Here is a 51,561-nt window from a genome sequence, read left to right as displayed (position 1 = left end):
ATTACGCTGATTTACCGTGCTTTTTCAGACAAATGATAAGCAAAGCTTACGGTTTCAGTCATTTACCCTTAGCGGATTCGCTTATATACTCGTGGGTCTGCTATCAGCAAACAGACGGATTTCATGTACCAACCTGTCGCACTATTCATAGGCTTACGTTATATGCGTGGGCGCGCCGCGGACCGCTTCGGTCGCTTCGTCTCCTGGCTTTCAACCATTGGCATTACGCTTGGCGTGATGGCGCTGGTGACGGTTCTCTCCGTCATGAACGGCTTTGAGCGCGAGCTGCAAAATAACATTCTGGGGCTGATGCCGCAGGCGATCCTCTCATCCAGCAGCGGGTCGGTGAATCCGCAGCAGCTGCCACAAAGCGCCGTCAAGCTCCAGGGCGTAAGCCGCGTGGCGCCGATCACCTCCGGTGACGTGGTGCTACAGAGCGCCCGCAGCGTGGCGGTCGGGGTGATGCTCGGCATCGACCCGGCGCAAAAGGATCCCCTGACGCCGTTCCTGGTCAACGTCAAACAGGGCGATCTGGTTCCCGGCCAGTACAACGTCATTCTCGGCGAACAGCTTGCCGGACAGCTGGGGGTCAATCGCGGCGATCAGCTACGGGTGATGGTGCCGTCTGCCAGCCAGTTTACCCCGATGGGGCGGCTCCCGAGCCAGCGCCTGTTTAATGTGATCGGCACCTTCGCCGCCAACAGCGAAGTGGACGGCTATCAGATGCTGGTCAATATCCAGGACGCGTCGCGCCTGATGCGTTACCCGCTCGGCAATATCACCGGCTGGCGTCTGTGGCTCAACGAGCCGCTGAAGGTCGATGTGTTAAGCCAGCAAACCCTGCCGGAAGGCACCCAATGGCAGGACTGGCGCGAACGCAAAGGCGAGCTGTTCCAGGCCGTGCGGATGGAAAAAAACATGATGGGCCTGCTCCTGAGCCTGATTGTGGCGGTTGCCGCCTTTAACATCATTACCTCGCTGGGCCTGATGGTGATGGAGAAGCAGGGCGAAGTGGCGATCCTGCAAACCCAGGGGCTGACGCCGCGGCAGATCATGGCGGTCTTTATGGTGCAGGGCGCCAGCGCCGGGATTGTCGGCGCGCTGCTCGGCGCGCTGCTCGGTACGCTGCTTGCCAGCCAGCTCAATAATTTAATGCCGATTATCGGCGCGCTGCTCGACGGCGCGGCACTGCCGGTGGCCATTGAGCCGCTGCAGGTAGTGGGCATTGCGCTGGCTGCGATGGCCGTTGCCTTACTCTCCACGCTTTATCCTTCATGGCGCGCTGCCGCCACCCAACCCGCTGAGGCTTTACGTTATGAATAAGATCCTGTTGCAATGCGACAACCTGTGCAAACGCTATCAGGAAGGCACGGTGCAGACGGATGTCCTGCACAATGTCAGCTTCAGCGTCGGGGAAGGGGAGATGATGGCGATCGTCGGCACCTCCGGCTCCGGGAAAAGTACCCTGCTGCACCTGCTTGGCGGGCTGGATACACCGACCTCCGGCGATGTGGTCTTCTCCGGCACGCCGCTGAGTTCGATGTCATCGAGCGCCAAAGCCGATCTGCGTAACCGCGAGCTGGGCTTTATCTATCAGTTCCACCACCTGCTGCCGGACTTTACGGCGCTGGAAAACGTGGCGATGCCGCTGCTGATCGGCAAAAAGAAACCGGCTGAAATCAACGCCCGCGCCAGCGATATGCTGAAAGCGGTGGGGCTGGGCCACCGCGGCAACCATCGGCCTTCCGAGCTCTCCGGTGGTGAGCGCCAGCGTGTGGCGATTGCCCGTGCGCTGGTGAATAATCCGCGCCTGGTGCTGGCGGATGAACCGACCGGTAACCTGGATGCCCGCAACGCTGACAGCATCTTCCAGCTTCTCGGCGAACTGAATGCCTCCCAGGGCACCGCCTTCCTGGTGGTGACTCACGATCTGCAGCTGGCAAAACGCATGTCCCGCCAGCTGGAGATGCGTGACGGTCGCCTGAATACCGAACTGACCCTGATGGGGGCAGATTGATGGCTTCACCGTTATCGTTACTCATCGGCCTGCGTTTTAGCCGGGGTCGCCGCCGCAGTGGCATGGTGTCGCTCATCTCGGTCATCTCCACCGTCGGTATCGCGCTGGGCGTGGCGGTACTGATTGTTGGCCTCAGCGCCATGAACGGCTTCGAGCGTGAGCTGAACAACCGCATTCTGGCAGTCGTGCCGCACGGCGAAATTGAGCCGGTTAACCAGCCGTGGAATAACTGGAACGACGCCCTGAATAAAGTGGAAAAGGTGCCGGGCATTGCCGCGGCTGCGCCCTATATCAATTTCACCGGGCTGGTGGAGAGCGGCGCAAACCTGCGCGCTATCCAGGTGAAAGGGGTGAACCCGCGCCAGGAAGAGAAGCTCAGCGCGCTGCCACAGTTTATCCAGAAAGAGGCCTGGGCCAACTTTAAAGCTGGCGATCAACAGATTATCCTCGGTAAGGGAGTGGCCGACGCGCTGAAAGTGAAGCAGGGCGACTGGGTGTCGATCATGATCCCTAACGCCAGCGCCGATCATAAGCTTCAGCAGCCGAAGCGCGTGCGTCTGCACGTGACCGGTATTTTGCAGCTAAGCGGTCAGCTCGATCACAGCTTTGCTATGGTGCCGCTGGAAGATGCGCGCCAGTATCTCGATATGGGCAGCAGCGTCACCGGGATCGCCATCAAGGTTAACGACGTCTTCAACGCCAACAAACTGGTGCGCGACGCCGGGGAAGTGACCGACAGCTATGTCTACATCAAGAGCTGGATCGGCACTTACGGGTATATGTATCGTGATATCCAGATGATCCGCGCCATTATGTACCTGGCGATGGTGCTGGTGATCGGCGTGGCCTGCTTTAACATCGTCTCCACGCTGGTGATGGCGGTGAAAGACAAGAGCGGCGACATCGCGGTGCTGCGTACCCTCGGCGCAAAAGATGGTCTTATTCGTGCCATCTTCGTCTGGTATGGTCTGCTGGCGGGGCTGCTGGGCAGCCTGTGCGGTGTGGTTATCGGGGTGGTGGTTTCATTGCAGCTGACGCCGATTATCAACGGTCTGGAGGCCCTGATCGGGCATCAGTTCCTGTCGGGCGATATCTATTTTATTGACTTCCTGCCGTCTGAATTGCACTGGCTGGATGTTTTTTATGTGCTGGTTACAGCACTTTTACTGAGTCTGCTGGCAAGCTGGTATCCGGCGCGTCGCGCAAGCCGAATTGATCCGGCGAGGGTATTAAGTGGCCAGTAATTACGTCATGATCCGGTGAGCGTTGCCGCCGGATCAAAAGAGGAATGCACTATGTATTACGGATTTGATATTGGCGGCACCAAAATTGCCCTTGGCGTATTTGATACCAACCTGAAATTGCAGTGGGAAACCCGGGTTCCCACTCCCCACGAAAGCTACGATGAATTTTTAACCGCCATTGCCGCGCTGGTGGCCCAGGCCGATGAACGCTTCGGCGTGAAGGGCACGGTGGGCATAGGCATTCCGGGGATGCCGGAAACCGACGACGGTACGCTGTACGCCGCCAACGTCCCGGCGGCAAGCGGTAGGCCGCTGCGCGCCGACCTGACCCGCCTCCTTGAGCGCGACGTGCGCCTCGACAACGACGCTAACTGTTTTGCCCTCTCCGAAGCCTGGGACGATGAGTTCCAGCAATACCCCCTGGTGATGGGGCTGATCCTCGGCACCGGTGTCGGCGGCGGGATTGTGGTGAATGGCAAACCGGTGACCGGACGCAGCTATATCACCGGCGAGTTTGGTCATATTCGCCTGCCGGTGGATGCGCTTGAGGTGGTAGGGCGTGATTTCCCGCTCCTCCGTTGCGGTTGCGGCCAGCACGGCTGCATTGAGAACTACCTCTCCGGCCGTGGATTTGCATGGCTTTATGAACACTTCTATCATCAAAAACGTCAGGCTCCGGAAATCATTGCCCTGTGGGAGCAGGGGGATGAACAGGCTGTAGAGCACGTTGAGCGCTATCTCGATCTGCTGGCGGTCTGTCTGGGGAATATCCTGACCATTGTCGATCCTGACCTGCTGGTGATCGGTGGAGGATTATCGAACTTTACGGCCATCGCCGAACGGTTGTCCGGTCGGTTGCCGCGTCATTTGTTGCCGGTTGCCCGTGTCCCGCGCATTGAGCGCGCGCGACATGGCGATGCCGGAGGAATGCGCGGCGCCGCATTCCTCCATCTCACCCGTTAGCCATACGAGGTTTTTATGCTGTCGCGACGGTCACTTCGACTCAGCCGTTTTCGCAAAAACAAACGCCGCTTGCGTGAGCGCTTACGCCAGCGAATTTTCTTCCAGGATGTGGCAATGCCGGAATTGATGGAAAAACCAAGAGTACTGGTCCTGACCGGGGCGGGGATCTCCGCCGAGTCGGGCATTCGAACGTTTCGCGCGACCGACGGGTTGTGGGAAGAGCATCGGGTTGAAGATGTGGCGACGCCGGAAGGTTTTGCCCGTAACCCGCAGCTGGTGCAGGAATTCTACAACGCCCGCCGCCGTCAGTTGCAGTCGCCGGAGATCGCCCCTAATGCGGCGCATCTGGCGCTGGCTAAACTCGAAGAGGCGCTGGGGGATCGCTTCCTGCTGGTAACGCAAAATATTGATAACCTGCATGAGCGCGCGGGCAACCGCAACGTGCTTCATATGCACGGTGAATTGCTGAAGGTGCGTTGCTCCAGCAGCGGCCAGGTCTTTAGCTGGACCGGCGATGTCACCTCCGATGACAAATGCCACTGCTGTCAGTTCCCGTCGCCGCTGCGCCCGCACGTGGTGTGGTTTGGCGAAATGCCGCTGGGAATGGACGAGATCTACAACGCCCTGGCGATGGCGGATCTGTTTATCGCCATTGGCACCTCGGGGCATGTCTATCCGGCGGCGGGATTTGTTCACGAAGCGAAGCTGCACGGGGCGCATACGGTGGAGCTGAACCTTGAGCCGAGCCAGGTGGGCAGCGAGTTTGAAGAGAAAACCTACGGACTGGCGAGCGAAGTGGTGCCGCAGTTTGTGGATAAGCTTCTTAAGGGATTGTAAGTGGTTCACTGCGCGAAGAGCAGACGCTTTTCGCGCAAATTTCCAGGGAACGACAGGAACAGGTTATGGATAACCCGCTAATTGTATCGGCCATTATTTTTATTGTGGCGGTAGGGATAGGGCTGTGGAGCCAGTGTTGCCTGCCTCGCCTTTCTGACAGCAGAAATATCCTGTTCATTCTCTTTTTATACCTCGGCATTGTCTCCGCTGGCTCGTGTATATTTAACCTGGTATACCTGCTGTTTACCGGACAACTTGCGCATGGCGATGTGCAGCTGTTCGGCACGATTGTTACGCTGATCGTGCTGTGGAAACCGCTGATGTATGTGATTGGCAAAATTGATGACGCGTTGCAAAAAATATCGGAGTAAATAGTAGAGCGGGGCGAATCAACGCCAGATTACCCGCAAAGCCCTGACGACAACGCAGGACCTTACGCAGTTAAAATAAATAATTAATCTATTGTTTATCTGTTGTTGATTCGCCCTGCGCCTCATCAGACCACGGCGTCTCCGGCAGCCTGCGCATAATTTGCCTCATTGCCAGAGCGTCCAGTAAAATGGTTGGCACCATAATAAAAGAAATGAGCCAGAAAAAAGGATTCCTGACGGGAAAAATGGTTGTCCATTTATCCTGTTCATTGACTCGCGACAACATCCGGCTGCTCAATCTCGTCACGCAATATTTGAAGGAGTAGTTATTTTCTATCGATATTAAATGAACGGGGGTCATCAGGCCATTCATATAGTTTCTGCACCACGCCCAGGATTCCGCATAACTCAAAAGAGTATCTGCGATATCGGTAGAGAAGCGAGAGACTTGATAAAATAAAGGCGCGTTATCATCGCTGATGATTATCCAGTTTTTTTTCCCGTCAGTCGAGGGTGCTTGCCACTTATACCATGTCCGGGAACCCGCGGTTCCGGAACCGTTACTAAAATGGGCTTCAATGTCCTTCCAGTCATAAATCAGCGTTTCGACAGGCCATTTCGCAAAGATATTACGCGTGGGACGATACGTTTGAACATACACCCGTTGGCGCTTGCGATTCAGCCTGACGATTAACGTTTTGGGGTGGGTAATGACGACACGCAGTGCGTGGATGCTGCTATAGAACATCAGGATGAGTATAATCTCAACCAGAATAAATATGGGAGAATACCCAATAATTGGGCCAATAAAAAAAATAGATAACAGAAATGGGATTAATGTCAGAAGCGGCATCGTTACGCCAAGCCATTCGCTTCTGGGGACGTTTCTTATGATATCGCAATAAATATCATTGACGGCGACTACACCGAATAGGGGCGGCGCTTTTCTCTGCGTTTTTTTTGACATAATAAGTCCTTTTATGATGTTGCCTGTAATCCTTTAAATCAGGAAACTCAATGCCCATGTCTTGTTAACGGTAGTAAAAATAATGTCGATGCAGAAAAAAGAGAATAAAGAACGTTATTGTTCAGCTTCATATGTACTTATCCTTGTACCATTGAGTTATGCCGGGTCGAAACCCGGCATAGTATTGCATTAACGACCTGCCTTCAACTTCTGGTAATACTCTTCATACAGGCGGCTGGCGTCGCCCACATCGTTCTGCCACTCGCCTTTACTAATGGTCTGCGCATCCGGGTAGAGCGACTTGTCATTTGCAACGGTCGGGCTCAGCAGCTTGCGGGCGGCGAGGTTTGGCGTCGGGTAGCCGATGGTCTCTGCTACCTGTTTTGCCACATCCGGGCGCAGCAGGAAGTTAATCAGCTTCAGGGCACCGTCCACGTTTTTAGCATTGGCCGGAATAGCCAGGCTGTCCATCCAGAAGATCCCGCCCTCTGCAGGCCACACCACTTCCAGCGGCGTACCGGCCTGACGCGCGACGTATGCCGACCCGTTCCACACCATCCCCACGTTGACTTCCCCTTCCATATACGGGTTCGCCGGATTATCGGAGTTGAAGGCGGCCACGTTAGGCATCAGTTTTTGCAGCTCATGGTAAGCCGCTTCAATCTCTTTCGGATCGGTGGTGTTGCCAGAGTAGCCCAGCTTACGCAGCGCAATCTGGAACACTTCGCGGGCGTCGTCGGTCAGCAGCATTTCGCCTTTATAGTCTGGTTTCCACAGGTCGGCCCAGCTCGTCACCGATTTAGGATCCATCGCTTCGCTGTTAATCCCAATTGCCGTTGCGCCCCAGATGTACGGAATAGAGTAATCGTTATTCGGGTCAAACGGCTTGTTGAGCATCTCCGGATCGAGGTTTGAAAAATTGGTTAGCTTCGATTTGTCGATCTTCTGGATCATGCCCTCTTTGCGCATCTTGTCGACGAAATAGGTCGACGGGACCACCAGGTCGTAGGCGCCATCTTTATAGGTTTTGAGCTTGGCATACATGGTTTCATTCGACTCGTATGTCGAATAGATCACCTTGATGCCGGTCTCTTTAGTGAATTGCTCCAGCAGGCCTGGCGGCACATACTCGGTCCAGTTATAGAAATAGAGCGTTTTACTGTCGTCCGCGTGTGCAGCGCTAATACCCATTGCGAGAGCGCCTGCCGCGAGCAGGTGGCGTGACCATTTTTTCATTAATACGTCCCCTGAGATTTTGTTTTATCACGAGCAATAAGCTGGCTGGCGATTACCAGAACCAGCGATAACATCAACAGTATGGTCGCCAGCGCGTTCACCTCCGGTGAGACGCCGACTTTCACCATTGAATAGATCTTCAACGGCAGAATTTCATAGCTCGGCCCGGTGACGAATGACGAAACCACCACGTCATCCATCGACAGGGTAAAGCTGAGCAGCCATCCCGCGGCCACGGCGGGCATCGCCAGCGGCAGGATAATTTTTCGCAGGATGGTCATCTCGCTGGCACCCAGATCTTTCGCCGCCTCCAGCATCCGCACGTCAAAGCCTTTCAGACGGGAGTAGACCGTCACCACCACAAACGGCAGGCAGAAGGTGATGTGCGAGAAGAGCAGGGACCAGAAGCCCAGTTGCACCCCCAGCAGCATAAAGAGCACCAGCAGCGAGATGGCCATTACGATGTCCGGGGACATCATCACCACAAACAGCATGCCGCTGACGAAAGGCTTGCCGCGAAAACGGTAGCGATAGAGCGCCACCGCCGTCAGGGAGCCAATCAGAGTGGCGAGGGTGGCCGAGAAGATCGCCATCGTCAGGGAGTGCTGCGCCGCCTGCAGCAGGCTGTCGTTATTTACCAGCAGGCTGTACCACTGGGTGGTAAAACCTTGCCAGTTAATGCCAAAGCGCGAGCTGTTAAAGGAGTTCACGATCAGGATAATGATCGGAATGTAGAGGTACGCATAAATCGCGGTCATAAAACCGCCGCGGAGCAGTCGACCGATCATTCAAGTTCCCCTTTACTGTTAAGCAGCCGCGACGCGCGCCAGTAGACCAGCAGCATCAGGCCCATCACCAGGGTCAGGGTGATACTGGTGGCCGAACCGAACGGCCAGTCGCGGATATTGAGGAACTGGCTCTTGATGACATTACCGATCAGCAGGTTTTTAGCCCCGCCCATCAGGTCAGAGACGTAGAACAGCCCCATCGCTGGCAGCATCACCAGCAGGCAGCCGGCAATGATCCCCGGCATGGTCAGGGGGATGATAATGCGGATAAAGGTCTGGATTTTGCTGGCGCCCAGATCCCTTGCCGCCTCCAGCAGGGGCTTATCCAGCTTCTCAATGCTGGAGTAGAGCGGCATCACCATAAACGGCAGCAGGATGTAGACCAGCCCCACAATCACCGCGCCGGGAGTGAACATGATGCGGATCGGGGTATCAATGATGCCCAGCCACAGCAGAAACTCGTTCAGGTAGCCTTTGGTGCTGAGAAAGATCTTCAGGCCGTAGATGCGGATCAGCGAGTTGGTCCAGAAGGGCACAATCAGCAGGAACAGCAGCAGCGGTCGCACTTTCGTCGGCAGCTTCGCCAGGAACCAGGCAAAGGGATACCCCAGCACCAGGCAGGCGACGGTGGCTATCAGCGCCATATTGAGCGAATGGAGCAGGACCTGGAAATAGAGCGGGTCCAGCAGGCGCGCGTAATTTTCCAGCGTAAAGACCAGCGAGACAAAATGGGCGTCGTCACGGGTCAGGAAGCTGGTCGCGATGATCATCAGGTTGGGTAAAAAGACAAATAACACAAGCCAACCGACGATAGTGGCGATCACCACATTCTGGAATTTACTTGTGTTCTTCATCAGCCAGCACAACCTCCCAGCTTTCTACCCAGTTAATGACCATTTTTTGATTGAGCGAGTGGTCGAAATCGGGATCGTCTTCGTTAAAGAATTCGCTGACCATCACCATCTTGCCGTTTTCCAGCTCAACGACCGACTCAAGCGTCATACCTTTGTAGTTGCGCTCGCGGATATGGCCGATTAACCCTTCGACTTCGGTTTCGTCGTGGATCTCATCAACGCGCAGATCTTCCGGACGCAGCAGGACGTTCAGCTGCTGTCCCGGCTCAACGGCAAAATTGACGAAGATGTTGCAGGCGCGGCCCTCGACGTTAGCCAGCACCCGCTGGTCGTCGAGTCGTTCAATAACGGTAGCATTGAAGATGTTGATTTCACCAATAAAGCTGGCGACAAACAGGTTTTTCGGCTCTTCGTAGATCTCGCGCGGCGTGCCGTCCTGCTCGATTTTGCCCTCGCGCATCACCACGATGCGATCGGACATGGTCAATGCCTCTTCCTGGTCGTGGGTAACAAAAACAAAGGTGATCCCGAGCTTACGCTGCAGCGCCTTTAATTCGTTCTGCATCTGCTTGCGCAGCTTGTAGTCGAGTGCGGAAAGGGACTCATCCAGCAGCAGCAGGCGCGGTTTATTAACCACGGCACGGGCGATGGCGACACGCTGTTGCTGTCCACCCGAAAGCTGGTGCGGTTTACGCTGGGCGAACGCTTCAAGCTGAACCATGCGCAGGGCCTCGGTGACGCGTGGCGTGATTTCGCTGGCGGGCGTTTTTTGCATCCGCAGGCCAAAGGCGACGTTTTCGAAAACCGTCATGTGCGGGAAAAGTGCGTAACTTTGAAAGACGGTATTGACGTGGCGCTGTTCAGCAGGAACCAGGGTAATGTCCTGATTGTCCAGATGGATGTGACCGCGATCGACGTTATCCAGCCCGGCGATAAGGCGAAGCACTGTCGTTTTACCACAGCCTGAAGGGCCAAGTAGTGTAAGAAATTCGCCGTTGTTGATCGTTAAATCCAGGTCGGAAATGACGGTTTTTCCGTCAAAGCTTTTACGAATTCCGGCCAGTTGCACCAACGGTGACAGTGAAGCTGGTTGTGTATTCAATTTTTGATTCAGTCCCATATCGACGCTGCAAATGCTTATCGCAGCGGGGTTTGTGGTTAACCACCTTGGTGAAACGTAATGAGGGCGGACATTCTACGGGAAAGCGCTGCAATCGCCAATCCTTGTTACCCATTGATAAGCTACATTTATTAGCAAACGATGAGAGAACCGGAAATATTCTCGTTTACGGGATAAAAGTGACCTGACGCAATATTTGGGTTTTGCTGCTTACTGATAATGTTGTCACGAAAAGTGAGGGTGACTGCATGGATAAATTACTTGAGCGTTTTTTACAGTACGTATCGCTGGATACCCAATCTAAGCCGGGTGTCCGCCAGGTGCCAAGCACCGAAGGGCAGTGGAAGCTGTTGCAGCTGTTAAAAAGCCAGCTGGAGGAGTTGGGGCTCGTTAACGTGACCTTAAGTGAAAAAGGGACGGTGATGGGCACGCTACCTGCGAATGTGAGCGGTGATATTCCTGCCATTGGTTTTATTTCCCATGTCGATACCTCACCGGATTTTAGCGGTAAAAATGTCAATCCGCAGATTGTTGAGAATTATCGGGGCGGTGATATCGCCCTTGGCGTCGGTGACGAAGTGCTGTCGCCGGTGATGTTCCCGGTATTACACCAGTTGCTTGGCCAGACCCTGATCACCACCGATGGCAAAACGCTGCTGGGGGCTGATGACAAAGCGGGCGTTGCCGAGATCATGACCGCGCTGGCGGTGCTGAAGAACAACAACGTGCCGCACGGCGATATCCGCGTGGCCTTTACCCCCGATGAAGAGGTGGGCAAAGGGGCGAAGCATTTTGATGTTGAGGCGTTCGATGCCCGCTGGGCCTACACCGTCGATGGCGGCGGCGTGGGGGAGCTGGAGTTCGAGAACTTCAATGCGGCGTCGGTGAATATCCGCATCGTTGGCAACAATGTCCACCCAGGCACCGCGAAAGGGGTGATGGTGAACGCGCTGTCGCTGGCGGCCCGCATTCATGCTGAAGTTCCGGCGGATGAAAGCCCGGAAAAAACCGAAGGCTATGAGGGCTTCTACCATCTGACCAGCATCAAAGGGACGGTGGACCGCGCGGATATGCACTACATCATCCGTGATTTCAACCGCGAAGGGTTTGAAGCGCGCAAACGCAAGATGATGGATATCGCAAAGAAGGTGGGCAAAGGACTTCACCCGGACTGCTACATTGAGCTGGTCATCGAAGACAGCTATTACAATATGCATGAAAAGGTGATCGAGCATCCTTACATCCTTGAGGTGGCACAGCAGGCGATGCGCGACTGCGACGTCGAGCCGCAGCTCAAGCCGATCCGCGGCGGCACCGATGGCGCGCAGCTCTCCTTTATGGGGCTGCCGTGCCCGAATCTGTTCACCGGGGGCTATAACTACCACGGCAAGCATGAGTTCGTGACCCTGGAAGGAATGGAAAAAGCGGTGCAGGTGATTGTGCGGATTGCCGAGTTAACGGCGAAGCAGCAGTAGGGAAATGCCCGGTTCACCGGGCCCATTCGTAGGCCGGGTAAGGCGTAGCCGCCACCCGGCATTTCCACAAATGAGGAAGGAACCTCACATGTCAAACTACCGACGCCACTACGTGCCAGGCGGAACCTGGTTTTTCACCGTTAACCTGCAAAACCGGCGCAGCGATCTGCTGACGCGACATATCGATACGCTTCGTGCGGCAACGCAAGGTGTTAAACGCCGCAAACCCTTTCTGATTAATGCCTGGGTGATCCTGCCGGAACATATGCACTGTATCTGGACGTTACCCGAAAATGACGCGGACTACTCCGGCCGCTGGCGAGACATCAAAAAGACCTTCACCCGCGTGCTGGGGATGCCAGGCATCTGGCAGCCACGCTTCTGGGAACATACCATCCGGGACGACAACGACCTGCGGCGACATACGGATTACATCCATATCAACCCGCTGAAGCATGGCTATGTGACGCGCGTGAAAGCGTGGCCCTATTCCACCTTTCATCGTGATGTACGGGAAGGGATATACCCGGAAGATTGGGCTGGGGAGATAGAGGATTTTGACACCGGAGAGCGGCGATAAAAAGCCGGGTGGCGGCTACGCCTTACCCGGCCTACGGTTGCGATTTTGTAGGCCCGGTAAGCGAAGCGCCACCGGGCATTGTCACAGACAACGTTGTAGGCCGGGCAAACGCAGTGCCGCCCGGCAACCCACAAACGTCTCAGTCCTCGAAGAACCAGTACCCGCTGTTCACCAGGGCGGCCATCATCGCGAGGAACGACGGATCGTCCAGCGCATCGCCGAAATGCTCGGCAGTTAGCACCATATGGCTGGCAAGGGCCTCCAGTGCCGGACGGTGCGGGGAATCCAGCTGCTCGCCATTGACATACACCGCTTCGCCAATGCGTAACACCCGCAATCCACCCAGACGCGCCAGCTTGTCGCCCTGCTGAAGGGCATCGTAGATTTCATCCGGCTGATACGGCGGCTCCGGCAGGGAGACGTCCAGCTCGTGACGGGACTGGCTGATAAACTCCCCGAACCACTGGTTGAAATGTTCCGGCTGGTTGATCATCTCCAGCATCATTCCGCGCAGCTGATCCAGCTCCTGCGGCAGAATATCGGCCGGATGTTCGCGGGAAGGGACCGCCGGATCGCTGAAACGGTGGCTGCCCAGTTCGCGCTGCAGAACGTAATCGGCAAACCCGCTGATCATCTCGCGACCGCTTGGGGCGCGGAAACCAACCGAATAGTTCATTGAGTTCTCAAGGGAGTAACCCTCATGCGGGAAACCCGGTGGAATATAGAGAATATCGCCCGGCTCCAGCTCTTCGTCGATGATGCCGACAAACGGATCGACCTGCAGCAGGTCGGGGTGCGGGCAGTGCTGTTTCATCGGCACCTTTTCACCCACGCGCCAGCGGCGGCGGCCGGTACCCTGGATAATAAACACATCGTACTGATCCAGATGCGGGCCAACGCCGCCCCCGGGCACGGAGAAGGAGATCATCAGATCGTCCATCCGCCAGTCGGGCAGGGCGCGGAATGGCAGCATCAGGGCTGCGGCGGGCTGGTGCCAGTGGTTAACCGCCTGCACCAGTAACGACCAGTTGCTCTCACCCAGGTGGTCGTAGCTTTCAAACGGGCCGTGGCTCACCTGCCATTTACCGTCCTGATGGCTGACGAGACGACTGTCGACTTCGCTCTCCATGGCCAGGCCAGCCAGCTCATCGGGAGAGATCGGATCGACGAAATTGGTGATGCCGCGTTTCAGGACAACCGGACGTTTTTGCCAGTAACGTTCGATAAAGTCGGGCCAGTTAAGGGCTAATTGATAATCCATATTTATATTCCGCAGGCTTTTAATGACTCGGATTATAACGGAAGCTCGGCAGCCTGCGTGTGAGAATCACGCTTTTTTCACCCTGGCGTTTAACTATCGTCGCTTGTCAGATGCTGGCGACCAAAAATTACCTCCATTCGGGCACCGCCCAGCAGGCTGTCGCTGGTTTCGATTCTGCCGCCATACTGCTCCACAATGTCCCGGGCGACCGAAAGACCGACCCCCTGACCCGGGCGCAATGTGTCGGCGCGCTGGCCGCGATCGAAGACCTGGTCACGTTTGCCCTGAGGGATCCCGGGGCCATCATCCTCAACGATAATATGCAGCTGGTCCTCTCCCTGACGGGCAGAGACTTCAACGAACTCCAGGCAATATTTACAGGCGTTATCCAGCAAGTTGCCCATCACTTCCATAAAGTCATTTTTTTCGCCGACGAAACTGATTTCCGGGGAGATATCGAGAGTAATGTTCACCCCCTTGCGCTGGTAAACTTTGTTCAGCGCCGAGGTCAGACTGTCGAGCAGCGGGGCGACGGGGTGCAATTCCCTGCTCAGCAGGGTGCTGCCGGTGCGCATGCTGGCGCGGTGCAGGTAGTAACCAATCTGCTGCGAGATACGGCTGATCTGCTCCAGCATCACGGGTTCTGCCTCCTCGGCGCTCAGCTTCGCGCTGCGCAGGGATCGCATCGTGCTCTGCATGACCGCCAGCGGGGTTTTCAGGCTGTGGGTCAGATCGGTGAGGGTGGTGCGGTACTTATCGTAACGTTCGCGCTCGCTTTTCAGCAGCCGGTTAAGATTGCGCACCAGACTGGTGAGTTCCCGGGGGGTGTTCGGGTCGAGTTTTTCACGGTGATGTTCTTCCAGCTCGCGCACCTCTTTCGCCAGCGACTCGATAGGGCGCAGGCTCCACCAGGCGGCCAGCCAGAGCAGGGGGATCACCAGCAGCAGGTTGGCAGCGAGCACGTAGACGAACCAGTTCCACACCATATAGGAGCGTTTAAGCTCAACCGGAATGGTGTCGATGACCACAATGGTCAACTGGGGCATCTGGAGTGTCGCGGGGTAAATATTTACTGCCACCGAGTGGGTCAGCTCGCTGTCGTCGTCATCCTCGCGGATCTCGGCCAGCTCCCGCTGCATGTTCCGATCGTTACCGACCAGCACGCTGGTGGCATCAACATTGGCTTCCAGCTCATGAAAGCCGTTGGCTCTTAACCACTCCGGGCGGATGCTTTTAATCAGCCACGGCACGTCGCGCTGGGCCCACAGCAGCTTGCCTTTTTCATCATAAATCAGCGACATGGTTGGGCTCTGGCGATCCAGATGCTCCGGCATATCGATGCTGATTTTATTGTCTTCCCATCTGGCGAGGGTATAGAAGAGATTGCTTTCGCCGCGCAGCAGGCGGAAGGTGGTTTTGTCGAAACTGACGCTGTAGCCCACCAGCGCCACCATGCCGTAGGCCAGGGAGAGCACCAGCACCACTACTGCTGTCGCCAGCAGGAATCGAAACCGCAGCGACAGCGGCAGAAAGTGACGAAACAGTTTTTTCATTTAACGTAATTCGAAAAGATAGCCCTGCCCGCGCACGGTGGTGATGACATCCTCCGGGTACTGCGCCTGAATTTTCTTACGCAGACGGCCCATCAGAACATCGATGGTATGGCTTTCGCGCAGCTCCGCATCAGGGTAGAGCTGGAGCATCAGGGAATCTTTGCTCACCACCTTGCCGCTGTTACGGATCAGCGTCTCCATAATGGTGTACTCAAAGGCCGTCAGCTTAATCACCTCGTCATTTATCGCCAGTTCGCGACGGGAGAGATCGACCTGGAACGGCGGAATGGAGATCACCTGCGAGGCCAGACCGCTGTTGCGGCGCATCAACGCCTGCATGCGGGCGGCAACCTCTTCAATATGGAAAGGTTTGGTGACGTAGTCATCGGCACCGGCGCTGAGCACTTCGACCTTATCCTGCCAGCCTTCGCGGGCGGTTAAAACCAGCACCGGCAAAGAGACATCGTGGCTGCGCCAGCGGCGGATCAGCGACAGACCATCTTCATCAGGCAGACCCAGGTCAACGATGGCGATATCGGGCAGATGTTCATTGAGATAGTAATCGGCTTCTTTGGCATCTTCAGCATCATCCACCTGATGCCCCATTTCCTGAAGCTGAACTTTCAGGTGATGACGTAGCAACGCATTATCCTCAACAACCAGTACGCGCATCATCGCTTCTCCCTAATATGAATGGTCAGAGTAGTTTAACGCTGATTATGTTGCGGAGGGGATAAACATTTCGTAAACCGGGGGAAAGGAACCCTCTTTCCGGGCGGAAAGAGGGTAAAAAGCGTTATTTCAGCTCATCAACCATCGCGATAGCGCGACCGATGTAGTTTGCCGGGGTCATCGCTTTCAGACGGGTTTTCTCCTCTTCTGGCAGGGCCAGACCGTCGATAAACTGCTTCATGCCTTCGGCATCGACGCGCTTGCCGCGGGTCAGCTCTTTCAGTTTTTCGTACGGCTTCTCGATACCATAGCGACGCATTACGGTCTGGATTGGCTCCGCCAGTACTTCCCAGTTGTGATCCAGTTCGTCGAGCAGACGCTCGCGGTTCACTTCCAGCTTGCTCACGCCCTTCAGGGTGGATTGATAGGCAATCAGCGCGTAGCCAATGCCCACACCCAGGTTACGCAGCACGGTGGAGTCGGTCAGGTCGCGCTGCCAGCGGGAAACCGGCAGTTTGCTGGCCATGTGCTGCAGCAGCGCGTTTGCCAGACCCAGGTTGCCTTCGGAGTTTTCGAAGTCGATTGGGTTGACCTTGTGCGGCATGGTGGATGAACCGATTTCGCCGGCGATGGTCTTCTGCTTGAAGTGGTTCAGGGCGATGTAACCCCAGATGTCGCGGTCGAAGTCGATCAGAATGGTGTTGAAGCGCGCGATGCAGTCAAACAGCTCGGCAATGTAGTCGTGCGGCTCAATCTGGGTGGTGTACGGGTTCCACTGGATCCCCAGAGAGGTGACGAATTCTTCGCTGAACTGATGCCAGTCCACTTCCGGATAGGCGGCGATGTGGGCGTTATAGTTACCCACGGCGCCGTTGATTTTACCGAGGATCTCCACCTGCTCAAGCTGGCGGTACTGACGCTCCATACGGTAGGCGACGTTCGCCATCTCTTTGCCGATGGTGGACGGGGTTGCAGGCTGGCCGTGGGTACGGGAGAGCAGCGGGATATCGCGATACTCCACCGCCAGGGCTTTCACCGCGTCGATGATTTTGCGCCAGTAAGGAAGTACGACTTCTTCACGCGCGGTAGAGAGCATCAGCGCGTGGGAGAGGTTATTGATATCTTCTGAGGTGCAGGCGAAGTGAATAAATTCTGACACCGCGTGCAGGGCCGGAACGCTTGCCACTTTCTCTTTCAGGAAATACTCAACCGCTTTCACGTCGTGGTTGGTGGTGCGCTCAATGGTCTTAATGCGTGCGGCATCTTCTTCATTGAACTCTGCGACGATTTTATCGAGGTAATCGTTTGCCTGGCTGTCAAAAGCAGGAACTTCCTTGATTGCTGCCTGCGCGGCCAGCTTTTGCAGCCAGCGTACTTCAACCTGTACACGGAATTTCAGCAGACCATATTCGCTGAAGATCCCGCGCAGCGCGCTGACTTTATCGCCGTAGCGTCCATCGACAGGGGAAACGGCGGTCAGTGAGGATAATTCCATAATTCGCAACTCCGGGAGGTTAACAATGAGCAAGAATTTGTTTTGCCTGAGTGGTCAGGCGATTACGAGAAAACATTAGCTGCAGGCGGCCACCGCCGACCTGTTGCCACAGTACCGCGGCACGAATACCGGCGAGCAGGGAGGCGCGTACTTTGGCCTGCACCTGCGGGCTTTGCAATACGGCAGGGGAGCCGGTCACCTGGATACGCGGCCCCAGTGGGCTGATGACATCCACATAGATGCCCGCCATGGCGCTGAGTAAGGTATCGGACTGCAACTCGAAATGGTCCAGCTGGCGCTGCAGGCCGGTAATGCGCTCGCCGAGAGTATCCATCGCCCCTTTGGCGGCATTCAGCTTGCGCTCCAGCACCATCATGCTGAGGGTATAACGCGTCAGTTCGGCGTTAAGCCCCTGACGGTTGCTGGCATTTAACACGCCGAGCAAGGTTTCCAGACCGAGACGAAGATTCGCTTCGCTACCACCAAACACGCCGAGGGTGGAGCTGGGGTTCAGATCCACGACGCTGTTGAGCGAAACGTGCAGCGCGTCAGCATCGCAGTGACCCTGATGCGCCAGCTGTTGCACCAGACGGGCAGACTGGCAAATTCCTGCCAGCGCCAGGGTGATGTCATAATAGTTCTTCGCCACACTTGCTCCTTTCTGTGTGTTATCGCATTAAACCGCGGTCAGCGGCAGGCGTTGTTCGATGATACCGCCGCCAAGGCAGATTTCACCGCTGTAGAAGACAGCAGACTGACCCGGGGTCACGGCGGCGACCGGCTCGTCGAAACGCACCTCAATACGTTCATCATCAAGCGCAGTCACGGTGCAGGGGATATCGGTCTGACGATAGCGGGTTTTCACCGTGCAGCGCAGCGTGCCTTTCAGCGGCTCGCGGTCGACCCAGTGCAGCTGTTGGGCAATCAGCCCGACGGACATCAGACGCGGATGGTCATGACCCTGGGCCACAATCAGAATATTGTTTTCAACATCTTTATCGACGACGTACCACGGATCTTCGCTACCCTCTTTGATACCGCCGATACCGAGACCCTTACGCTGGCCCAGGGTGTGATACATCAGACCCTGGTGCTCGCCGATGGTATCGCCATCCACGGTCACGATCTTACCCGGCTGGGCAGGGAGATAGCGGCCCAGGAACTCACGGAATTTGCGCTCACCAATAAAGCAGATCCCGGTTGAGTCTTTTTTCTTCGCGGTAATCAGATCCAGCTCTTCGGCGATTTTACGCACTTCTGGTTTTTCCAGCTCGCCCACCGGGAACAGGCTTTGGGCAATCTGTTCGTGGCCGAGGGTATAGAGGAAGTAGCTCTGATCTTTGTTACCGTCGAGCCCGCGCAGCAGCTGGCTTTTGCCGTCGACATCCGCGCGGCGCACGTAGTGGCCGGTGGCGATGTAGTCAGCACCCAGATCTTCAGCGGCGAACTCGAGGAAGGCTTTAAATTTGATCTCTTTGTTGCACAGAATATCCGGGTTTGGCGTGCGGCCGGCTTTGTATTCAGCCAGGAAATGCTCGAACACGTTATCCCAGTATTCTGCGGCAAAATTGACGGTGTGCAGTTCAATGCCGAGCTTGTCGCATACCGCCTGGGCATCAGCCAGATCCGCGGCGGCGGTGCAGTATTCCTCGCCATCGTCTTCTTCCCAGTTCTTCATGAACAGGCCTTCAACCTTATAGCCCTGTTGCAGCAACAGCCAGGCAGAGACGGAAGAATCGACGCCGCCGGACATGCCGACGATCACTTTTTTTTGGCTTTCAGACATTGGAATACTCACGACATTGAACTTCAAGGCGGCGTATTCTATCACGCGCCCCCGGCATTGACACCCTCTGTAAACGGCCAGTTAAATTCGCCGATGGTCTCCAGCGGCAGACGCTGGCCGGTCAGGTAGCTGCGAATGCTCTCCGCAACCAGCGGGGAGCGCAGATGTGTTGCGTTAAGGATGGTGTCGGCATCCACCCACAGGCAACGATCGATATCGCTGTCGTGTGGCTCAGTGGCGCACGTTTCGTTAAGCTCAATGGCGAACAAAAAACGGATAAACGGCGTTTTGTCCGGCGCGATCCATTGATGGAGGCGGATGAAATGCTGCGGCCTGGCATGAATGCCGGTCTCTTCCCACAGCTCACGCTGCGCCGCCTGGACCAGCGTCTCGTCGGCTTCCAGGTGGCCCGCAGGCTGATTCCAGAGCGCTTTGCCGTTGATGGTCTCTTCCACCACTAAAAATTTGCCCTGAGCGTGGACAATGGTGGCTACCGTGACATGCGGTTTAAACATGATGTTCTCCCTGGTCGGTAACGTCCCGCCACTCACCGTTGGCGAGGTTATCCAGCGTGTAACTGCCCATGGCGTAGCGGATCAGGCGCAGCGTCGGATGGCCGACATGCGCCGTCATGCGCCGTACCTGGCGGTTACGGCCTTCATAAAGGGTGACTTTGATCCACGACACGGGAATCGATTTGCGCTCGCGGATCGGCGGATTGCGCGGCCAGAGCCACTCTGGCTCATTCACCAGCTCAATGCCTGCGGGCAGAGTAGGGCCGTCGTTCAGCGTAACGCCGTTACGCAACGCCGTTAACGCCGCGTCGTCCGGGACGCCTTCAACCTGCACATAGTAGATTTTGCCGGTGCGTTTGCCGGGCTGGGTGAGCCTGGCCTGGAGCTCGCCGTCGTTGGTGAGCACCATCAGCCCTTCGCTGTCGCGATCGAGTCGGCCTGCGGCATAGACCCCCTGAACTGGGATGTAATCCTTCAACGTGCTGCGTCCGGCTTCGTCGGTAAACTGCGGCAGGACATCGTAAGGTTTATTGAACAAAACGACGCGTGTTGGCGCGCGTTGCTTGCGCGGTCTGGACGCTTGTCGGGTGCTGAATCGTTCAACCCGGTGATTTCTAAAAGAAGTTTTCTGCATGGTATTTTCAGACGTTATCAATTGCCGCATTATAGCCTAATAACGAATGCCTTTCATGGCGCCAGACATTCAGGTACTATCGGTGGGCTCATTACAAATTATTAACATAAGATCAGTAACAACCAGAAGCGCTCGAAGGAGAGGTTAATGGAAAGCAAAGTAGTTGTTCCGGCGGAAGGTAAAAAGATCACCCTGCAAGACGGTAAGCTGAACGTTCCAAACAATCCGATTATCCCGTTCATCGAAGGTGACGGTATCGGTGTTGATGTAACCCCAGCGATGCTGAAAGTGGTGGATGCCGCTGTTGAGAAAGCCTATAAAGGCGAGCGTAAAATTTCCTGGATGGAAATTTACACCGGTGAAAAATCTACCCATGTTTACGGCCAGGACGTCTGGCTGCCAGCTGAAACGCTGGACCTGATTCGTGACTACCGCGTTGCCATCAAAGGCCCGCTGACTACCCCAGTTGGTGGCGGTATTCGCTCCCTGAACGTTGCTCTGCGTCAGGAACTCGACCTGTACGTCTGCCTGCGCCCGGTACGTTACTACCAGGGTACCCCAAGCCCGGTTAAACACCCAGAACTGACCGACATGGTTATCTTCCGTGAGAACTCCGAAGATATCTATGCGGGCATCGAGTGGAAAGCGGACTCCGCAGAAGCCGAAAAAGTAATCAAGTTCCTGCGCGAAGAGATGGGCGTGAAGAAAATTCGCTTCCCTGAACATTGCGGTATCGGCATCAAGCCGTGCTCCGAAGAAGGCACCAAGCGCCTGGTTCGTGCAGCGATTGAGTACGCAATCACCAACGACCGTGACTCTGTGACCATCGTTCACAAAGGCAACATCATGAAGTTCACCGAAGGTTCGTTCAAAGACTGGGGTTACCAGCTGGCGGCGGAAGAGTTCGGTGGCGAGCTGATCGACGGCGGCCCGTGGCAGAAGATCAAGAACCCGAACACCGGCAAAGAGATCATCATTAAAGATGTCATCGCCGATGCGTTCCTGCAGCAGATCCTGCTGCGTCCGGCTGAATACGACGTTATCGCCTGTATGAACCTGAACGGTGACTACATCTCCGACGCCCTGGCGGCGCAGGTTGGCGGCATCGGTATCGCACCAGGCGCGAACATCGGTGACGAGTGCGCCCTGTTCGAAGCGACCCACGGTACCGCACCGAAGTATGCTGGCCAGGATAAAGTGAACCCAGGTTCTATCATCCTCTCCGCAGAAATGATGCTCCGTCATATGGAATGGTTCGAAGCCGCAGACCTGATCGTTAAAGGTATGGAAGGCGCGATCAACAACAAGACCGTGACCTATGACTTCGAACGTCTGATGGAAGGCGCTAAGTTGCTGAAATGCTCAGAGTTTGGTGACGCGATCATCGAAAACATGTAATCCGGGTTCCGGGTTGTATGCGAACGGGAGCCTTATGGTTCCCGTTTTTATTATTAGTATTCGAACGGTTATCAAAATTTTATCAAAACAAGTTATCAAAACCCCATCCCAAAAACCTATATCGCAATCGTCGTCCAGTCCTTCCCACGGTCATCATGATAGCCGTCGGTCTGCTGCTGGGACCTATGCCCCAAGAGTTCTTTCGTGTTCACCCCCTGCACTTTATATAATCTTTCCGCTAAGGATCGCTGCTCGTGAAAAGTAGAAGGGGTCTTGCCTTCTTGTAACGGGATCTCAGCTTTATCGCGTGCCTTACTGAAATTCGTTGTCAACGTATTGGATTTGACCTGGGCACCACGCTCTTCTTGAGAAGTAGCTCTGAAAAAATGAACCAGATAAGGGCTGACAGCATAATCTCGGCAGCGTGAAATTATGTCGCGCAGGCTCCAGTTTATAGCGTTCAGGCGAAGCGAAAGTGGGATGGCAATTTTGCTTCCTGTTTTTTCCTGAAGCACATGCAGGTGATCATCCCAGACATCGCTAAATTTCATATTCGAAATATCCCCGAGGCGCTGGCCCGTTACTAGAGCCAGAAGCATCGCATTTCCCATATATTGATGATTGCTGTCTGCAATCTCGAATATCTTCTGCCATTCCTCCAGGCTCAGACGCTGGCGGGTAATTTTTCGTCGGGGCTTTTTAGTTGCTGATGCTGGATCATAACCCGGAGGAACTTCACCCGCATGCTGAGCTTCTTTGAAAATATCAACCAGCACAGTTCTTACGACCTGGGCCATTCTCGGCTGGCCGGCCGTGACGTATTCATCAAGCAACTGAGCAATATCGCGAACATCCACCGATGGCAACAGCTTCATACCGACCCGCTCTCGCAACAACGAAACCGGTTTGGTTTTCTGTTTGAATGTGTTCAGCTTGATGTCGCCCGCCGCCAGACGTTCTTCCTGAATCTTCCAGTATCGGTCCAGCCATGTGGATACAGTGATCGCTTTACCCTTGCTGGTGGCGATCCTGTCGCTAATTGCAAGAATTTGCCTGGTTCGTTGGTCCGCCAGGCGCGCGTTTGCCTCTGTAGCAATCGCAATGGCCTCCACTTCGTCAGTGCCCAGCGCATGGAACTTGCCGGTGATTGGATGTTTATAGCGCCAGTAAATCTTGTTTACTTTCCTGCTGTAGAGGGGGTAAAGATTCGGTACAGAAACATTGTTTTTACGTGGTCTGGCAGCCATCGTTCAAAATCCTTTGCAGCAATATGGAGTCGTTCTTCTTAACTATCGGCGAGGCCAGTTCTCCTACCAACTCAGCATCTTCACGAACGCGCCATAAGCGGCCCTGCTTCATTGCTGGTGGAGAGAACTGGTTCTGTTTCGCATAACGTCGAAGTGTCGACACGCTTGGAGGGTTGCTTCTGTATTTTTCAGCGGCCCACTCTTCGAGAGTTAACATCTGGATCATATGCTTTACCTCATAATGGCCCAGCAACGGGCCATTGGCTGAAATATTCTAATCAGATTGCTGTCAGGCGCTGCCAGATAGCGGAAACGTATTTAACCTGGTGGCGGGCGTCGGCCAGGGCATTATGCTGATCCCCTTCAAAAGGGATGCCGTAGCGCGAGTTCAGCCCAACAGCTTTGCCCAGTTCGACGACGGTACGCACGTCCCGGTAGTTCCAGTGCGGGATCGGGAATGGCGTGTCGGCCAGTTCGAATGCCGCCTCCAGAAGTGAACAATCAAACGAACTACCATTCCCCCAGAGCTGAACAGTCCTCGAGCCGTTAGCCGCGTTTTCAGCAATGAAGTCGAGGAACAGCTCCAGTGCCTCCAGCAGACCGACCGTATCATCCACCACGATTGCAGATCTGGCTTCCGGTGATTGCTTCAGCCACCAGAGGATGGTGCTGGCGTCCGGCCTGGCTCCGAAGGACATCGACGATTCGAGGTTAATCACCTGGTAAAATTCAGCGCCGGTTTTCCCGCTGGATGGGGCAAAGAATAGGGCCCCGATTGAAACGATCGGAGCACCCGGCTTTTTGCCCATCGTCTCGAGATCCACCATCAGGTGCGTGAACATAGTTTCCGAATTTGCGGAATCAGGTTCGAGCGCTTCCAGCTCCTCTTTCAGACCCGATTCCATTGCTGCATAGGTTGCGTCTCCAGCCACGGCGCCACAGTCTGGGCAGCCACTACAGCCGGCGCAGACAGTCTCAGCTACGGCATCTGTTTGCGCATCAATTGCATCAGCGCTTTCGCCTGTTTGAACCGCGTTATCAGCTTCTCCTTCCGCCGGGTCAGTCTCTTCCATCTGCACATCGCTGGTGGTCTCCTCATTAACCGGTGAACGGTCATCATTTCCTGTTTGTTTTTCGTTCATCAGGCCATCGATGGCGAATACGCCTCCGCCGAGGTTCGCGACCTGCGGCTGACTGTTGGTCTCATCCGCACGACGGCGTGCTCCCTCTTCACGTACGCGTTTCAGGTTTTCCTCGTGAGTGCAGAGGGGGGCTCGAGAAGATTTTTCATCTGCAGGATTGGTGGTTATTTCATTCGTAACCAGAGCGGCGGAGGCTGCAGGGATCGGCAGCAGTTCGGTTGCAGCGTTAAACTCAGCCGTCATTGTCTGGTTCACGAACTCAAGGTGAGCCGCAGGCGTCAGATGGATGTTCTCCGGCGCGATGCGCACCAGGTTGAAGATGGCTGCGCGGTTCACTGCCAGAACGCCGGGCTGGTTGCGCAGGATTTTGCTCCAAGATTTCCATGGCTCTTCCTTTTTCGCGATGATTTCTTTGGCGCGGCGTGCGATGCTCACCGGAATTTCACGATAGTTGAAGTCCATCGGCATCAGGGCGCTGGCGATCTCCAGATCGAGGGTTTCCAGAGTGTGATGCGCGCCTTCACCGCGATCAGTTACATATCCACCGTCGGCATTGGTGCCAGCGTCGGTGCGCTGCACGAGGTTAATGCGGTTACCGGCAGCCCATTCACGCGTCAGGATCCCGCGGTCAATATATGGAGTGGCTACCCAGGCCTTTGTGAACTGCAAAAGCAGGCCCAGCTCATGGCGCTTATCCATGCTGAACACTTTGCGAATGGCGGTTGTGTAGCGCCAAAGGTCTTTGGTGTCGAACGCCTTAACTTCCGGGAAGTTTTCAGCGGCGAGTAGCAGATCCTGGACATAACCATTGTCGGTATCCATTTCCAGTGCGTAGAGCTCTGCATTCTCGCTGCGGGTGATGTGGTGGCGCAGTTCGTCCACCGTCAGCTGGGCCAGCAGTTGTTTGCGGAATGGCATTTTGCAAACAGGGTAGTGGGCTCCTCCGGTATCGTGTTCGCTGATCTGCAGGCCATGTTCATACAGGGGTTTAGGGGCCTCATCCATGGCTGGAAGCTTGCCGCTCTTCCAGTCCTCAACCAGCTGATTGCGATTATCGGCGTTAATCCAGCCCGACATGAAGGCGGCCAGCATCGCGGGTTCGTGTTCTTTGTCCTGGGCGAAAACGTCTTTGATGGCCTGCACCAGTTTCCACTCAGTATGCAGGCTGAGATCGCCAATATCAGCAACATCATTTTTGGCCTGCAGAATGTTCTGGAAGTAAGTATTCCCCTCATCGGTCGCCAGTTCGTTGGCAACGATTTGCTGCTTCTGGCTGATCTCCGAAAGGTATTTGTCACCCAACAGATGGACGGCAAAGCGGACAGCCGGGGTGCGATTTTCAAGCAGGGAGGTGTTGCCGGCATCTGCGGTGTCAGTGGAGGTTACCGGCGCGGCAGGCAGATCTGCATCGCTGGTGACCACCGGGGTGGGGGTGGTTTCACCCTGAGGCGCGGCGTCGGGGATCACCTTCCAGGTGCGCTGGTCGTCGGCCAGGGTGTAGCGCTTACAGAACTCAAAGCAAACGACCCCTTCTTCGGGCAGATCATCCACAACCGGCATGTCTGTACGGATCGGCTTGAGGTAGTCTTTCCCGCGGCCAGTTTCAATGCCTGCATCTTCGAGTGCAACATCCAGTGCAAGATTGGCGCGGGCTTCTGTTTTAAATGTCCCCCAGTAGACGGCGTCAGGTTTGCCTGATTTCTGGGTCGCCTTAATATGATTAAAAAATTCCATCTTGGAGCCTCGTTTGGGTGTAAGATACCCAACAGCTGATGAGCGCTGCTTAGGTAGTGGTCATTGGTCAAAACTCGATTCCGGAAAGCTTTGGTCGGCTGACCGGGTACTTAACCCGCCTTGCGCGGGTTTTGTGCTTATTGGGCGCCGGGCTTATTCGCCAGCTGAGAGATAAGCACTCCATCAAGTGCATCAAGCACCGGGTCGAACGTGGTATTCGACGGGATCTTGCTGACTGCGCGGATGACTGCTGAAACTGAGATATCACCTTCACGAAGGCTATATCCGCCGCCCGGTCCTCTGTGCGAAGTGACCAGCTTGCCGCTGCGCAGCCGCTTAAAAATTTGCTCCAGGTAGGAAACCGAGAGCTTCGATTCTTTACTCAGTGTGGCGAGGGGCACTGGCTTGCCGCAGTAGATTCTTTCCAGAACCGCAACAGCCTGGACAGATGCCATCACTCGTTTCATTCCAAATTCCATGGCCTATCCCTTCACCGGATCCCGGCCGTAGCCAGGGTTATCTTCAATGGCATCCTGCAGCACCTGGATTGCTTCGCCGTATGGAAGGGTCAGTGCCAGCTTAATCGCCGTTCCGAACGTCTCCGCTACCAGTTCAAACTTCTGAGCCAAGCGGTTCGCTTCCTCGGTCTGCTCCTCAACAGCCTCCATTTCAAACTGATGCTCCTGCCAGACTTCATCCATAACGTCTTCTTCAACTTCACCGCGCAGCGCTTCTTTAACTTCAAGAACAGGCAGAATGCCGATTAACTCCTCTGCCGGTGCGCTGCTGAATCGCAATGCCAGTTCATTCGCTGACATAAATCCTCCGGAAAAAAGGCCCGCCACGGGCGACGGGCAAAGAGAACTTTTCCAATTTAACCAGAACAGGTCATCGACTCCTGTCTGGTTGAGATGGCGGGATTACCATCACGATGCCATATGCACCTGGCATCAGGCTGGCAACAGCCATTGGTCGAAACTCGATTAAAAATGTAACGCTGGCTGTTGGTCGTCAGCCGATTTGTACGGGTAACACTGTCCTTTCACGTGCTGCTCTGCGGCAGCTGCTTCACAAACCGCCTCGGTGTTATAAACGCCGAGCATGGTGTCTGAGCATTCCCCGGTGAGGGCGCAGACGGTAACGATTAAGGCGAAGAACGAGGTCATGCGTTGAGCTCTGGATTGCCTTTCTGCGCCATGAAGTAGCAGAACTTGCGGATAAGGACTTCAACGATGTTGAGGCGAATAGCCTGCTGTTTAACTGGGATACGTGCGTAGTCGATCATGGTTATCTCCTTATTGCCATTTGCGTCTGGCCGACGGAACGGTAAAGCCTGCTGCGCATTATTGGGGTCATCTCATCCGGTGTTTCATATGCCGCCGGCAGCTACTACGTGGGCGTCCTGCCTGGATGACTTGTTGGGATGGGAGAATTATTATCGAAGTAATCGATAATAGTCAAATTAAATTGATAGGCGGAAGCGTAAAAAAACCGTAGGTCAGAATCAACCTACTCAAACGAAACAGAGGGGCGGTGAAGCACTACTTAGTCGGAGGGATCAGATTTCTTTTTTGTAAGTAGGAGGTTGCGAAATCATCGAGTTCCTTAAGGCGGAACTCTATCATCCTGATTATTTTTTCTTTTTCATCGTCGGTAGGGAGCTCTTCAAAAACTTCGAGGAGTTTAGATTGCAGCTCAGACGCTGGTTTAACAGAAGGCTTTGGCGCCCATGGGTCATGATCCTCTTTCAGCTCGTTATCTTCCATAAAGAACCATGAAAGCGGATACCCCGTTGCCGCTGGGAGGCGGTTCAAAATTTCAGACCGAGGCAATATGTCGGAGTTGCACCAACCATTTACAGATTGAGCTTTAACGCCAAGCCTGCGCGCCAGCTCAGATTGGGACATCCCGAGATCATTAATCGCTTTTAGCAATCTCTTTCCGAAGTTCATCTCTTTATCCATTCAGACACTTAAGACCAATTATACAGATTTTTTCTGTAGTCTCTCTTATCGAAATAATTTGACGTTATCGATTAAATTTGATTTATTAGCCTTCATCGATACCAACAGAGATGAACCAATGAAGACATCAATTCAAAAAAAGCTCTTAAACGTCTGCAGCCAGGCTGAGCTTGGGCGTCGAATGAAGAGAAGAGCCCAGACTGTGAACGGCTGGTTTAAAAATAAAATCCCTGGAGAACTGGTTCTCAAAGTAAGTGAAGTTGTGGATTTCAAAGTTACTCCACATGAGTTGCGTCCCGACCTGTACCCAAATCCCACTGATGGTTTACCTCAAAAGGATTCCTAATCATGCACGCAGCAACTTATCAACATATTAACCAGCAGAAGGCCGCTTCGCTGAAATCGAAAAATCATTATGAACCCCGCCGCAGAGACAACTTACGGCGCCAGGCGATCCTGACAGCCGTTCGTGAATGGGAGCTGACTCTGCCCGGCCAGGCGCAGGACGTTGTTACACAGCTGGTGGCCGAGCAATGGGCAAAAGACGGTGGGCGGGGGATCACCGTGAATAAACAAAACCTTTACCGCTACCTGAAAAACGAAACCAATTCCGGCAAATACACCGCCTATGTCATGCAACTCGCGAACTCAATCATCATGGCAATGCCGCTTGAAATCGCCAAGAAGCATGGCTGGAGACTCGATGAAAAAACTGAAGAAGAGAAAGCAGCTTATGAGATGGAGCTGGTGGAACGCGAGAAAGAATTAGTGGCCAGAGCCATGAAAGAAAGTAGTGAGCACCACCAGGCGAAGTTGCTGGGCCTACCGAGCAAAAAGCAGGCGAAGGAAGGTTTTGAAAACCTTCTTGCCAACGCAGCTCTGATGCCAGGAGAACTGGCCGGTGTTGTGATCGCCCACCTTCAGGAGTTGGCTCCACTTTTTACGTAATCGAGTTTTGACCAATGACCATACGACCCGGCAAGCCGGGCAACAGGAGTAAACATGGCAGCGCTGCCCTACATGCAACTTTACATTGCTGATTACCTGGCGGACACCATGCATCTGTCTACAGAAGAGCACGGGGCTTACCTGCTGCTGATGTTCAATTACTGGCAGACAGGAAGGCCAATTCCTAAAAACCGACTGGCGAAGATTGCTCGCGTATCTGATTCGCGCTGGGCTGAGCTTCAGCCCGTTCTTACAGAGTTCTTTGAAGATGATGGCGAAAGCTGGATCCACCTGCGTATCGAACGTGATATCGAAGCAGTGCTCACCTCGCCCCGCGGGAAAAAGTTACCGGGTGGAGACACCCTGAAGGGCTTCAATGGATATGTCTATTTCATCAAAAATCCCGCCACAGGGCTGATAAAAATTGGCTACTCCAAAAACCCTTGGGCTCGCCTTTCTGAACTTCGTAGGAACTACGGTAGTGATTTGTCCGTAGTAGCTACGATAAAGACCGTAGAAAAGTCGGAGAGCTCAATTCACGCCGCTTTTGAACAGTATCGGGTTGAGGGCGAGTGGTTTACTGAAAGCGAGTGCATTAAAGCGGTCATTTTGGCTGTTGTAGCAGGAGAAATAACGACTGTAGATGCTACGCGTAGTTACGTAGATGACTACTGTAGCGCTCCTACGGCTACTACAAATACAGATAAAGATACAGATACAGATCTAAAAGAAAACCCAGAGAGAGAGGAGAGCGCGCAAGACCAATTTTCCTCACCATTTGGAAAATTCCCGATCACCGGCAACTGGATCCCCGGCGCTGATTTCGTAGGCCAGGCTGCGCTTTGGGGCATCAACCTTGGTGAGCATCCGGGCTATACCGCTGTAGAGCTGCAGCAGTTCCGCGATTACTGGCAGTGCGAGGGAAAAGTAAAACACCAAATTCAGTGGGAGCAGACCTTTGCGTCCAGTCTGAGGACGTCTCGTGCCAAAGCATCGGTGCAAGCAAAAGGCCAGCGCCGCCAGCCAGCCCTGACAGTATCGACACCTGACAATGCAATACCACCGGGATTCAGGGGGTAACGATGAAAACGACGAGCGACATTCTGGGGCGCCTACAGCGACTTATCCCCGAAGGCATTCAGCCAAAGTTTACCAGCGCCACGGAGTTGATGGCCTGGCAGCAGGAAGAGGGGCGTAAGAGAGCCGCGGAGCTGGAAAAGGAAAATCAGCGTGCACGTTCAGAGAAGATTTTTGGCCGTTCCGGTATTTGCGATCTGCACCGCAACTGTACTTTTGCGAATTACCAGGTCAGCAACGAGGGGCAGAAGAATGCGCTGACGCTGGCAAAGAGTTACGCCCAGAACTTCGGCAGCGGTTTTGCCAGCTTTGTGTTTAGTGGCGGCTGCGGTACCGGGAAAAACCATCTTGCGGCAGCTGTGGGCAACTTCCTGTTGCAGCGTAATCACACTGTTCTGGTGGTGACCGTTCCTGATCTTATGCTGCGTGCACGCAAGTGTTACGACGAGGGGCAGTCCGAATCTGCATTACTGGACGACCTTTGCAAAGTGGATCTGCTGGTGCTGGATGAAGTTGGGGTGCAGCGCGATACACGCAACGAGTGGGTGCTGCTGAATCAAATTATCGATCGCCGCCTGGCGGCAATGAAACCTGTGGGGGTACTGACGAACCTGAACTTTGAGGAGTTATCGAGAACGCTGGGTGAGCGCGCAATGGATCGCCTGACCATGGATAACGGCATCTGGGTGAATTTCACCTGGGGAAGTTACCGCAAAAACGTGAGCCATTTACGGCTTGTTAAATAACTAAACGAGTTTTGACCAATGACCAAACCATTAACCCAGAAAGAGCAGGTGGCAGTTTTTGTGCGCTACCAACCGAACTGCGCCGTCGGCGACGTTTCCGAAGCGCTGGATATGTCAGGTGCAACAGCAGGCAAGCTGCTGCGCGAGTTGAGTGACGATGGGGTGATAACCCGATCCCGCAACAGCGTTCAGTACACCTATACGGCGGTGCCGCGTGCCGATATTCCGGATGTGATCCTTCCGTGCATGGAGGAAAAAAGCGACCCGGTGAAGATGCAGGCGGCTGAGCAGAAAGCGAAGGCGCTGGAAGAAAAGGGGCTATGGCGTCGCGCCGCAGCGGTGTATTCGGACATGTTCGGGATCGCCTGCAGTGCTGTCGAAGTTGCCCGGATCGCCAAACGTCGTAAAGAGTGCCTGCGCATGTCGGGGAGGTCTTAACCGACGACAAGCAACAATCTCTGGACGATCATCTGTGCCATCCAGGGCCGGTGAGATTACCCTGCGTCAGGTCCGCCGAGTACTGTGCAGCGACAACAAAAAGGCCTGTCGCTGCTCGAGCACCTCATCGCGGTAGGTGCCGTAGCGAATATCGGCCAGAAAAATGCATTTAGCCCCTTCCTGCAAACTGGCTTGGTGGTACCACCAAAAGCGAAAGGGAATGCTTCAAACCTCAACTATTCAAAAATAAGGGGGTTACTATGGTATTTTTGAAGCAGAACGTGCAATCTTTTTCCACTATCTATGAGACGAGTTCGAAAGGAAAAAGAAATGGCATTCGTTGTAGACATTCGCGTTGAGGATAATGCTGTTGCGGCTCCAGCAACAGCTCAAGTTATCGCCCAGCGATTAGGAAGTGGATTAAGAGAAAGATTTGAGGCTCATATCCACAAGCGTGAGTGTGAACCGGGTCAACAAGATTACAACACTAAAATGGCAAGTCGAGCCTTAGCTGCGTTTACTATGTATCAACTCGGCGGGGTTGATGAGAAACATGCAGGCGAATCGGTATGTGATAGTAGTGTAGATGGCGGTATTGACGGTATTGTAATAAACCATAGCGAAAAAATAGTTGTAGTAGTCCAATCTAAATTTAATCAAACTGGAAATGGTACTTGGACTAAAGCTGATTTTATTTGCTTTAAAGACGCTTGTGAAAAACTACAAAACGAGAGGTATTACTTATTTGATCCAATACTTCAAGCTAAAAACTCAGATATAAGCACTGCTCTTAATTCCTTCGATTATAAATTTGTTTTTACCATGACTCACACTGGTAAAAAAGGTGCGTCAGAAGAAGTTCTGCGAGATATGCAAGAATGGCAAAACCAACTAAATGCGGCTTCCTTCACTCCTGAAGAACTACCCAAAGAGGAATGGGCTTTTCAGGTTCATCTAATTTCATCAGAAGATCTTGTTCATTGGTTACAGACTGGTTCAAGGGGACAAATTGATTTGACTGGCGTTGAAGTTGAGCGCTATGGATACTTGAATGAACCTTACAAAGCTTTTTATGGAACTTTATCTGGTGATCAGGTAGGTAATTGGTGGAAACAGTATGGAACTCGTCTATTCACAAAAAACATACGAAACATGCTTGGTAAAACTGATGTTAATGAGGAGATAAAGAAATCCGTATGTGATAATCCAGAGATGTTTTGGTTTTATAATAACGGAATAACCATTTTAGTTAATGAGGTGACTCCTCATAGAAGAAATGCGGCCTCAGGAACAGAAAGAGGATTTTTTGACTTTAAAGATGTAAGTATTATTAATGGTGCGCAAACTGTAAGCAGCATCGGAACAGTCATGGATATTCTTGGAGATAAAATTTACCAAGTTAAAGTGCCCGCACGCTTTATAGAAGTTCGAGAAGACTTAGATAATCTCATATCAAACTCAATAACCAGGGCAAATAACTTTCAAAATAGAGTGCTTGGCAGAGACTTTGCTTCACAGCAACCTGACCAGCATCGATTAGCAAGGGAGTTGATCTTAGAAGGTTATCAATACCAACTACTAAGAACAGACGAGGATTACTCCCAAACTAATGCAAAGGTTATTGATTTGGACGAGGCTTTAAATGCTCTTGCTTGTTTAAGCAAAAATAATACTATCGTAGCCATATTGAAATCCAATAGAGGTAGGTTTTTTGAGAATTTTGATGGGACACTTTACAAAACATTATTCAATCCAAGATTGAGCGGAACAAAGTTGATCAATGCGGTCAATCACTTTAGAGTAATTGAAAGAGCTATAAGTGAGACATTATCCGCAACAGATAAGTCTACCCATAGTAGACGCCATCTAATAATTACTCACGGTAATAGATATTATGCCTCCATGTTATTGAATACCGTGCCAAATTTAAATAACAGTACAGAGCAATTAAATCCAGACGTTGTTAAGTTAACTACTGATCTGGCTATTTTGATAGATACTACAGAGAACTATATTGAGGAAAATTACCCTAATGCCTATCCTGCTAGGTTTTTTGCGAACCCAGCGAAAATACAGGAGTTATACTCTAGCAAGTAGTTATCTTGGGTTGGAAATGTTTTCCTTTCCGAAGGGTGATTGAAGCAATAATAAGTTAGATTATTTGTAAATTAGAAAATAACGCCCTCACTTTCTGAGGGCGAAATTATTTAACATTGACTACAGTTTGTTCAAATGCATTTGATCTACATCCTTCGAGTTAAATACTAATTCTGGAATCAATAGACTTGGCGTTTACGGTACTGCCAATATCCAGCTTTAGTGAGCTTGGAGGTAATTTGTCTGATTCATCTTTATACAGGCCTTTATCGTAAGGTGAGGTAAGTTAAGAAATTTGGGTTGTACCACCACTTCTCTTCGTCGCTGAGGTGAGATTTAAATAAATTTGTCTTTCTGCGCACCGCAGTAAGAGGAGAGAACACTGTGATTTTTTTAAACAGACAGGCATTTTTGCGCCTTAAGCATTGATCAAAACGGCCTACAGGTATACTGTATATTCATACAGTAAATGCAGCGGAGGCTATTATGAGAGTTGAGTTAAGCATTGATAGAACTAAAGAACTTCCTAAGGGCGCTGTCCCGGCTCTGGAAAAAGAACTGTTAACACGACTGCAGGATCAGGTAGGTGATTGCACCCTGGTTATACGACGAGCAGGCTCAGACGGGTTAAGTGTTCTGGGCGGTGAAAAGGACGCGAAGAAGAAGGTAGAAGAGATCCTCCAGCAGACCTGGGAAAGCGCTGACGACTGGTTTTATTAATTCAGCATGTAATTAGTTTCCTGGGTGGAGGGTGCGGTGAAAGAAACAGAAAAATTTCCAAAAAAGGGTTATGCAGTCATCAGATGTCACGATGGGGTTATCGTTGCACGGCTGCACTCATTTCCTGAATTTGATCGCGCGCTGATGTACAGGCGAGGTGATGTGTTGTCGTTTACGCCGCTTCTGGATGATGAGATTGTAGGGTCGCCAACTCTCTTTACGCAGATGCTGGAGCGGGCAGGTTACCGCGTTTCGCTTAATTCTGTTAAACTCCCGTCATAGGCCTGAACAACCTATACCTGCTGCGCCACTGGAGAGATACCATGGCGCAAAAACCTACCAAACAAAAACTTGATCTGGTTCCTTTCGGAATCAGCGGTTTCTTTTTGCCTGCTCACTCAGGGGTGACAGCATGAAGAAAACCAGCTTTATTCACACTCAGCTCACCACGAAAGAAGTGGACGAACTCGAGGCCCGCTACCGTGCTAATGACGTGCGGACTGTGCGCAGCCTTGATTTCGATCTCATCCACTGGACACTCACCGCGTACCTGCCCGAGGCAAATAGAACCCCGCGTCAGGATAATACCTTCCAGCAAAAGCTCTGGAGGGAAGCGTGAAAACCTACAACATCACGCCGATGGGCAAGCCCAGAATGACCCGCGCCGATAAGTGGAAGAAACGCCCGGAGGTTCTCCGGTACCGCGCGTTCTGTGATCACGTTCGTCTGATGGGCGTCGAGCTACCGGAAGCAGGCGCACACATTACATTTATCCTCCCGATGCCCCCGAGTTGGAGCAAGAAGAAGCGGCAGGAGATGGCGGGGAAACCCCACCAGCAGAAGCCCGACAAAGATAACCTGGAGAAAGCCCTAATGGACGCCATCTATGCCGATGACGCCCATATTTGGGATTCTCGCGTGACGAAGCGCTGGGGTGAGGAAGGGCAGATCATCATCGGGGAGATCGACCAATGCGCGCATTGCTGAAACCGGTTATCGCCCGGGAGTTGGGCGTTGTGCTGTTGAAGCCCGGCAGCGAGCTGATGCCTATGTTCATTTCAGGGCGCGTGCTGGTGGAAAGCCAGCCAGACAACATGACCAGCTTTGAGACCGGACGTGTGCCTGATTTGCGTCAGCCGCTGGCGGTTAACCCGGCTCTGCGCTCTTTCTTCCTTCACGAAAAGGTGATCACTGCCGCTGGTGGGCTGAATGGCCTGGAATACTGGTTGCTGCGCCATGGTGGCGGCATATTTCAGTACCAGCACAGCGACTACCACTATCACGAACTGACCACCATGCGGCATGAGCCCGGTGCGATTCTTCTTTGCGGCCACTGCGACAACCGGCTGCGCGAGCAATTCACCGAACGCCTGGCGGATCTGGCGCGCCAGAACGTCATCGACTGGGTGCTGGACATAGCCCGGGTGGCGCTGGCGCTCGATAAAGCTCGTGAACTATCCCTGGCTGAATTGTGCTGGTGGGCTGTTCGTGTCGGCGTCACCGATGCGCTGCCTGAATCTGTTGCCCGTGAGGCATTGCGCCTGCCAGCCGCGAAAGAAACTTATCGAGAGAGCGAGATCGTACCCGCGGTGCCTGCCACCAGCATCATCGCCGCGAAGTCCCTCGTTTTATCTGCAGGGCCTGCAGGCGCACCACCAGCGCCAGCCATTAAGCCAATCGTGGGCGTACTTGTGGATCCCGAATCCCCGCAGACCCTGATGAAGCGGCCAAAGCGGACCCGCTGGGACAAACCCAAATATCTGGCATGGGTTAAGACGCAGCCCTGCGAGTGCTGCGGCAGGCAGTCAGATGATCCACACCATCTAATCGGCTGGGGCCAGGGAGGCATGGGAACGAAGGCGCACGACAGTCTCGTGATCCCCCTGTGCCGTCAGCACCATACCGAACTACATAACGATCCGGTGAAATTCGAGCGTAAGCACGGTACTCAACCGGAAATGATAATCAGAGTGCTGGACCGGGCCTTTGCGCTCGGCGTTCTGGCTTAAGGAGCAGTACAGGATGACACCACGTCAACGCCGCATTCATATCGAAGGTCTGGGTAAAGCAGCATCTGCACCGCGTAAAAGCTGGCTCGGCAAGTTCACGCCATTAACGGGCGTTCAGTCAGCGTGGATCAAATCCTTGCTGACGGTCTGGGGCGAATGCGCCGGCGGTAAAACCCGCGCGCAATACCGCCTGGAGAATTGCAGCCAGTTTTGGTCTGAGGTCAAGCAATCGGAGTGGTCGGACAGTCAGCTGTCGCGCATAACTGAGGCTCTGGGCCAGGCGAGGGAAGAGGGGTTCCGTGGCGTGCAGGCGGCGTTGCGTGCCCGGGCCATTCTGTGGCCGGTGACTCTGTCAGCGTTAATCGAAGAGAGCGAGCGCCGCGATGATGCTGACTTTATCGAACAGATCATGCTGAACACCTTCGACCAGCGCGATCCGGTTTATGTGGTCGGCCTGCAGTTTTACACCACCCGTAAGAAGATATCCGACATCACTAGGGAGTTGCAGCACGTGGCCCCCTGGCTTACTGACGGAGAAGCGCGTAAGCGGGTGCGCTGGTGCCTTGAAATCTTCCAGGCGAAGGTATTTCTGGCTGTTCGCCGACAGATAGAAGCCGAGCAAAAGTGAGATGTATGTTAAATATTTTTAAGAAGGAGTTGAAAACGGGCCAGAAAAATGAATAATCCATTCATGCTTGGCAGAGCTGCGCCACGATGGCAGCGACGAAAAGCCTTTATCAAACAAATTCTGAAACCTCGCTTTGGCGGGGTTTTTTATTGCCTGCATTCCCCATCCCGTCGCTTGGGAGAGTGCTATAATGATCTTGAAACATAATTAGAGTGACGCGGGCAAACGCCCAATGTGTATACAACGGCATTTACGACCAGCATTCACTGCTGGTCTTTTTTTTCCGCCATTAGCTCAACCGGAGAGAGCACGGAGCTTCTACCTCTGTGGTTCGGGGTTCGAATCCTCGATGGCGGACCATTGCATCGCTTCATTCTTAATTAAGTATTTCTCACACCAGCCCGTAACCACAATGGCTAGACTCTCCTCACAGTGAGGGAGGGAATGGCATGATAGAGGGATTTTACTGGATACAGCACAATGGCAGAGTTCAGGTTGCCTACTATACCCATGGAGAAACGGAAGATCTTGAAACGGGTAAGACCGTAATCGGTATTTGGCACCTGACGCAGGGTGATCCCATTTGTGATGACGGCGAAGCAGAAGTTCTGGAAGGTCCTCTTACACCATCATGATCTCGTCGGTCGTTCCGGGTTTGATGAAGGTGGTCGTTATTCGAATGCGTTCCCTGTAATTACAATTTAGGCGAATTTGGAATAACGCTCCTATTAACTGGCATCATCGCACTCCTGTAACCAGACTTAGTTTTCTGCTTACGACTGAAAGGAGCGAACTATGCCAGTTAACCATGCTGAATGCATCGAAGCCTGCTACAAATGCGCGGCTGCCTGTGATTATTGTGCTGCTTCATGTCTGAAAGAAGAACAAGTGGATATGATGCGTGAGTGCATAAGACTCGATATGCAGTGCGCGAATATTTGTCGGCTCGCAGCGCAATTTATGACCTTTGATAGTGAATTTGCCAGATCGCTATGCCGGGTCTGCGCAGAAGTCTGTCAGAAATGCGGTGAAGAATGTGGGAAGCACGAAGCAGAACATTGTCAGAAATGCTCTGAAGCCTGCCTTCGTTGTGCAGAAGCGTGCCGCTCGATGGCTTAATGGAGCTTTCTCCCAGTTTTCTGTTTGAGCATCGACACTTAGAATTCTGACAAATTTTTGCTATGGTTATGAGTCAGGTGAATCCCCCTATGCGGCGGGGCAATCCAGTTAACTGCTAAGTGCAGATATGCTTGCGGCTCGTATAACTGGTAACGAGTCACCGGGAGGCACCCGGCACCTGTCTTATTCTCCATTTCTGAGTTAAATATCGCCTGCTAGTAAAGCAGGCTTTTTTATATGCGCTTCGTTAGTAGTGCTATTATTTAATCGTGAACCAAGCCATAACCATTAACCGGACATCCTGACCGGCCAGTATCGCTGCTCGACACAGCTACTATTTGGATGATGGCGACGTATCACGCCTACCTACTTAAATTTCCAACTCATTTAGGCCTGCGTAAAAGCGGGCCTTTTTTTATTTCAGGTTCCCGGAACCCCCCATCAATCGTCTTGTCGTTAATTCGTCCGGAGAGCCTGATCCCTATCCACACTACACCCGCGAACCAGCGAGGTGAGAGAAATGTCCCGTATGAGCAAACTTGTCACCGGAGTCGCCCTCGGCACCTCAGGAGGAACCATCCTGAACGGCGTCCTCACAAAACTGAGCCCTGACGAATGGAGCGCCATCGGCGTACTGGCTGGTATTGCCGGGATCATCGTTACAGGGCTCATTAACTGGTACTTCAAACGCAAGGTCGCCAATGCACAGGTAAAGGCGCTTGAGAAGTATGGCCCAGCAGTCAAAGTCGGAGATGATTAAATGCCAATGACCAGTAGCCTGCGTAACAAACTCATCGCCGCTGCTGGTGGCGGTGCAATGCTGATCGCCTCGCTGTTTCTCGGTGGGCAGGATGGTGTCGAAGGGCGGAAGTATGAAGCCTATAAAGACGTCGCCGGGGTATGGACTGTTTGCGACGGCCATACGGGCCGGGATATCGTGAGAGGGAAGAAGTATACCGATCGCGAATGTGACCAGTTGCTGTGGAAAGACCTCCAGCCAGCAAAACGAACGGTAGACAATCTGGTTAAGGTGCCGCTGGGCGAGTATCAGCGCGCCGCGCTCTACAGCTTTGTTTTTAACGTTGGCTCTGACGCGTTCTCTAAGTCCACGCTGTTGCGCAAGCTGAACAAGGGTGATCACGACGGAGCGTGCGAAGAAATGCGCCGCTGGGTTTACGCTGGTGGTATGAAGTGGAAAGGTCTCCAGAACCGGCGAGAGATGGAGCACTCAATGTGCCTGGCGGAGAGTAAAAATGACCTCTAAAGCCTGGCTGGTAATCGGCATCGAGCTGATTTTATCCCTGCTGGTTATTCACTTTCTGCTCGGTAAGGTACTTGATGAGACGAAGCGAGCCGACGCCGCTGAGCAAAACCTGAAACTGGCAAACGCCACCATCACCGACATGCAGGTGCGCCAGCGTGATGTCGCTGCGCTCGATACCAAATACACTGGAGAACTGCAGGATGCAAAAGCCACTATCGATCAGCTTGAGCTTGATGTTGCTACTGGCAAACGTCGGCTGCAGCTCAACGCCAGATGCACCACGAACGGAGCGGCCAGCACCACCAGCATGGATGATGGCATCGGCCCCCGACTTACTGACTCCGCTGAACGGGATTATTTCACCCTCAGAGAGCGAATTGAAACTGTCACCAGGCAACTGACCGGCCTGCAGGAATATGTGCGGACGCAGTGCCTGAAATAAAAATGTTTTGACCGCACTTTGCAAAGTACAAAGTCCATTAAATGAGCCTCGCTACAACGCGGGGCTTTTTTTATGCCTGTTACCGCTGGCGAATTTTCTGTCATCGGTGCGGGGATTTATCAAGACTGCGCGTCGCAGCGCATAGACAACCCGAGTCTTTCAGAAAGCTGAGCCTGAGAACTGCCGTATATGGTGGCGACCATCTCGGGGCGGCTTTTCTGTGCGAACAGGCTCACTTTCTAAAAGGTAAAGACGCTATGACATACCCAACAGTTGCAGTAAACGGCGTATCAGTTCGAGTCGATGACGATGGCCGGTATAACCTCAACGACCTGCACGCTGCAGCAGTCTCCAATGGAGAGGCCACTGAATCACAGCGTCCAAGTAACTTCATCAAAAGCGCGCAGATAAGACGTTTTGCCGATGTATTGACCGAAGCTACAAAAATAGCTTCGACCCGGGTGGTTAAGGGCGGTACCGAATCAGGCGTGTGGGGGCTGGAATTGCTCGCAATTCGATATGCGGCCTGGCTGAGTCCGAAATTTGAAATCCGGGTATACAACACCTTCCGGGAAGCGGTACTCAGCGGCATCACCAATATGTCTCGCCTCAATCGGCTTGACCTGCTGATCGCCAATGAGACCAAAGAAGTCAGCGCCTGCGCTCGGGCAATGAATAAGTGGGGCGTCGGCGGCCGCAAGAAGCTGCTCAACTGCGCGCGTGAGCGGATCGTCAGCCAGATGGATCCAGACATGGTAACGCTGATGGAAGCTAAGGCTGGATAACCAGCGCAAAATTTCGCTTTGCTGAAAATACAATGCCTTAGAGAGCCACTTTCACAACGGCTTTCCATTACAAAGCTCATCTGCTGGTGGGCTTGATAATGGCAAAAAAAAGCCCTTACATAGAGGGCTGCAGGAGTCTTAGTATAATTGCTCTTTTTAATGATGTTTCCCCGGAGTTGGCATTCTCCGCATCAGAGTCCTGAATAGCTTGGCAGCCTATGGGTTAACAACAAGCGTAAGCGTGGGATATTAAGAATTTCCTCATGGAACCATCCCCATGGGGCATCTACCTATAATGGCTATAGCGGATAAAATTAAAATATACCCTGCAGGGGATAAACGCTGAGTTACTCGCAGCATTCATTGATAAATTGCGATAATGCTTTACTAAATGGCATGCAGATTTATCCTAATAACTCATTTTTAAATGGAGTTAGGTTAATGAAATTCCTTTGGGCAATTTGTTTCTTGTGTGGAATAGTTGGGTTTATTGAGGGAATTGTCGCGGTATTTGGCGCTGTAAGTGCACCTCAGCAAGCAGCAGGTGCAGCAATGGGCGTTGCCTGGGCTGTTATTCCATACTGTATCTGCCGTGCTATTCAGCAAATGAGACCGCAGGAAGTTATCATCAAGAAAGACGAATAAGCATCAAATGCCTTATCAAAAGCAGCCTCGCGAAAGCGGGGCTTTTTTATACGCTTCGCACGCGCATCAGAAGCGGGTCTTTCAGCTGCAGGCCTGGGCAATCCGTTCCTCATGCGGCATTGTCGTGCGACAGGCTTACGTCTAAAAGGAAACTACCATGAATAATAAAAATGCCGCTCCATCAGCGACTCTGACTATTGGCGAGCTCGTGCGCATGCAGGAGCACATTGCTGACCAGCTTGACCATTTCAAATATTGCTTTGAGCAATCTATCGGGGCGTCGTCTGAAGGCAAGATACCCGTAGTATTGTTGGGGGCTCGTTATGTCGCTATTGCTGGTGGTTTTACACCGGACGAGATTAAGGAAGCGCTGGAGCGTATTGTGGCTGACCGGGATAAGCACTCTGGGAAAAAGCTGGTGGCTGAAACCGTGCTCAACGACTCGTCTACTCATTCGGGTTCTATTCAATCTGCAAGGCTGGGCAATTCAATCACCAATACCTCTTACTCCATCCGAGTAGAAGTCGACGGGAACAGCAAACCGAATGTGTCCGGAATGGGCTCAGGTTGGGCATTGGATAAACCTGGCGTATTCGAGAACACCCCGATTGCCGCGAAAATCCAGGAAGAGATGGAAGAGCGCCGCGCGGCAAGTGATCAGCTGGGCATTGATGCAGGCCGACTCAATGCCGCTACTTCAACCAAGATCAAACTCTCAGACGAAATGCGTGATGCTGTAGTGGATGCGGTAAGTAACAGCGGCCTGTTTGAATCCCTTCAGACTGAACTGAGTGGCCAGGCAGCATCTATAGCCATTCTGCAACAGGCTATCAATGGCGCAGTGAATGATGCTATCAACAACGCATTGCGGCCTGGCGGGATAGTGTGGTCAGCGTTGATTCGCTGAATGGACGTTTAGACGTCTAAAGCCCGAGATGCTTAATGGTAATTGATAATCATTATCATTTACGGGTCCTTTCCGGCATATCGGCTTGCTACGGGGCGGCGTCCGCGCAGATTCTCGCTATTTATGAAAATTTTCGGGTATTTGCCGTTTCCGTTCTTCTTCTGGCTATCTTGCTGTTTTTACTGAAAACACCCCTTCAAAAGAAAGGAAGTGGTGAAGCCCAGGAAATGGTGATTTGGCGTTTGTCATTTCCTTTCTCTGTTTTATGCCAGGAGCGAGCAATGGAGGTTAACAAAAAACTCTTATCCGAGATTTTCGGCGTCAGCATTCGCACCATCCAGAACTGGCAGGAACAGGGGATGCCGGTAGCGCGAGGAGGCGGGAAAGGGAATGAAGTTATGTATGATTCCGCCGCTGTTATCGAATGGTATTCAGCGCGGGATGCTGCTATTGAAAATGAAAAATTACGGAAAGAGGTTGAGGATCTGCGCATTGCCTCCGAGTCCGATCTTCAACCCGGCACCATTGAATATGAGCGACACCGTCTTACCCGAGCACAGGCTGACGCTCAGGAACTTAAAAATGCCAAAGAGTCCGCTGAGGTGGTGGAGACCGCATTCTGCACGTTCGTGCTGTCGCGGATAGCCGGAGAAATTGCCAGTATTCTCGATGGAGTGCCTCTGTCGGTTCAGCGGCGCTTCCCGGAACTGGAAAACCGACATATTGATTTCCTCAAGAAGGACGTCATTAAGGCCATGAACAAAGCAGCTGCGCTGGATGAAATGATACCGGGGTTGCTGAGTGAATATATCGAACAGTCAGGCTAAAGGGTTGCAGCACGCTGTGAGTGCGGGGCTCCGTTCGCTCTTCCGGCCCGAGCCGCAGACAGCTGTTGAGTGGGCAGACGATAACTATTACCTCCCGAAAGAGTCTGCTTATCAGGAGGGGCGCTGGGAAACCTTACCCTTCCAGCGTGCGATCATGAATGCCATGGGCAACGACTATATCCGTGAAGTGAATGTCGTGAAATCTGCCCGTGTTGGCTATTCAAAGATGCTGCTCGGGGTTTATGCGTATTTCATCCAGCATAAGCAGCGAAACTCTCTAATCTGGTTGCCGACTGACGGTGATGCCGAAAACTTTATGAAGTCGCATGTCGAGCCGACAATCCGTGATATTCCCACCTTGCTGGCGCTGGCTCCCTGGTATGGCAAAAAACACCGGGACAATACCCTCAGTATGAAGCGTTTTTCAAACGGGCGTGGATTCTGGTGTCTGGGGGGGAAGGCCGCAAAAAACTATCGCGAGAAATCCGTCGATGTGGCGGGCTATGACGAGCTGGCCGCCTTCGATGATGACATCGAGAAAGAAGGCTCTCCAACCTTTCTGGGTGATAAACGAATTGAAGGCTCGGTCTGGCCCAAGTCCATCCGCGGTTCCACGCCAAAAGTCAGGGGCACCTGCCAGATTGAGCGTGCCGCGAAAGAGTCGCAGCATTTTTTGCGGTTCCACGTTCCCTGCCCGCATTGCGGGGAAGAGCAGTACCTGAAATTCGGCGATAAAGAGACGCCGTTCGGCTTCAAGTGGGTGTCGGGTGAGCCTGCCAGTGTGTTTTACCTTTGCGAGCATAATGCCTGTGTGATTAAGCAACAGGAGATGGATTTTGCGCAGGCCCGTTACATTTGCGGAGAGACGGGGATCTGGACACGGGACGGTCTGTGCTGGTTTTCATCATCCGGTACCGAGATTGATCCACCTGACAGCGTCACCTTTCATATCTGGACCGCCTACAGCCCCTTCACGACGTGGGTGCAAATCGTCAAAGACTGGATCAAGACCAAAGGGGATACCGGCAAGCGCAAGACTTTCGTTAATACCACGCTTGGTGAGACATGGGAGCCGAAAATTGGTGACCGTCCTGATTCGGACGTTATGGCCGAACGTAAGGAACACTTTGGCGCCGCGGTTCCGGAACGGGTGGCCTACCTCACAGCCGGTATAGACTCTCAGCTTGATCGTTATGAAATGCGGGTCTGGGGCTGGGGGCCGGGCGAAGAAAGCTGGCTTATCGACAGGCAGATCATCATGGGCCGTCATGACGATGAAGCCACTCTGCTCAGGGTCGATGAGGTCATCAACCAGACCTATACCCGGCAAAACGGGGTGGAAATGTCGATTTCACGCATCTGCTGGGATATAGGGGGTATCGACCCGACCATCGTCTATAACCGTTCGAAAAAGCATGGGCTGTTCCGCCTGATACCCATTAAAGGGGCGTCTGTTTACGGTAAACCCGTTGCCAGCATGCCGCGCAAACGCAACAAAAACGGTGTTTATCTCACGGAAGTGGGGACCGACACTGCAAAAGAGCAAATCTATAACCGTTTCACCCTGGTGCCTGAGGCCGACGAACCTCTCGCTGGCGCGGTGCATTTCCCTAATGATCCTGAAATCTATGATTTAGCTGAAGCTCAACAGCTGACAGCTGAGGAGCAGGTCGAAAAGTGGGTAGACGGTAAAAAAAAGATCGTCTGGGACAGCAAAAAGCGACGAAATGAGGCGCTCGACTGTTTTGTCTACGCGCTTGCGGCCCTGCGGATCAGCATCTCGCGATGGCAGCTTAATCTCGATTCTCTTCTGGCAAGTCTGCTGGAGGAAGACAGTGGGCGTAAAAATCACAAAACCTTGGCGGATTACGCCCGGGCATTATCCGGAGAAGAATAATGGCGACACAGGCTGGTCTGGAGGCAGCACGCGCTGCATTACATGACCTCATGATGGGTAAACGGGTGGCAACGGTACAGAAAGATGGTCGAAGGGTGGAATTTACAGCTACCTCAGTCAGCGAGCTGAAAAAATACATTGCTGACCTTGAATCTCAGGTTGGATCCACTTCACGGCGCCGGGGACCGGCAGGGTTTTACGTATGAAATTACCAGCTTTAGTGGGACCAGACGGTAAAACATCCCTGCGCGAATATGCCGGGTATCACGGCGGTGGCGGCGGCTTTGGCGGCCAGTTGCGATCCTGGAATCCGCCCATCGAAAGTGCTGATGCGGCGCTCCTGCCTAATTTCTCACGTGGAAATGCCCGTGCTGACGATCTTGTACGAAATAACGGCTACGCAGCAAACGCCGTGCAACTCCACCAGGATCACATCGTTGGGTCATTTTTCAGACTGAGTTACTGCCCGAGCTGGCGTTATCTCGGCATTAAAGAAGAGGAGAGCCGCGCGTTTGCCAGGGAGGTGGAAGCCGCCTGGTATGAGTATGCTGAAGATGACTTTTGCGGGATTGATGCCGAGCGCAAGCGAACGTTTACGATGATGATCCGTGAGGGGGTCGCGACGCATGCATTCAACGGTGAGTTGTGCGTGCAGCCCACCTGGGACAGTGATTCAACGCGGCTCTTCCGCACGCAATTCAAGATGGTCAGCCCGAAGCGCGTCAGCAATCCCAATAACATGGGGGACACCCGGAACTGCCGTGCCGGTGTCAGCATAAACGATGCTGGTGCAGCGCTGGGCTACTACGTAAGCGAGGACGGTTACCCGGGCTGGATGGCGCAGAAATGGATGTATATTCCCCGCGAACTGCCCGGGGGCAGACCATCGTTTATCCATGTGTTCGAGCCGCTTGAAGACGGACAAACCCGCGGCGCTAACGTGTTTTACAGCGTGATGGAGCAGATGAAAATGCTCGACACCCTGCAAAACACGCAGCTGCAGAGTGCGATCGTGAAAGCGATGTATGCGGCCACCATCGAAAGCGAACTGGATACACAGACTGCGATGGACTTTATTCTCGGCTCTGACAGTAAAGACCAGCAAAGCAAAATGACAGGCTGGCTCGGTGAGATGGCATCGTATTACACCGTAGCGCCGGTTCGGCTCGGTGGTGCCAAAGTCCCGCACCTGATGCCTGGTGATTCACTGAATCTGCAGTCAGCGCAGGATACGGATAACGGTTTTTCAACCTTTGAGCAGTCACTGCTGCGCTATATCGCCGCCGGGCTGGGGGTGTCATACGAGCAGCTCTCGCGTAACTATTCCCAGATGAGTTACTCCACCGCACGCGCCAGCGCCAATGAATCCTGGGCGTTCTTTATGGGTCGACGCAAGTTCGTCGCAGCCCGGCAGGCCTGTCAGATGTTTGTCTGCTGGCTGGAAGAGGCGATTGCGCGCCGTGTTATCACGCTCCCATCCAAAGCCAGGTTCAGCTTCCAGGAAGCGAGAACTTCATGGGGTAACGCAAACTGGATCGGTTCGGGGCGCATGGCTATTGATGGCCTGAAGGAGGTGCAGGAGGCTGTAATGCTGATCGAGGCCGGTCTCAGCACCTATGAGAAGGAGTGCGCCAAACGCGGAGATGACTATCAGGAAATATTTTCTCAGCAGGTACGTGAAACTATGGAGCGCCGGAGCGCGGGCCTTAAACCCCCGGCCTGGGCGGTAGCCGCTTTTGAATCCGGGCTGAAAAAATCAAACGAGGAGGATAAAGATGACGCCAGAACTGCGTAATCTCCCGCATATTGCCAGCATGGCCTTTAATGAGCCGCTGATGCTTGAACCCGCCTACGCGCGGGTTTTCTTTTGCGCGCTGGCAGGCCAGCTGGGGATCACCCGTCTGACGGATACGGTGTCGGGCGCAACGCTTGGTGCTGAGCAGATTGCCGAACCGCTGGCGCTCTTTGGTGATGATGAGGAGATGGGGCCCCGACCGTCGCGTAGTTACCAGATAACGAACGGCATCGCGGTGCTGCCCGTTTCCGGGACGCTGGTCAGTAAAACCCGGTCGCTGCAGCCTTACTCCGGCATGACGGGATACAACGGGATCATTGCCCGCCTGCAGCAGGCCATGAGCGATCCTGGCGTCGACGGCATTCTCCTCGATATGGATACGCCTGGCGGGATGGTGTCCGGGGCATTCGACTGCGCCGACATTATTGCACGGATGCGCGATATCAAGCCCATCTGGGCGCTGGCAAACGATATGAACTGCAGCGCCGGGCAGCTTATTGCCAGCGCCGCTTCCCGCCGTCTGGTCACCCAGACCGCGCGGACGGGCTCAATCGGCGTGATGATGGCGCACAGCAACTACGGCGCTGCCCTGAAAACGCAGGGCGTCGAGGTGACCCTGATTTACAGCGGCGATCACAAGGTTGATGGCAACCCTTACGAAAAACTACCGAAAGACGTTCGCGATGATTTTCAGACGCGGATCGACGCCACGCGCCGGATGTTTGCCGAAAAGGTTGCTGCTTATACCGGCATGTCCGTGCAGGCCGTGCTGGATACCGAAGCGGCTGTATTTTCCGGTCAGGAATCGGTGGATGCTGGCCTGGCTGAAGAGCTGGTCAATAACACTGACGCGCTGAACGTAATGCGCGAGTCACTTAACAAACGAAAAACAATCTCCCCTGGAGGAAATATGGAAAAAGTAACCACCGCATCAGCTGCGGATGCAATTCAGGCCACCGCGCCAGCAGAACAGACAAATACTGTCGAATCCGCTGCTGCAGTTGTTGCTTCACCGGCAGAGGTCAGTGCCCGGGTCGCCGCAGCGGTGAGTGCCGAAAATGGCCGAATTATGGGAATCCTGAACTGCGAAGAGGCGAAAGGACGTGAGTCACAGGCGCGTGCACTGGCCGAAACGCCGGGTATGACAGTCGAAAGCGCACAGCGCATTCTGGCCGCTGCACCGCAAAGTGCCCAGGCGCGTTCCGATACGGCACTGGATCGCCTGATGGAAACAGCACCTGGTGCGTTATCGACAGGTAATGTATCTGCTGAAGCAGGTGAAGATTTGTTAAACACCCCCGTTTAAGAGGCTCTTATGGCAACGACTGAAGTTTTTACCCATCTACAGCCGCTCGGCAACAGTGACCCGGCACATACTGCATATGCACCTGGTGAACTGACAGCATCCACCCCGGCAATGACCCCGCTCATGCTCGATGCTACATCCGGCAAGCTAACCGTCTGGGACGGCGAGCATGCAGGTGCAGCAACCGGCATTCTGGCGGTTACTGCTGATCAGAACAGTGCAGAACTGGCATTTTATAAATCCGGTTCATTCCGCATCGAAGATGTGCTGTGGCCATCTGCCGTTACCGACGAAAATATCAAGCGTAACGCGTTCGCCGGTACTGCGATCAGCATCGTTTAATCACCCTCAACTTTCATAAAAGCCGCATATGCGGCTTTTTTTACGGGAAAAATCTATGTCGATTTATACTACTGCCCAGCTGCTGGCGGTCAATGAGAAGAAATTTAAGTTCGATCCGCTTTTCCTTCGCATCTTCTTCCGCGAAAGCTATCCCTTCAGTACTGAGAAAGTGTACCTGTCGCAAATCCCGGGCCTGGTGAACATGGCACTCTATGTCTCGCCTGTTATTTCCGGCAGGGTCATCCGCTCCCGCGGTGGCACAACCTCAGAATTTACGCCTGGATATGTCAAACCCAAGCACGAAGTAAACCCGCAGATGACCCTGCGACGCCTGCCGGATGAAGACCCACAGAACCTGGCTGATCCTGCCTATCGCCGCCGCCGCATCATTCTGCAGAACATGAAAGATGAAGAACTGGCGATTGCGCAGGTAGAAGAAATGCAGGCCGTATCCGCCGTGCTCAGCGGTAAATATACCATGACCGGAGAGGCATTCGAGCCGGTGGAGGTGGATATGCAGCGCAGCGCCAGAAACAACATTGTTCAGGCGGGTGCTGCGGCGTGGTCCAGCCGGGACAAAGAAACCTATGATCCGACCGATGACATCGAGACGTATGCGGTGAATGCCAGTGGCGTGGTCAACATCATCGTGTTCGATCCAAAGGGCTGGTCACTGTTCCGCTCCTTTAAGGCCGTCAAAGACAAGCTGGATACCCGCCGTGGCTCTAACTCCGAGCTGGAAACCGCACTCAAGGATCTCGGTCAGGCGGTTTCCTACAAGGGTATGTACGGCGATGTGGCAATCGTCGTGTATGCCGGTCAGTACGTTGAAGGGGGTGTGCAGAAGAATTATCTGCCGGATAACACCATGGTACTGGGTAACACACAGGCGCGCGGTCTGCGGACCTATGGCTGTATCCAGGATGTAGACGCGCAGCGCGAGGGCATTAACGCCTCTGCACGCTATCCAAAAAACTGGGTGCAGACCGGTGACCCGGCCCGTGAATTCACCATGATCCAGTCCGCGCCGCTGATGCTGCTGGCAGACGCGGACGAGTTTGTGTCCGTCAAACTCGCGTAACTTCCACCCGGTGGCCCTTCGGGGCCAATTTTTCGGAGTAGCTTCCATGACTGAAAAAGAGACACTCATCGCCCGGCTGAAAGAGCTGGGCAAAATGCTGGGCCGTGACGTGAATACCAGCGGCACCATCCAGGAGCTGTCGATGCGTATTGCTGAGCTTGAAGAGGAGCTGGATGGAGATGCCGGTTCGGTTGACGGTGAAAATGGAGAGGAGAATGCTTCCGGCAGCACCGGCAGCACCGGCAGCACCGGCAGCACCGGCAGCACCGGCAGCACCGGCAGCACCGGCGGTGATATTGCTGACGCAGTGAAAGAAAAAACAAAAGCGACCACAACCGATGACCGGGTAACAGTAGAAACGCTGGCAACCCTGCATATTGACGCGCTGCATGCCACGCGTAACGAACCGGCCTCCATCGTTGAGCCCGGCGTGATCATTCGCGTATCCGAACAGGATGCAGACGAGCTGATCGCAAAGGGGCTGGCCAGAGAAGCCTGAAGGGGACCGAATGGCTGATTTCGATAATCTCTTTGACGAGGCCATGTCGCGAGCGGATGGCGCTATCCGCATAGTGATGGGCGCAGAGGCAAAGGTGATGTCAGGCGCTTTGTCAGGTGTCACCCTGATGGGCGTTTTCGATGATCCGGAGAATATTGGTTATGCCGGTGTGGGCATTCGGGTTGAAGGTACCAGTCCGACCCTGTTTGTGGAAACCGCCACTGTTCAGCAGCTGGAACGCATGGACACCCTGATGATTAACGGGCGGGCTTTCTGGGTTGAGCGAATTGGCCCTGACGATTGTGGATCCTGTCATATCTGGCTGGGTAACGGGAGCCCGCCCGCCGGTACCCGCCGCCGTTAAGGAGGCTGCATGTCCGTTAAAGGTCTTGAGCAGGCGATAGAGAACCTCAACAGCATCAGCAAAACTGCGGTTCCGCGCGCGTCAGCGCAGGCTGTTAACCGTGTGGCAAACCGGGCCGTCAGCCGCAGCGTGGCAGTTGTGTCGAAAGATACCCGCGTACCGCGAAAACTGGTAAAGCAACGCGCCAGGCTGAGACGTGCGACGGTTAATAAACCCCGCGCGCTTATCCGTGTAAACCGTGGCAATTTACCGGCCATAAAACTGGGTACCGCCAGCGTGCGCCTTTCCCGCAGAAAACGGGATAAGAAAGGGGCCAACAGCGTGCTGCGCGTTGGTCCTTTCCGTTTCCCGGGCGGATTCATTCAGCAGCTTAAAAATGGTCGCTGGCACGTCATGAGGCGAACAGCAAAGCCCCGTTATCCGATCGAAGTGGTCAGCATTCCTCTGGCAGCCCCTTTAACCACGGCATTTAAAGCTGAGCTGCCGAAGCTCATGGACTCGGATATGCCCAAAGAGCTCCGGGCATCCCTTACAAACCAACTCAGGTTGATTCTGACAAAATGAAACACAGTGATATCCGACAGTTGATTCTTGACGCGCTGGAAAGCGCGATTGGTACTGACGCCATTTATTTTGACGGCAGGCCAGCAGTGCTCGAAGAGGGAGATTTCCCGGCCGTCGCCGTTTATCTCACCGACGCGGAGTACACCGGGGAAGAACTGGATGCCGATGTCTGGCAGGCCACTCTTCATGTTGAAGTCTTTCTTCCTGCCCAAGTGCCTGATTCGGAGCTGGATGAATGGATGGAAGCGCGTGTTTACCCGGTTCTGTCGGAGATCCCGGGGCTTGCATCCCTTATCACCAACATGGTGCAGCAGGGCTATGACTACCAGCGCGATGATGATATCGGACTCTGGAGTTCAGCCGATCTGAAATATTCCATCACCTACGAAATGTGAGGACGTTATGACCACACCTAACCCGCTGGCACCGACGAAAGGGGCCGGCACCACCCTCTGGATTTACACCGGAAGCGGCGATCCCTACGCCAGTCCCCTTTCGGATGTTAACTGGCTGCGTCTGGCAAAGATCAAGGATTTGCAGCCAGGCGAACTCACCGCCGAGTCAGAGGACGACACCTATATCGATGACGACAACGCCGACTGGGCTTCATCCATGCAGGGTCAGAAATCAGCAGGCGACACGAGTTTTACTCTGGCATGGCTGCCGGGTGAAAGCGGTCAGCAGGACCTGGTCAACTGGTTCGATGATGGCACGGTTAAAGGATACAAAATCAAGTACCCGAATGGCGCCGTCGATGTCTTTAAAGGCTGGGTGAGCAGCCTTGGGAAGACCGTTTCGGCTAAAGAAGTGATGACCCGAACGGCAAAGATCACTAATAACGGCAAACCCTCTCTGGCAGAAGACAGCGGTACTGCGGTAATTGGCGTGACGGGTATCAGCCTGGATAAATCCACTGCAGCGGTCGCTGTCGGTGCGACCACGCAACTGGCAGTGACGGTCCTGCCAGCCAGCGCTTCAGATAAATCCTTCCGCGTAGCCAGCAGTGATCCTTCAAAAGCAACGGTCAGCGTCAGCGGTAGTATCCTTACCATCACCGGCGTGGCGGCAGGCGCTGTCGAAATCATCGTCATGGGCAATGACGGTAACTTTGTGGCGATCTGCAAGGTCACCGTTTCCTGATAACCGGGGCGCGAGCCCCGTTCCCCGGAGTAAATATGTTTCTTAAAACTGAACTGCTCGAGCATAAC

General features: G+C 53.6%; 63 protein-coding genes, 1 tRNA gene and 1 pseudogene. 44 read left to right on the top strand and 21 right to left on the bottom strand.

Going from position 1 to position 51,561, the window contains the following annotated elements; all coding sequences use genetic code 11:
* The first annotated feature begins 123 nt into the window (after positions 1–123).
* The 6 genes from lolC to WFM46_RS08075 all read left to right on the top strand — a co-directional run bounded on the left by lolC (position 124) and on the right by WFM46_RS08075 (position 5,432).
* Positions 124–1,323, top strand: a complete 1,200-nt coding sequence (gene lolC / locus WFM46_RS08100; RefSeq protein WP_336997414.1) for a lipoprotein-releasing ABC transporter permease subunit LolC — start codon at positions 124–126, stop codon at positions 1,321–1,323.
* The gene (gene lolD, locus WFM46_RS08095) at positions 1,316–2,017 is read left to right on the top strand and encodes a lipoprotein-releasing ABC transporter ATP-binding protein LolD (protein ID WP_103179117.1); all 702 of its coding nucleotides are present in this window, start codon (positions 1,316–1,318) and stop codon (positions 2,015–2,017) included. The genes lolC and lolD overlap by 8 nt, the downstream gene beginning before the upstream one ends.
* Complete coding sequence (gene lolE, locus WFM46_RS08090) at positions 2,017–3,261, top strand: lipoprotein-releasing ABC transporter permease subunit LolE (protein ID WP_156654291.1); 1,245 nt, start codon at positions 2,017–2,019, stop codon at positions 3,259–3,261. The genes lolD and lolE overlap by 1 nt, the downstream gene beginning before the upstream one ends.
* A gap of 51 nt (positions 3,262–3,312) precedes the next feature.
* On the top strand, positions 3,313–4,224 hold the full coding sequence (gene nagK, locus WFM46_RS08085) for an N-acetylglucosamine kinase (RefSeq protein WP_103179119.1): 912 nt from the start codon (positions 3,313–3,315) through the stop codon (positions 4,222–4,224).
* 15 nt (positions 4,225–4,239) lie between these two features.
* Positions 4,240–5,061 (top strand): Sir2 family NAD+-dependent deacetylase, encoded by an 822-nt coding sequence (gene cobB, locus WFM46_RS08080; RefSeq protein WP_336997413.1) that lies wholly within the window; start codon positions 4,240–4,242, stop codon positions 5,059–5,061.
* Positions 5,062–5,126: 65 nt separating this feature from the next.
* Positions 5,127–5,432 carry a hypothetical protein gene (locus WFM46_RS08075; RefSeq protein WP_336997412.1) on the top strand — a complete coding sequence of 102 codons (306 nt, stop codon included), beginning with the start codon at positions 5,127–5,129 and terminating at the stop codon, positions 5,430–5,432.
* Between the two features lie 88 nt (positions 5,433–5,520).
* Here WFM46_RS08075 and WFM46_RS08070 read toward each other — a convergent pair whose 3' ends face one another.
* From WFM46_RS08070 to potA, 5 genes are all read right to left on the bottom strand, one after another.
* The gene (locus WFM46_RS08070) at positions 5,521–6,399 is read right to left on the bottom strand and encodes a DUF6708 domain-containing protein (protein ID WP_336997411.1); all 879 of its coding nucleotides are present in this window, start codon (positions 6,397–6,399) and stop codon (positions 5,521–5,523) included.
* Positions 6,400–6,588: 189 nt separating this feature from the next.
* Positions 6,589–7,635 (bottom strand): spermidine/putrescine ABC transporter substrate-binding protein PotD, encoded by a 1,047-nt coding sequence (gene potD / locus WFM46_RS08065; protein ID WP_336997410.1) that lies wholly within the window; start codon positions 7,633–7,635, stop codon positions 6,589–6,591.
* Positions 7,635–8,423, bottom strand: a complete 789-nt coding sequence (gene potC, locus WFM46_RS08060) for a spermidine/putrescine ABC transporter permease PotC (protein ID WP_103179124.1) — start codon at positions 8,421–8,423, stop codon at positions 7,635–7,637. Before potC ends, potD begins: the two co-directional genes overlap by 1 nt.
* On the bottom strand, positions 8,420–9,277 hold the full coding sequence (gene potB / locus WFM46_RS08055; protein WP_103823740.1) for a spermidine/putrescine ABC transporter permease PotB: 858 nt from the start codon (positions 9,275–9,277) through the stop codon (positions 8,420–8,422). Before potB ends, potC begins: the two co-directional genes overlap by 4 nt.
* The gene (gene potA / locus WFM46_RS08050; protein WP_336997409.1) at positions 9,261–10,397 is read right to left on the bottom strand and encodes a spermidine/putrescine ABC transporter ATP-binding protein PotA; all 1,137 of its coding nucleotides are present in this window, start codon (positions 10,395–10,397) and stop codon (positions 9,261–9,263) included. The genes potB and potA overlap by 17 nt, the downstream gene beginning before the upstream one ends.
* A gap of 248 nt (positions 10,398–10,645) precedes the next feature.
* Here potA and pepT point away from each other — a divergent pair, with 248 nt between their 5' ends.
* Together pepT and WFM46_RS08040 are read left to right on the top strand one after the other, a co-directional pair.
* A complete protein-coding gene (gene pepT / locus WFM46_RS08045; RefSeq protein ID WP_180210127.1) occupies positions 10,646–11,872 on the top strand; it encodes a peptidase T in 1,227 nt (408 codons plus the stop codon).
* Positions 11,873–11,960: 88 nt separating this feature from the next.
* Complete coding sequence (locus WFM46_RS08040; protein WP_103179129.1) at positions 11,961–12,452, top strand: REP-associated tyrosine transposase; 492 nt, start codon at positions 11,961–11,963, stop codon at positions 12,450–12,452.
* A gap of 139 nt (positions 12,453–12,591) precedes the next feature.
* Here WFM46_RS08040 and WFM46_RS08035 read toward each other — a convergent pair whose 3' ends face one another.
* The 8 genes from WFM46_RS08035 to rluE all read right to left on the bottom strand — a co-directional run bounded on the left by WFM46_RS08035 (position 12,592) and on the right by rluE (position 20,398).
* Positions 12,592–13,713, bottom strand: a complete 1,122-nt coding sequence (locus tag WFM46_RS08035) for a ribosomal protein uL16 3-hydroxylase (RefSeq protein ID WP_336997408.1) — start codon at positions 13,711–13,713, stop codon at positions 12,592–12,594.
* Positions 13,714–13,802: 89 nt separating this feature from the next.
* Entirely contained in the window at positions 13,803–15,266 is a 1,464-nt protein-coding gene (phoQ, locus tag WFM46_RS08030; RefSeq protein ID WP_336997407.1) for a two-component system sensor histidine kinase PhoQ, read from the bottom strand.
* Positions 15,267–15,938 (bottom strand): two-component system response regulator PhoP, encoded by a 672-nt coding sequence (gene phoP, locus WFM46_RS08025; RefSeq protein WP_039028964.1) that lies wholly within the window; start codon positions 15,936–15,938, stop codon positions 15,267–15,269.
* Positions 15,939–16,062: 124 nt separating this feature from the next.
* Entirely contained in the window at positions 16,063–17,433 is a 1,371-nt protein-coding gene (gene purB / locus WFM46_RS08020; protein WP_103179175.1) for an adenylosuccinate lyase, read from the bottom strand.
* Between the two features lie 19 nt (positions 17,434–17,452).
* Entirely contained in the window at positions 17,453–18,082 is a 630-nt protein-coding gene (gene hflD, locus WFM46_RS08015) for a high frequency lysogenization protein HflD (RefSeq protein WP_103179176.1), read from the bottom strand.
* Positions 18,083–18,109: 27 nt separating this feature from the next.
* Entirely contained in the window at positions 18,110–19,219 is a 1,110-nt protein-coding gene (gene mnmA, locus WFM46_RS08010) for a tRNA 2-thiouridine(34) synthase MnmA (RefSeq protein ID WP_139156335.1), read from the bottom strand.
* 41 nt (positions 19,220–19,260) lie between these two features.
* Positions 19,261–19,734 carry an NUDIX domain-containing protein gene (locus tag WFM46_RS08005; protein ID WP_103179178.1) on the bottom strand — a complete coding sequence of 158 codons (474 nt, stop codon included), beginning with the start codon at positions 19,732–19,734 and terminating at the stop codon, positions 19,261–19,263.
* A complete protein-coding gene (rluE, locus tag WFM46_RS08000; protein ID WP_336997406.1) occupies positions 19,727–20,398 on the bottom strand; it encodes a 23S rRNA pseudouridine(2457) synthase RluE in 672 nt (223 codons plus the stop codon). The genes WFM46_RS08005 and rluE overlap by 8 nt, the downstream gene beginning before the upstream one ends.
* A gap of 117 nt (positions 20,399–20,515) precedes the next feature.
* On the opposite strand from rluE, the gene icd reads away from it, so the two are divergent.
* Positions 20,516–21,766, top strand: a complete 1,251-nt coding sequence (icd, locus tag WFM46_RS07995) for an NADP-dependent isocitrate dehydrogenase (RefSeq protein WP_114315319.1) — start codon at positions 20,516–20,518, stop codon at positions 21,764–21,766.
* A 116-nt stretch (positions 21,767–21,882) separates the two neighbouring features.
* On the opposite strand, the gene WFM46_RS07990 is transcribed toward icd, so the two are convergent.
* The 8 genes from WFM46_RS07990 to WFM46_RS07955 all read right to left on the bottom strand — a co-directional run bounded on the left by WFM46_RS07990 (position 21,883) and on the right by WFM46_RS07955 (position 27,853).
* Positions 21,883–23,013, bottom strand: coding sequence for a phage integrase Arm DNA-binding domain-containing protein (locus WFM46_RS07990; protein ID WP_336997405.1), 1,131 nt, complete (start codon positions 23,011–23,013; stop codon positions 21,883–21,885).
* Entirely contained in the window at positions 22,994–23,239 is a 246-nt protein-coding gene (locus tag WFM46_RS07985; RefSeq protein ID WP_336997404.1) for an excisionase, read from the bottom strand. Before WFM46_RS07985 ends, WFM46_RS07990 begins: the two co-directional genes overlap by 20 nt.
* 52 nt (positions 23,240–23,291) lie before the next feature.
* Positions 23,292–25,889, bottom strand: a complete 2,598-nt coding sequence (locus tag WFM46_RS07980; RefSeq protein ID WP_336997403.1) for an exonuclease — start codon at positions 25,887–25,889, stop codon at positions 23,292–23,294.
* A 137-nt stretch (positions 25,890–26,026) separates the two neighbouring features.
* Positions 26,027–26,368 (bottom strand): Rrf2 family transcriptional regulator, encoded by a 342-nt coding sequence (locus WFM46_RS07975; protein ID WP_032617597.1) that lies wholly within the window; start codon positions 26,366–26,368, stop codon positions 26,027–26,029.
* A 3-nt stretch (positions 26,369–26,371) separates the two neighbouring features.
* Positions 26,372–26,707: a hypothetical protein gene (locus tag WFM46_RS07970; RefSeq protein WP_032617598.1), complete on the bottom strand. Its 336-nt coding sequence runs from the start codon at positions 26,705–26,707 to the stop codon at positions 26,372–26,374.
* Positions 26,708–26,872: 165 nt separating this feature from the next.
* Complete coding sequence (locus WFM46_RS07965) at positions 26,873–27,055, bottom strand: DUF1482 family protein (protein WP_269776031.1); 183 nt, start codon at positions 27,053–27,055, stop codon at positions 26,873–26,875.
* Entirely contained in the window at positions 27,052–27,174 is a 123-nt protein-coding gene (locus WFM46_RS07960) for a hypothetical protein (protein ID WP_255584864.1), read from the bottom strand. Before WFM46_RS07960 ends, WFM46_RS07965 begins: the two co-directional genes overlap by 4 nt.
* 256 nt (positions 27,175–27,430) lie before the next feature.
* Positions 27,431–27,853: a helix-turn-helix domain-containing protein gene (locus WFM46_RS07955; RefSeq protein WP_336997402.1), complete on the bottom strand. Its 423-nt coding sequence runs from the start codon at positions 27,851–27,853 to the stop codon at positions 27,431–27,433.
* A 118-nt stretch (positions 27,854–27,971) separates the two neighbouring features.
* Here WFM46_RS07955 and WFM46_RS07950 point away from each other — a divergent pair, with 118 nt between their 5' ends.
* The 35 genes and pseudogenes from WFM46_RS07950 to WFM46_RS07780 all read left to right on the top strand — a co-directional run bounded on the left by WFM46_RS07950 (position 27,972) and on the right by WFM46_RS07780 (position 51,493).
* The gene (locus WFM46_RS07950) at positions 27,972–28,199 is read left to right on the top strand and encodes a helix-turn-helix domain-containing protein (protein ID WP_261642800.1); all 228 of its coding nucleotides are present in this window, start codon (positions 27,972–27,974) and stop codon (positions 28,197–28,199) included.
* Positions 28,200–28,201: 2 nt separating this feature from the next.
* Entirely contained in the window at positions 28,202–28,801 is a 600-nt protein-coding gene (locus WFM46_RS07945) for a toxin YdaT family protein (RefSeq protein WP_336997401.1), read from the top strand.
* A gap of 54 nt (positions 28,802–28,855) precedes the next feature.
* Positions 28,856–29,122: pseudogene (locus tag WFM46_RS07940) on the top strand (YdaU family protein); the annotation flags it as partial.
* On the top strand, positions 29,120–29,881 hold the full coding sequence (locus tag WFM46_RS07935; protein ID WP_336997416.1) for a DnaT-like ssDNA-binding domain-containing protein: 762 nt from the start codon (positions 29,120–29,122) through the stop codon (positions 29,879–29,881). The pseudogene WFM46_RS07940 and the gene WFM46_RS07935, both read left to right, overlap by 3 nt.
* A 2-nt stretch (positions 29,882–29,883) precedes the next feature.
* A complete protein-coding gene (locus WFM46_RS07930; RefSeq protein ID WP_333093727.1) occupies positions 29,884–30,624 on the top strand; it encodes an ATP-binding protein in 741 nt (246 codons plus the stop codon).
* A gap of 18 nt (positions 30,625–30,642) precedes the next feature.
* Positions 30,643–31,062 (top strand): PerC family transcriptional regulator, encoded by a 420-nt coding sequence (locus tag WFM46_RS07925; protein ID WP_336997400.1) that lies wholly within the window; start codon positions 30,643–30,645, stop codon positions 31,060–31,062.
* An 84-nt stretch (positions 31,063–31,146) separates the two neighbouring features.
* On the top strand, positions 31,147–31,335 hold the full coding sequence (locus WFM46_RS07920) for a hypothetical protein (protein WP_336997399.1): 189 nt from the start codon (positions 31,147–31,149) through the stop codon (positions 31,333–31,335).
* Between the two features lie 57 nt (positions 31,336–31,392).
* On the top strand, positions 31,393–33,159 hold the full coding sequence (locus tag WFM46_RS07915; protein WP_336997398.1) for an AIPR family protein: 1,767 nt from the start codon (positions 31,393–31,395) through the stop codon (positions 33,157–33,159).
* 486 nt (positions 33,160–33,645) lie between these two features.
* On the top strand, positions 33,646–33,879 hold the full coding sequence (locus WFM46_RS07910) for a DinI-like family protein (RefSeq protein WP_159339121.1): 234 nt from the start codon (positions 33,646–33,648) through the stop codon (positions 33,877–33,879).
* A gap of 36 nt (positions 33,880–33,915) precedes the next feature.
* Entirely contained in the window at positions 33,916–34,161 is a 246-nt protein-coding gene (locus WFM46_RS07905; RefSeq protein WP_336997397.1) for a hypothetical protein, read from the top strand.
* Between the two features lie 130 nt (positions 34,162–34,291).
* The gene (locus tag WFM46_RS07900; RefSeq protein WP_313390083.1) at positions 34,292–34,498 is read left to right on the top strand and encodes a hypothetical protein; all 207 of its coding nucleotides are present in this window, start codon (positions 34,292–34,294) and stop codon (positions 34,496–34,498) included.
* Positions 34,495–34,866 carry a RusA family crossover junction endodeoxyribonuclease gene (locus WFM46_RS07895; protein ID WP_313390084.1) on the top strand — a complete coding sequence of 124 codons (372 nt, stop codon included), beginning with the start codon at positions 34,495–34,497 and terminating at the stop codon, positions 34,864–34,866. The genes WFM46_RS07900 and WFM46_RS07895 overlap by 4 nt, the downstream gene beginning before the upstream one ends.
* Positions 34,851–35,888 carry a DUF968 domain-containing protein gene (locus WFM46_RS07890; protein WP_336997396.1) on the top strand — a complete coding sequence of 346 codons (1,038 nt, stop codon included), beginning with the start codon at positions 34,851–34,853 and terminating at the stop codon, positions 35,886–35,888. The genes WFM46_RS07895 and WFM46_RS07890 overlap by 16 nt, the downstream gene beginning before the upstream one ends.
* A 13-nt stretch (positions 35,889–35,901) precedes the next feature.
* Positions 35,902–36,516 (top strand): hypothetical protein, encoded by a 615-nt coding sequence (locus WFM46_RS07885; RefSeq protein ID WP_336997395.1) that lies wholly within the window; start codon positions 35,902–35,904, stop codon positions 36,514–36,516.
* Positions 36,517–36,799: 283 nt separating this feature from the next.
* Positions 36,800–36,876: transfer RNA gene (locus WFM46_RS07880), tRNA-Arg, on the top strand.
* Positions 36,877–36,965: 89 nt separating this feature from the next.
* Positions 36,966–37,151: a hypothetical protein gene (locus WFM46_RS07875; protein WP_032617612.1), complete on the top strand. Its 186-nt coding sequence runs from the start codon at positions 36,966–36,968 to the stop codon at positions 37,149–37,151.
* A 160-nt stretch (positions 37,152–37,311) separates the two neighbouring features.
* Positions 37,312–37,635 (top strand): four-helix bundle copper-binding protein, encoded by a 324-nt coding sequence (locus WFM46_RS07870; RefSeq protein ID WP_072010776.1) that lies wholly within the window; start codon positions 37,312–37,314, stop codon positions 37,633–37,635.
* Between the two features lie 529 nt (positions 37,636–38,164).
* Complete coding sequence (locus WFM46_RS07865) at positions 38,165–38,395, top strand: class II holin family protein (RefSeq protein WP_168192050.1); 231 nt, start codon at positions 38,165–38,167, stop codon at positions 38,393–38,395.
* Complete coding sequence (locus WFM46_RS07860; RefSeq protein WP_336997394.1) at positions 38,396–38,899, top strand: lysozyme; 504 nt, start codon at positions 38,396–38,398, stop codon at positions 38,897–38,899.
* Positions 38,889–39,341, top strand: a complete 453-nt coding sequence (locus WFM46_RS07855) for a lysis protein (RefSeq protein ID WP_336997393.1) — start codon at positions 38,889–38,891, stop codon at positions 39,339–39,341. Before WFM46_RS07860 ends, WFM46_RS07855 begins: the two co-directional genes overlap by 11 nt.
* Positions 39,342–39,598: 257 nt before the next feature.
* Positions 39,599–40,126 carry a KilA-N domain-containing protein gene (locus tag WFM46_RS07850; RefSeq protein ID WP_336997392.1) on the top strand — a complete coding sequence of 176 codons (528 nt, stop codon included), beginning with the start codon at positions 39,599–39,601 and terminating at the stop codon, positions 40,124–40,126.
* 441 nt (positions 40,127–40,567) lie between these two features.
* Positions 40,568–40,771 carry a hypothetical protein gene (locus WFM46_RS07845; RefSeq protein WP_336997391.1) on the top strand — a complete coding sequence of 68 codons (204 nt, stop codon included), beginning with the start codon at positions 40,568–40,570 and terminating at the stop codon, positions 40,769–40,771.
* A 157-nt stretch (positions 40,772–40,928) separates the two neighbouring features.
* On the top strand, positions 40,929–41,678 hold the full coding sequence (locus tag WFM46_RS07840; protein WP_336997390.1) for a hypothetical protein: 750 nt from the start codon (positions 40,929–40,931) through the stop codon (positions 41,676–41,678).
* A 281-nt stretch (positions 41,679–41,959) separates the two neighbouring features.
* Positions 41,960–42,505, top strand: a complete 546-nt coding sequence (locus WFM46_RS07835) for a terminase small subunit (RefSeq protein WP_336997415.1) — start codon at positions 41,960–41,962, stop codon at positions 42,503–42,505.
* Positions 42,480–44,402 (top strand): phage terminase large subunit family protein, encoded by a 1,923-nt coding sequence (locus WFM46_RS07830; protein ID WP_336997389.1) that lies wholly within the window; start codon positions 42,480–42,482, stop codon positions 44,400–44,402. Before WFM46_RS07835 ends, WFM46_RS07830 begins: the two co-directional genes overlap by 26 nt.
* A complete protein-coding gene (locus WFM46_RS07825) occupies positions 44,402–44,608 on the top strand; it encodes a phage head-tail joining protein (RefSeq protein WP_336997388.1) in 207 nt (68 codons plus the stop codon). Before WFM46_RS07830 ends, WFM46_RS07825 begins: the two co-directional genes overlap by 1 nt.
* On the top strand, positions 44,605–46,197 hold the full coding sequence (locus tag WFM46_RS07820) for a phage portal protein (protein ID WP_336997387.1): 1,593 nt from the start codon (positions 44,605–44,607) through the stop codon (positions 46,195–46,197). Before WFM46_RS07825 ends, WFM46_RS07820 begins: the two co-directional genes overlap by 4 nt.
* Positions 46,178–47,503: a S49 family peptidase gene (locus WFM46_RS07815; protein WP_336997386.1), complete on the top strand. Its 1,326-nt coding sequence runs from the start codon at positions 46,178–46,180 to the stop codon at positions 47,501–47,503. Before WFM46_RS07820 ends, WFM46_RS07815 begins: the two co-directional genes overlap by 20 nt.
* Before the next feature lie 9 nt (positions 47,504–47,512).
* Entirely contained in the window at positions 47,513–47,845 is a 333-nt protein-coding gene (locus WFM46_RS07810) for a head decoration protein (protein WP_336997385.1), read from the top strand.
* Between the two features lie 55 nt (positions 47,846–47,900).
* Positions 47,901–48,926: a major capsid protein gene (locus WFM46_RS07805; protein WP_336997384.1), complete on the top strand. Its 1,026-nt coding sequence runs from the start codon at positions 47,901–47,903 to the stop codon at positions 48,924–48,926.
* A 46-nt stretch (positions 48,927–48,972) separates the two neighbouring features.
* The gene (gene gpFI, locus WFM46_RS07800; RefSeq protein WP_336997383.1) at positions 48,973–49,425 is read left to right on the top strand and encodes a DNA-packaging protein FI; all 453 of its coding nucleotides are present in this window, start codon (positions 48,973–48,975) and stop codon (positions 49,423–49,425) included.
* A gap of 10 nt (positions 49,426–49,435) precedes the next feature.
* On the top strand, positions 49,436–49,789 hold the full coding sequence (locus tag WFM46_RS07795) for a head-tail joining protein (RefSeq protein ID WP_336997382.1): 354 nt from the start codon (positions 49,436–49,438) through the stop codon (positions 49,787–49,789).
* 9 nt (positions 49,790–49,798) lie between these two features.
* Positions 49,799–50,353, top strand: coding sequence for a phage tail protein (locus WFM46_RS07790; protein WP_336997381.1), 555 nt, complete (start codon positions 49,799–49,801; stop codon positions 50,351–50,353).
* Positions 50,350–50,748 carry a phage minor tail U family protein gene (locus tag WFM46_RS07785; protein WP_114387364.1) on the top strand — a complete coding sequence of 133 codons (399 nt, stop codon included), beginning with the start codon at positions 50,350–50,352 and terminating at the stop codon, positions 50,746–50,748. Before WFM46_RS07790 ends, WFM46_RS07785 begins: the two co-directional genes overlap by 4 nt.
* Positions 50,749–50,755: 7 nt before the next feature.
* Positions 50,756–51,493, top strand: a complete 738-nt coding sequence (locus tag WFM46_RS07780; RefSeq protein WP_336997380.1) for a phage tail protein — start codon at positions 50,756–50,758, stop codon at positions 51,491–51,493.
* Positions 51,494–51,561 lie beyond the last annotated feature (68 nt).

The organism is Leclercia sp. M50 (genome assembly GCF_037150775.1).
Classification (GTDB): Bacteria; Pseudomonadota; Gammaproteobacteria; order Enterobacterales; family Enterobacteriaceae; genus Enterobacter.
This window is presented reverse-complemented; position numbering and strand designations above follow the sequence as displayed.

Coding starts and splice junctions, on each gene's coding strand:
- lolC (WP_336997414.1), top strand. CDS start 124: ATGTACCAACCTGTCGCACTATTCATAGGCTTACGTTATATGCGTGGG.
- lolD (WP_103179117.1), top strand. CDS start 1,316: ATGAATAAGATCCTGTTGCAATGCGACAACCTGTGCAAACGCTATCAG.
- lolE (WP_156654291.1), top strand. CDS start 2,017: ATGGCTTCACCGTTATCGTTACTCATCGGCCTGCGTTTTAGCCGGGGT.
- nagK (WP_103179119.1), top strand. CDS start 3,313: ATGTATTACGGATTTGATATTGGCGGCACCAAAATTGCCCTTGGCGTA.
- cobB (WP_336997413.1), top strand. CDS start 4,240: ATGCTGTCGCGACGGTCACTTCGACTCAGCCGTTTTCGCAAAAACAAA.
- WFM46_RS08075 (WP_336997412.1), top strand. CDS start 5,127: ATGGATAACCCGCTAATTGTATCGGCCATTATTTTTATTGTGGCGGTA.
- WFM46_RS08070 (WP_336997411.1), bottom strand. CDS start 6,399: ATGTCAAAAAAAACGCAGAGAAAAGCGCCGCCCCTATTCGGTGTAGTC.
- potD (WP_336997410.1), bottom strand. CDS start 7,635: ATGAAAAAATGGTCACGCCACCTGCTCGCGGCAGGCGCTCTCGCAATG.
- potC (WP_103179124.1), bottom strand. CDS start 8,423: ATGATCGGTCGACTGCTCCGCGGCGGTTTTATGACCGCGATTTATGCG.
- potB (WP_103823740.1), bottom strand. CDS start 9,277: ATGAAGAACACAAGTAAATTCCAGAATGTGGTGATCGCCACTATCGTC.
- potA (WP_336997409.1), bottom strand. CDS start 10,397: ATGGGACTGAATCAAAAATTGAATACACAACCAGCTTCACTGTCACCG.
- pepT (WP_180210127.1), top strand. CDS start 10,646: ATGGATAAATTACTTGAGCGTTTTTTACAGTACGTATCGCTGGATACC.
- WFM46_RS08040 (WP_103179129.1), top strand. CDS start 11,961: ATGTCAAACTACCGACGCCACTACGTGCCAGGCGGAACCTGGTTTTTC.
- WFM46_RS08035 (WP_336997408.1), bottom strand. CDS start 13,713: ATGGATTATCAATTAGCCCTTAACTGGCCCGACTTTATCGAACGTTAC.
- phoQ (WP_336997407.1), bottom strand. CDS start 15,266: ATGAAAAAACTGTTTCGTCACTTTCTGCCGCTGTCGCTGCGGTTTCGA.
- phoP (WP_039028964.1), bottom strand. CDS start 15,938: ATGCGCGTACTGGTTGTTGAGGATAATGCGTTGCTACGTCATCACCTG.
- purB (WP_103179175.1), bottom strand. CDS start 17,433: ATGGAATTATCCTCACTGACCGCCGTTTCCCCTGTCGATGGACGCTAC.
- mnmA (WP_139156335.1), bottom strand. CDS start 19,219: ATGTCTGAAAGCCAAAAAAAAGTGATCGTCGGCATGTCCGGCGGCGTC.
- WFM46_RS08005 (WP_103179178.1), bottom strand. CDS start 19,734: ATGTTTAAACCGCATGTCACGGTAGCCACCATTGTCCACGCTCAGGGC.
- rluE (WP_336997406.1), bottom strand. CDS start 20,398: ATGCGGCAATTGATAACGTCTGAAAATACCATGCAGAAAACTTCTTTT.
- icd (WP_114315319.1), top strand. CDS start 20,516: ATGGAAAGCAAAGTAGTTGTTCCGGCGGAAGGTAAAAAGATCACCCTG.
- WFM46_RS07990 (WP_336997405.1), bottom strand. CDS start 23,013: ATGGCTGCCAGACCACGTAAAAACAATGTTTCTGTACCGAATCTTTAC.
- WFM46_RS07985 (WP_336997404.1), bottom strand. CDS start 23,239: ATGATCCAGATGTTAACTCTCGAAGAGTGGGCCGCTGAAAAATACAGA.
- WFM46_RS07980 (WP_336997403.1), bottom strand. CDS start 25,889: ATGGAATTTTTTAATCATATTAAGGCGACCCAGAAATCAGGCAAACCT.
- WFM46_RS07975 (WP_032617597.1), bottom strand. CDS start 26,368: ATGGAATTTGGAATGAAACGAGTGATGGCATCTGTCCAGGCTGTTGCG.
- WFM46_RS07970 (WP_032617598.1), bottom strand. CDS start 26,707: ATGTCAGCGAATGAACTGGCATTGCGATTCAGCAGCGCACCGGCAGAG.
- WFM46_RS07965 (WP_269776031.1), bottom strand. CDS start 27,055: ATGACCTCGTTCTTCGCCTTAATCGTTACCGTCTGCGCCCTCACCGGG.
- WFM46_RS07960 (WP_255584864.1), bottom strand. CDS start 27,174: ATGATCGACTACGCACGTATCCCAGTTAAACAGCAGGCTATTCGCCTC.
- WFM46_RS07955 (WP_336997402.1), bottom strand. CDS start 27,853: ATGGATAAAGAGATGAACTTCGGAAAGAGATTGCTAAAAGCGATTAAT.
- WFM46_RS07950 (WP_261642800.1), top strand. CDS start 27,972: ATGAAGACATCAATTCAAAAAAAGCTCTTAAACGTCTGCAGCCAGGCT.
- WFM46_RS07945 (WP_336997401.1), top strand. CDS start 28,202: ATGCACGCAGCAACTTATCAACATATTAACCAGCAGAAGGCCGCTTCG.
- WFM46_RS07930 (WP_333093727.1), top strand. CDS start 29,884: ATGAAAACGACGAGCGACATTCTGGGGCGCCTACAGCGACTTATCCCC.
- WFM46_RS07925 (WP_336997400.1), top strand. CDS start 30,643: ATGACCAAACCATTAACCCAGAAAGAGCAGGTGGCAGTTTTTGTGCGC.
- WFM46_RS07915 (WP_336997398.1), top strand. CDS start 31,393: ATGGCATTCGTTGTAGACATTCGCGTTGAGGATAATGCTGTTGCGGCT.
- WFM46_RS07910 (WP_159339121.1), top strand. CDS start 33,646: ATGAGAGTTGAGTTAAGCATTGATAGAACTAAAGAACTTCCTAAGGGC.
- WFM46_RS07900 (WP_313390083.1), top strand. CDS start 34,292: ATGAAGAAAACCAGCTTTATTCACACTCAGCTCACCACGAAAGAAGTG.
- WFM46_RS07890 (WP_336997396.1), top strand. CDS start 34,851: ATGCGCGCATTGCTGAAACCGGTTATCGCCCGGGAGTTGGGCGTTGTG.
- WFM46_RS07885 (WP_336997395.1), top strand. CDS start 35,902: ATGACACCACGTCAACGCCGCATTCATATCGAAGGTCTGGGTAAAGCA.
- WFM46_RS07875 (WP_032617612.1), top strand. CDS start 36,966: ATGATAGAGGGATTTTACTGGATACAGCACAATGGCAGAGTTCAGGTT.
- WFM46_RS07870 (WP_072010776.1), top strand. CDS start 37,312: ATGCCAGTTAACCATGCTGAATGCATCGAAGCCTGCTACAAATGCGCG.
- WFM46_RS07865 (WP_168192050.1), top strand. CDS start 38,165: ATGAGCAAACTTGTCACCGGAGTCGCCCTCGGCACCTCAGGAGGAACC.
- WFM46_RS07860 (WP_336997394.1), top strand. CDS start 38,396: ATGCCAATGACCAGTAGCCTGCGTAACAAACTCATCGCCGCTGCTGGT.
- WFM46_RS07855 (WP_336997393.1), top strand. CDS start 38,889: ATGACCTCTAAAGCCTGGCTGGTAATCGGCATCGAGCTGATTTTATCC.
- WFM46_RS07850 (WP_336997392.1), top strand. CDS start 39,599: ATGACATACCCAACAGTTGCAGTAAACGGCGTATCAGTTCGAGTCGAT.
- WFM46_RS07845 (WP_336997391.1), top strand. CDS start 40,568: ATGAAATTCCTTTGGGCAATTTGTTTCTTGTGTGGAATAGTTGGGTTT.
- WFM46_RS07840 (WP_336997390.1), top strand. CDS start 40,929: ATGAATAATAAAAATGCCGCTCCATCAGCGACTCTGACTATTGGCGAG.
- WFM46_RS07835 (WP_336997415.1), top strand. CDS start 41,960: ATGGAGGTTAACAAAAAACTCTTATCCGAGATTTTCGGCGTCAGCATT.
- WFM46_RS07825 (WP_336997388.1), top strand. CDS start 44,402: ATGGCGACACAGGCTGGTCTGGAGGCAGCACGCGCTGCATTACATGAC.
- WFM46_RS07820 (WP_336997387.1), top strand. CDS start 44,605: ATGAAATTACCAGCTTTAGTGGGACCAGACGGTAAAACATCCCTGCGC.
- WFM46_RS07815 (WP_336997386.1), top strand. CDS start 46,178: ATGACGCCAGAACTGCGTAATCTCCCGCATATTGCCAGCATGGCCTTT.
- WFM46_RS07810 (WP_336997385.1), top strand. CDS start 47,513: ATGGCAACGACTGAAGTTTTTACCCATCTACAGCCGCTCGGCAACAGT.
- WFM46_RS07805 (WP_336997384.1), top strand. CDS start 47,901: ATGTCGATTTATACTACTGCCCAGCTGCTGGCGGTCAATGAGAAGAAA.
- gpFI (WP_336997383.1), top strand. CDS start 48,973: ATGACTGAAAAAGAGACACTCATCGCCCGGCTGAAAGAGCTGGGCAAA.
- WFM46_RS07795 (WP_336997382.1), top strand. CDS start 49,436: ATGGCTGATTTCGATAATCTCTTTGACGAGGCCATGTCGCGAGCGGAT.
- WFM46_RS07790 (WP_336997381.1), top strand. CDS start 49,799: ATGTCCGTTAAAGGTCTTGAGCAGGCGATAGAGAACCTCAACAGCATC.
- WFM46_RS07785 (WP_114387364.1), top strand. CDS start 50,350: ATGAAACACAGTGATATCCGACAGTTGATTCTTGACGCGCTGGAAAGC.
- WFM46_RS07780 (WP_336997380.1), top strand. CDS start 50,756: ATGACCACACCTAACCCGCTGGCACCGACGAAAGGGGCCGGCACCACC.